Origin of the sequence: Rhodoferax sp., assembly GCF_044236835.1 — a bacterium.
GTDB lineage: Bacteria > Pseudomonadota > Gammaproteobacteria > Burkholderiales > Burkholderiaceae_C > Allorhodoferax.
On record NZ_JBIIGC010000007.1, the window covers coordinates 1 to 57671 of the forward strand.

The following is a 57671-nucleotide window of genomic DNA, read 5'->3' on the forward strand; positions in this document are numbered from 1 at the left end:
AACGGAATGTCGTCGTCCATATCGTCAAAGCCACTGGCCGGGCGCGCCGCCGCTGGCCGTGCTACGGGCGAAGGGGCTGCTGCGCGCGCACCCGCTGGTGCGCTAGGACGGCGCATGGGCGCTGGTGCCTCCTCACCGTCTTGCGGTGCGCCCATGCCCTCGCGGTTGCCCAGCAGTTGCAGTTCGGTCGCCACAATATCGACCGTGTTCTTCTCAACGCCCGAGGGGTCGGTGTATTTGCCGTACTTGAGTCGGCCTTCTACATAAATGGGGCGGCCCTTCTTCACATATTCACCCGCAATCTCCGCCAAGCGGTCGTAAAAGGTGACCCGGTGCCACTGGGTGTCTTCCACCATTTCGCCCGTGTTCTTGTCTTTGCGCCGGCTGCTGGTGGCTACGCTGACGTTGGCCACCGCTTGGCCCGAGGCCAGATAACGAATCTCCGGGTCACGCCCGCAGTTCCCCACCAAAATGACTTTGTTCACCGATGCCATAGCGTGCTCCTCAAGTTACGCAATTATCCCGGCTTTGCTGGGCTAGCCCGCGGCGGTCGCCCGGGTGCGACCATAGGCCATGCAACGACCAGCCACGCCAACATGCCCAGCGCGCACACACCGAACAACCAAGGCGATCCGCCCGGCTCAAACAGCGCGCCACCGACCAGGCCACCGGCAAAAAAACCAAACGACTGCAAGGTGTTGTACACGCCCAGCGATGCGCCGCGGATGTTTTTGGGCGACAGGCGCGATGCCATGCTGGGCATGCTGGCCTCCAGCACATTGAAGCCATAAAAAAACACGAACATCAGCAGCGACAGCAACAGCACCGAGGGACGGGCCGCCACCACCCCAGCTAGGGCCACTTCCACCAGCGCAATCAAGCCCACGGCCAACAGAAAAATGGCGCGCAAGCGGCCACGCCGCTCCATCGGAAACAAGGTCATGCCCATCAACACAAACGAGAGCCCCACCACCGGCAGGTACACCCACCAATGCTGGGCCTTGGGCAGCCCCGCCTGCACCAGCATGGACGGAATGGCAGTCCACATGGCCACTTGCACCGCGTGCAGCAAAAACACACCGAAGTTCAGCCGCAAGAGTTCGGGCGAGTCCAGTACGTCGCGCAAGCGCCCGCGCTGCAAACCCGCATCACGCACCGGCTCGGGCGGCACCCACAGGTGCAAGAGCACCACGCCCATCGCCGCCAATGCCCCGGTCACCAAGAACACCCCGGACAAACCCACTGCATTGGCCAACAAAGGCGCCACGCCCACCGACACTGCAAACACCAAGCCGATGCTGCCGCCAACCCAGGACATGGCCTGGGTGCGCACCACGTCGCGTGTCTGGTCGGCCAGCAAGGCCGTGGCCGCTGCCGACACCGCGCCCGAACCTTGCAGGGCGCGCGCCAGCACCATCCATCCCACGCTGGGTGCGAACGCGGCCAATACACTGCCCGCAGTGAACAGGCCCAAGCCCAGGGTGATCAGGCGTTTTCGGCCAAAGCGGTCAGAGGCCAAACCGAAGGGAATTTGAAACAGGCCTTGGGTTAGCCCAAAAATCCCCAGCGCCAGGCCCACCCAAGCGGGGTTGTCACCTCCGGGCAGATGGGCCACCTCCAGCGAGAACACCGGCAGCACCAAAAACAGTCCCAGCAAACGCAGGCTGCTGATGGTGGCCAGCGACGCACTCGAGCGCCGCTCCAGCGGGGTCAGGCGGTGGGGGTCGGCGGAGTCCGGCATCAGCGTGTTAGGGTGGGAGGCGGGGTGGGAAGAAGTGAGATACCAGCAGACGGCGCAGCGCGGTGACATTGTCTATCATGGCGGGTTGCCCTCCACGCATGCAAACACCTTGAACCACTCCGACGACCTCAAGCCCGAGGGCACCTACCTTGCCCGGGCTTTGCAGCAGCAGCACATCAGCATCCGCGGCGCGCGCACCCACAATCTCAAAAACATCGACCTCGACATTCCACGCAACCAGTTGGTGGTCATCACCGGGCTCAGCGGCTCGGGCAAGTCCAGCCTGGCCTTTGACACGCTGTACGCCGAGGGCCAACGCCGCTATGTGGAGAGCCTCTCCACCTACGCGCGCCAGTTCTTGCAGATGATGGACAAGCCCGATGTCGACATGATCGAGGGCCTGTCGCCCGCCATCTCCATCGAGCAAAAGGCCACCAGCCACAACCCGCGCTCCACCGTGGGCACCGTCACCGAAATCCACGACTACCTGCGCCTGCTGTTCGCCCGCGCCGGCACGCCGTTTTGCCCTGAGCACCAGCTGCCGCTGCAAAGCCAAACGGTGAGCCAGATGGTGGACGCTGTGCTGGCCCTGCCCGAAGACACGCGCCTGATGATTCTGGCGCCACTCGCGCGCGAGAAGAAGGGCGAGTTCCTCGAGGTGTTTGCAGACATGCAGGCCCAGGGCTATGTGCGCTTTCGCATCAACGGCCAGATCGTGGAGTTTGACGCCCTGCCCAAGCTTAAAAAGACCGAGAAGCACGATATCGATGTGGTGGTGGACCGCATCAAGGTCCGCCCCGAGCTCGCCCAGCGTCTGGCCGAAAGTTTTGAGGCCGCACTGCGCCTAGCCAACGGCCGCGCCATTGCGCTGGAGTTGGACGCAGCAGGCGATGCCAAGGCGGACGCCCCAGCAGCCAACACCACCAACGCATCGGGTACAGCCCATGGCGCCGCAGCACCCCGCCCGGCCAAAGAGCACCTGTTCAACGCCAAGTTCGCCTGCCCGGTGTGCAACTACTCGATTGCCGAACTCGAGCCCCGGCTGTTCTCTTTCAACTCGCCGGTGGGCGCCTGTCCCAGCTGCGACGGGCTGGGCCAGCAAGACTTCTTTGACCCGGCGCGGGTGGTAGCGTTTCCAGCCCTGAGCCTGGCCAGCGGCGCCATCAAGGGTTGGGACCGGCGCAACGGCTACTACTTTTCGATGCTGGAGAGCCTGGCCAAACACTACAAGTTTGACGTCGAGCGGCCGTTTGAGTCGCTGCCGCAAGCCGTCCAAAGCGCTATCTTGTTTAGCTCGGGCACGGAAGACATCAAGTTCAGTTACGTCATTGATTCGGGCGCATCGCAGGGCCGCAAGATCAGCAAGAAACACCCCTTCGAAGGCGTCATCCCCAATATGCAGCGGCGCTACCGCGAGACCGACTCGGCCCTGGTGCGCGAAGACTTGGCGCGCCTGCGCAGCACCCAGCCCTGCCCGGACTGCAAGGGCTCGCGCCTGCGAGTAGAGGCGCGCAACGTCAAGGTCGGCGAAGGCGCGCAGGCCCGCGCCATCTACGAGATCAGCCACGCCACGCTGCGCGACGCACTGGACTATTTCAACAGCTTGCAAATGCAGGGCGCGCGCGGCGAGATTGCCGCCAAGGTGGTGCGCGAAATCGGGCTACGCCTGAAGTTCTTGAACGATGTGGGGCTGAACTACCTCAGCCTGGACCGCAGCGCCGAAACACTCAGCGGCGGCGAGTCGCAGCGCATCCGCCTGGCCAGCCAAATCGGCTCCGGGCTGACTGGCGTGATGTACGTGCTCGACGAGCCCAGCATCGGCCTGCACCAGCGCGACAACGACCGCCTGATTGGCACCCTCAAGCACCTGCGCGACATCGGTAACAGCGTGCTGGTGGTCGAGCACGACGAAGACATGATGCGCGCTGCTGACCACCTCATCGACATGGGCCCGGGCGCCGGTGTACACGGTGGGCGCGTCATTGCGCAAGGCACGTTCGACGACGTGAAGGCGCACCCCGATTCGCTCACTGGCAAGTACCTGGCGCACACGCTCATCATCCCCCTGCCCCAGCGTCGCACGCCCTGGATTCCTACCGTCGCACTCAGTGCCGCCGAGAAAAAGGCGGCGAGCAAACCCGCTGGCAAGGGCGCGCCCAGCAAGGCCGCGCTGGCCTGGTCTGCGCGCCAGGCAGCGCACCTGGCCAACCAGGGCGATATGCAAACCATTCGGGTGGTCCATGCCACCGGCCACAACCTCCAAGGCGTGAGCGTGGAGTTTCCGGTGGGGCTGTTCACCTGCGTGACTGGTGTGTCGGGCTCGGGCAAGTCCACCTTGGTCAATGACACGCTGTACGCGGCGGTGGCACGACAGCTTTACCGCGCCCACGACGAGCCGGCCGCGCACGAGGCCATCGAAGGCATCGAGCACTTCGACAAGGTCATCAACGTGGACCAGTCGCCCATTGGGCGCACCCCGCGCTCCAACCCCGCGACCTACACCGGCCTGTTCACCCCCATTCGCGAACTGATGGCCGAGGTACCCACCGCACGCGAGCGCGGCTACGGCGCCGGGCGCTTTAGCTTCAACGTGGCCGGTGGTCGCTGCGAGGCCTGCCAGGGCGACGGCATGGTCAAAGTGGAGATGCACTTTTTGCCCGATGTGTACGTGCCCTGCGATGTCTGCGCAGGCCAGCGCTACAACCGCGAGACCTTGGAAGTGCTCTACAAGGGCAAGAACATCGCGCAGATTTTGGACCTCACGGTGGAGGCGGCCTACGAGTTTTTGCAAGCGGTGCCCACGGTGGCACGCAAGCTGCAAACGCTGCTCGATGTGGGCCTGAGCTACATCAAGCTCGGCCAAGCCGCAACCACGCTCTCAGGCGGCGAGGCGCAGCGGGTCAAACTAGCGCTTGAGCTGAGCAAACGCGACACCGGCCGCACCCTGTACATCCTGGACGAGCCCACCACCGGACTGCACTTTGCCGACATCGATTTGCTGCTCAAGGTGCTGCACCAATTGCGCGATGCCGGCAACACGATTGTGGTGATCGAGCACAACCTCGACGTCATCAAAACCGCCGACTGGGTGATCGACATGGGCCCCGAAGGCGGCGCCGGTGGCGGCACCGTGGTGGGCGTGGGCACGCCGGAGGACATTGCGGCCAACCCACAGAGTTTTACCGGACGGTACTTGGCGAAGCTGCTGGTGTGTGAATAAGTCTGTTGATATCCGGTGACCAAGTAGGTAAGATGCGCGGGTCCGGGGGCGAAATTCGGCTCCACGCCGTGTGTGATTCAGACCACAGTGCCTGACACCTATACCCCCGGCAATTCTTTCAGCCGCTGACTTTGGTCAGCGGCTTTTTCTTTGTGTAGTACACACCGTAAGGTGCCGCTCCGGTCTCATCGACTGCGTGAATCACTCCGACCTTGGGCCACAGCAACTCGATGTATCTCGATTCGCCCCGTTCATAGCGACGCTGCAACGCCCACAAAAAATAATCGGCGGCTTGCAGTGGCGCATCGTATGCCGGAGACGACTGGCGCACACGAATTTCACCCGCACTATTGCGCTGCCATTGGGCGTCAAATCGCTTACGCGCGGTGTCGAGTGCCCTGGATAAGGCCGCGCTACGGTCCGACTTGCCGCGCTCGGCAAAGCAAACATGCACTTCAGGCGTGAGGTGCAGGCGGTCTTTGAACAAACGCGAAACGAGCGTGTCATACAACTCGTTTGGGTTGTAGCGGTAGGAGACGTCGTTGCGATTGCGCTGCAGCACATAGTCGAGGACGCGTTGTTTGTCTCTTACCACCGCGTAAAACTGGACATCGTGGTCCATGAGCAAACGAAACACCTCACGACGCACCTCGGGCACGTCATCTTTGGCATGGAACGCCAACGCGGTCTTTCGGCGATGCGGCTGCATTGAGGGCACCGCTCGAAAGTAAGGGTCCGACACGAGTTGCGCACGCAATGCATCAAGCGACTTTGCCAACGCCTGTGGATCAGCCACTTCCAGCACCCCGAGCATAAAAAAACGGGAGCACCCTTCCCGCCCAGGCAGCACGTGACCCTTGGCATCAAACAAGGTCGGGTCGCCAGCCTCGTCAACAAAGTAGAAACGCGGGCGGGCTTCGGCCGCCATGCTCACCGCGCAACCCCCTTCATCGCCTCCGTCACCCGCACTGTCTCCACGCTCACAGTGGTGACGCGCATGAGGAGATCAATCACCTTTTCCTTGTAGTCCGAAAAGCGGTAGGTATCGAACTTTTCGCGGATGGTTGGGTCCTTGGGCTTGCGCTCCTTGTACTGGTCTAGCACCCACTCCAAGGCGCTGCGGTTGCCCAGCTTGTAAGCCCAGGCCTGTGGCGGAATGCCGCGCAGCGTGGTTTCGGTGTCCAGCGCGATGCTGCCCGCCGCCGTGTCTGCACGCAGCATCGCCTTGGGCGACAGACCGGCGTTGCGCGCGGCGGTGTCGGGCTGGTCGTGGCGCTGCAATGCAAAAGGCGCGACCGACTCGAAACCGATGTGCATCTGCATCAACGACTCACCCCAGGCCACCCACTGCCAGAAGCCGGCATAGAACGGAATGCGGGGGAATTCACGCTTGAGGTTTTGTGCGTATTTCTCGCGGTACACCGGGTCGTGCAGCACGGCGTAGCAGTAGTGAAAGATCGCTTCCTTGGTGATCTTGCGGGCGCCCTTGACTTTGACGGCTTCTTCGGCGTAGTGGGTGGTGAATTGCTTCAAAGCCCAGTCGGTGATGTTTTCTACTTTCTGGCCGGACTCATAACGAAAGAGTGGAAAACAAACGGAGTCACCATTCACATGGTAGTCAGGGAGCTTATCGGTACCGAGCGCACTGAATGGCTTGGTGCCGCCGAGGTCAAGCAGCATGGCCGTATTGGACTGATTGAGTCCAAAGAACTCGCGTTGCAAGTACTGCATTTCGTTTAGCTGCTTACTGAAGTAGAGGACCTCCATCACGAACGGTCGGTAAATCGACTTCGTCAGGAATTCCTTGGCGTAGGCATAAACGACCGATTTGCTCAGATCGTTCTTTACAGCGCGAGACCACTTGATGTTGTAAGCAAGCCGATCTTCTAGGCCGCGTCGCTCCTTGAGCACGCCCTTCAGCCGCATCCGTTCAGCGTTGTACTCGTCGATCAAAAAGCGAACCTTGTCTTCAACTTTTTGCGGGTCAAAGTCGTAAACCCATTCATCACGGGCAGTCACCACGCCGAGAGAAAACTTTCTGAAAATGGCCTTGACATCACGCGAGGTCTTCGCCGCCTTCGTCTCCTTGCTCGCCAGCGGCAGCAGCGTATCGAAGTCGTTGCTGGTCAGGTTGATCCAGTTGTTTTTCGGGTCTGGTCGAACCAGTTCGAAAACCCGATCACGCAATGGTGTCGCAGCGATGAAGTCAATTTTCTGTTGGGCTTTGGCATAGTCGCTGACCGCTTGGTACTTAATCTTGCAGCCCTTCAATTTTGGGTTTTTAACGCAGAACCAGATTGCGACACCAACCCGAATCTGGTCGTCGAACACATTGCCTGCCTCGCGCCGCCGCCGCTCACCACTCGTCCGGGCGTTGCCTTTGAGGTCCACAACCCATATCTCATTGAACTCGGACGCAATGACCTTTCTAAAGCCATCAAACGTACGGCTGTCGATGAATGAGTTGTTGCTTACAAACGCGACGATCCCGTTTTCATGGACTCGGTCGCTAGCCCACCGGAAAAACCGCGCATACATGTCGTACAGCTTGGTCTTTTGCGCGGTGCTCTCGGCGATGTAGGTTTGCTTGATGCGCGCATCGATGCCGGGGTATTTGCGGTTCTTGTTGTTGTCGTTTTCGTTGGCCTGGTTGGCGTTGTATGGCGGGTTGCCGATGACCACGCTGATGCGCTTGCTGTTTTGCCGCTTGATGCGGGCCACGTTTTCTTCGCTGACGCTGCCAAACAGTTCTGCTGTGGTGCCCTTGGCCGCGGTGTGCAGGCCCACGTTGTCCAGCGTGTCCACAAAGCACAGGTTAGGGAACTCGGCGTACTGGCCGGTGATGGCCGCATAGGTGGCCTCGATGTTCAGGTTGGCCACGTAGTAGGGCAGGATGGCCACTTCATTGGCGTGTAGTTCGTGAGCGTACTTGTGGGCGAGCTTTTTGGGTTGGCCGCGAAAGTGCTCCAGCAATTCGCAGATGTAGGTGCCCGTGCCGGTGGCTGGGTCGAGGATGTCTACGTCTTTGTCTATCAGGTTTTTGCCGAAGTGCTGCTCGCACAACCAGTCGGCACCATCGATCATGAAGCGCACGATTTCGTTGGGCGTGTAGACCACGCCCAGGCGGTCGGCGGCTTTGGTGTTGTAGACCTTGTAAAAGTTTTCGTAGATGACCTTCAAGAAGGTCTGCTTCTCGCTGTGGCTGCTGATTTGTGCTGCGGCTGCGCGAATGGCGGCGTAGTAAGTTTCCAGGCCCTTGAGTGTTTGCCTTTTCAGCGCGCCGGTGAAAAACTCGGCCTCCAGCGCATACAGCTCTTTGGCAACGTTGTTGTGCTGGTGAAAGTCGGAGTCGTCAAACACCTTGGCGAAGATCTCTTCGGTAAGGATGTGCTGGATCAGCATCTCGCGCACATCGGCGTCGGTGAGCGAGGGGTTGATAGCGTCTTGCGCATGGACCAAAAACTTGGCAGTGGCGGCGCGGTAACTTGCGTTGCTTTGAACCTGCGTGTCCATCATGGCGCGCAGCGCCTCCAGCACCGCTGGCAGATCGGTTTTGAACTGCTCCACCGCTGTGCGAAAGCCCGCGATCTCGGCGCGCTCGTAAGAGAAATACAGCTTGAGCAGCTTGGACAGCGCCACGGTGTCTGTCATGTCGCAGCGCATGACCTCTTGCCGGTTTTGCCAAAGCACGGCCTGCGCGTCGTCGCTGAAGATGATGTTGTCTTGGGGGTAGCCCTTTTTGAACTTCTTGCTGACCTCGGCGTCGAGGTCATCGTTCGCATCTTTCGCTTCCCAGTACCCCAAAGGCATGCGCAGTTCGTGCAGCAGCGCGCCGTCGATATTGATGTTGGTTTTGGTGGCAGTTTTGAGTGGGAACTCCGCCAAAAACACCAGTCCGTCTTGCCGCCCCCAGGCTTTGAGCAAGTCCTTGAACGCTTCGCGAATGATGGTCTCGCGGCTGCTGCCGCTGACCCGCTTGATAACGTCGAGTTCTTTGAGGTAGTGGTTAATCAGTTGCTGGCTCATAGGCAATTGCGTCGTTTGCAGACGAAAAATGGCGAGGCCATTGTCACACCTGCACCAATGCAGCTACTGAGCCTTCAAGCCATGAACCCCAAATCCAGCGGGTACGCCGGTGTGCCGAAGTTCACCAGGTTGGGCAGCACGCCGGGCAGCTCGGCACTGCTGACGCCAAACCAGCGGGCCAGGGTGGCCGCGTACTGGTCGACCGAGGTGCTGGGCAGCAAGCGGCCTTGGCCTACGTGCCACTGGTTGGCTGGCAGGTAGTTGCCCGCGCTGTCTTTGGTGTCGGCCACGCTGATGGGCGGGGCGGTTCCGTAGAAGCGCTGGCCGCGCACCGCGCCGCCGACCACAAAGTGGTGGCTGCCCCAGCCGTGGTCCGAGCCGTCGCCGTTGGAGGCCAGGGTTCGGCCGAAGTCGGACGCGGTGAATGCAGTCACTTGCTGGGCCAAACCCAGCTCGACGGTGGCGTCGTAGAACGCTTTCATGGCGTCGCTCACCTTGCCCAACAGGCCGCCGTGGTCGCGGATCAGGTTGTCGTGCAAATCGAAACCACCCAAAGACACCAAAAACACTTGGCGGCGCACGCCCAGAGCGTTTCTGCCCTGGATGAGGCGGGCCACCATTCTGAGTTGGTCTGCGAGCGTGTTGCCGGAGGGAAACACAGTGGCTAAGGGGGTGGCTGCGCCCTGCGCCAAGGCGGCGGTCACCACGCCCTCGGCGTTGATGGCGCGGGCGGTGACCTTGGTGTATTCGTTCTCCAGCGTGTGCGGGCGCACTTGCGCAATCAGGCTGCGCATGGCGGCACTCACCGCCGTAGAGCCATACACCGATGCGCCTTGGACTGCCGCATTGACCTTGATTGCACCGCCGGTGCTCACCTGGTACTGCAAGGCCGAGTCGCCCGAGAGGTAGACCGCGTTGCCCGTCACCGACATGCAGGTGAAGCTGGCGGATGCCGTATTGAGGTCCAGGGCCCGATCGCCAACTTTTCCGCCCCAGCCCACCGTGGAGCCTTCTGGAGATGACGACTGCCACACCGACTGCTGGTCGTTATGGGAAAACAACTGGGGCGGGCGCGGAAAGTTGGTGCGGTCGGTGCTGAGGTACTGCGCACGCGTCAAGGGTTTGACCAGGGGGCCCACATTGAGTTGGACTGCCGCCTGGCCCGCATTGAACAGGCCGGCCAAGGCCGCCATGGACGGGTGCAGCGCAAACTGGCGGGGCACGCCCAGCGCGTCCACCGGCGCGCTGGCCGGCGTGAGCGCAGTGGCGGCCAGTGCGTCGTAGGCCAAAGCGATGCCGCCTGCGCTGCGGCCTGCACCGCCACCGCGGATGGTGCTGTACTGGTCGTACGCGGCGGCATCGAACGGCACCACGGTATTGGCATGGTCGTTGCCGCCGTACAGGAAAACACAGACCAGGGCCTTGTAGTCCCCCGGGCTGGCCTCGAAGGCGGCCGCCTCGCCCAAGGCCGCCAGGTTGATCGCCAGCGGCCATGCCGCGCTGCCCAACGCTAGCTGACCTGTGCGGCGCAAAAAGCTGCGCCGGTCGGGGCTGTGGGGGTACGGATGGGACATGGGCTGGCTCTACTTTTGCACCAGGTATTCGGGCGCGGACATGACCATCAGTACCGCCGCATAGACGCGGTTGCGGCTGCGTGCCTCAGTGCCGCTGGGCATGGCCTGCACGGCGTTGGCGATCAGGTCCCGGTTGGAGGCGGACAGCTGATTGGCGCACAGCAGCAAGTTCAGGCGGTCCACCAGCGCCTGCGCCGAGGACGCCAAGGGCAGCTCTTGCACGTAGCTTGCCTTCATGTCGCCACTGGCAATGCCGCCCGAGATAAAGCCCTGCATGCAGTTGATGTAGCCAGCCACGCTGGTCTCGTTGACCAACTGAAACTCCGGTGCCACCGCACCAGCCACCAGCGCACTGGCGGGCGGCACGTACCCCGGGCGAAAGAAGTTGAACACCGACGGCGAGCGCAAGGGACTTTGCCCCAATTGGGAGCCGGGGTTGCTCATGTCGTTCATTTTCCAATCGCCGCTGGCCGAGGCCAAACCAAAAGTGCGGCCCCACTGCACCAGACGCAGCATCGGCTCGCGCAGCTTGCCAAATGCGGAAGCACCTAGCCCCCAGGGCGCACGCGCTTCGTCGTCTTGCAAAATGGCGCGGTACACCGCTGCCAGGTCACCACGCACACCCGCGCCGTTGTTGGAAAACACGTTGGCAACCCGGCGTACGTAGGCCGGGCTGGGGTTGCTGGTGACCAGCCGCTGTATGAGCTGCTTGCACACAAACGGCGCGGTGTTGGCGTGGTTAAACAGGGTGTCCAGCGCCGCTTTGAGCCCATTGGCGGGGTCGGTGGGCAGCGTCACACCGAACACCACCGGCACCACTTGCGAATGGTTGTTGCCCACCTGCACAAGCGGTCGACGCACGTAGTGGGTGCTGGGTATTCTGCGGGTTCCGCCGCCAGTCTGTGGAATAACGGTGTAAACGGTTTGGCTGTGGTCCAGGTCGTAGCCGGTGAACACTTGGGCCAAGCTGCTCACATCCGCCGAGGTGTAGCTGTCCACGGGCCGGCCGTCCACCATGCGCGGCGTGCCGTCGGGGAGCAGCTCCACCAAGCCAATGGTGAAGAGCTGCATGACCTCGCGCGCGTAGTTTTCGTCGGGCTGGCTGCCGCGCCCATCGGCCTTTTTGTTGCCTTTGGTGTTGAGGTAGTAGCCCATGGCCACGTTGAGCGTGACCGCCTCCAGCAGCTCGCGGTAGTTGCCAAACGCATGGGCGCACAGGGTGTCCCAGTAGTGAGCGGCCGCATGGCTGCGCCAACTGAAATCCAATCCATTGAGCGAGACCACAAAGATCTCGGAGAGCGCCAGCGCCATGCGCTTGCGCGGCGCATCCGGCGCGGTCATGAGCTGGTTCCAGACCATGTGGTCACCGGGCGTCTTGCTGTCGTAGTAGTTGGCCGGGTTGTAAACCTCGCCATAGCCCTTGCTCTCCAGCCAGTCCCAGCCGGTGGGCCCCACGGGCTGGGTGCATTGCGCTTGCAGCCACGGACCAAAGCCTTGCGCACGCACCGCCGCAATCTCGGCATCGCTGGCAGACAACTGCGCCTGCAACAAGAACCGCGCCGCCTCGGCGTCGCTGCCCGCGCTCGGATAGGCAAACGCGGCGCTAGACGGAGCCACAGCCGTGCCTTGGGCCGATGACCCAGCGCCGCCACCGCCGCCGCAGGCTGCCAGTGGGCTGGTGGCCAAGGCCGCAAGCACTGCGCGCTGTGTGCTCGGTGGGCGCGCCTGTGAGGTCGTAGAACAATTCATTTGGCCAAGAGGTTACCCCAGGCCGTCCGCAGTTTCGAGTGACCAAACGCACGGATTACGCCTCCAATGAGTCGACCGGCACAGAGCCAAGGGCGCGTGCGGCGTGCAGCGCATCGCGGGTGGTTTGGGCCACCGCACGGGCAGCTTGCGCAAAGTCGACGCCGCTGGATGCGTACAACACGGCGCGCGAGGAATTCACCACGATCGGGGCGGTGGTGTGGCCGGCGGCGCTTCGGTAACCGGCGCGCACCGTGGCCACGGCATCGCCGCCTTGTGCTCCCACGCCCGGGATCAGCAACGGCACGGTGGGCGCCACTTGGCGCACCCGCTCAATCTCGGCGGGGTAGGTCGCACCCACCACCAAGCCAAGCTGGCCATTGGTGTTCCACGGGCCTTGCACCAACTCGGCGATGTGCTCGAACAAGCTCGGGCGACCGGGCTGGTCGGCCAAGTGCTGGTTTTGCAGGTCGTCACCGCCAGGATTGGAGGTCCGGCACAGCACGAAAGCGCCCTTGCCGTGGTAGCGCAAATAAGGCTGCAGCGAATCGAAACCCATGAAGGGCGAGAGCGTGACGCAGTCGGCACCGTAGCGCTCGAACGCTTCTTTAGCGTATTGCTCGGCGGTGCTGCCGATGTCGCCGCGCTTGGCGTCGAGGATCACCGGGATACCGGGCGCTACCGAGCGGATGTGGGCTACCAGGCGCTCCAACTGCGCTTCGGCGCGGTGGGCCGCAAAGTAGGCGATCTGCGGCTTGAACGCAATCACCAGATCGGCGGTGGCGTCCACGATGTGGGCACAAAAATCAAAGATGCGCGCAGCGTCGCCACGCAGACCCTGGGGAAACTTGGCCGGCTCGGGGTCCAACCCCACGCACAGCAAAGACTGGTTGCGCAGCTCGGCGTTGTGGAGTTGTTCTAAAAATGTGAGGTTGGAGGTCATGGTGCGGTAAGTCTTGGATTGGATTGCGGGTGGGCTCGGTGCGCTGTCGGCTAGTTGGGGCGCACGCCATCAACCACCTCGGCGGCCAGGCACAGATCCACCCATGCCTTGGCCTTGTCGGCCGGGTTGCGAAGCAGCGCCTTGGGGTGGTAGGTGGGCAGCACCGCAATACCGCGGTAGTGGTGCACCTGCCCACGCAACTTGCCCAGCGGCAAGGTGGCGAGCTCGGGCGTCTCGCCCAGCAGCAGTTGGTTGGCAAACCGGCCCATGGCCAGAATCACCTTGGGTTGCACCAAGGCAATTTCGCGTTGCAGGTAAGTGGCGCACTGGGCCAAATCGTTGGCTTGCACCAGGGTCCCGTGCGGCGGGCGGCACTTGACCACATTGGTCACATACGCCAGCGCAGCAGGCGCGACGATACCTGCGCCGGGGGTGGCCCCAAGATGCGCGTGAGGACGCGCCTCAGGGTCTGCGGCAGGGCGTGCTTCAGACTGCGCATGGGAGTCTTCGGCTGACTTGGTACTGCGCGTCAGGCCCAGCGCAGCCAACATGTTGTCCAGCAGCACGCCCGCGTCGTGCACAAAGGGCCTACCGACCGCGTCTTCAGCTTCGTCGGGCGGGTCACCCACCACCATCCAGTCGGCATGGCCCGTGATGGGCAACAAGGTGCTGCGGCTGCGCCCGGCGCACAAACCACAGGCTTGGCACTGGGCCGCCGCCTGCTGCAAGTCCGTCCAGCCCGCACTGTCGAGGGGTCGTGTGGGCGCGTGGAGCGCCGCAACCGCACGCGGGGCCGCTTGCGCCGGTGCGGCGCCGGCGTCGCGCATGGCATCGCTTGCGCCCGGCGTAGAAGCAACCGTGTCGGCGATAGGCAGCCAGACGTGCACACCCATTTCTTCCAGCATGGCGCGTTGGCGGGCGTCGAGGTCCAGGGGCATGGCGGTTGGCTACAGGCGAAGGCACATGACCAGGGCGTCTTCGCGCTGGCCGTGGGCTGCAGGGTAATAGGCTTTGCGCTGGCCCACACGTCGAAAACCTGCGGCCTCGTACACCTGCAGGGCGCGTGCGTTGCCGGTGCGCACTTCCAGCCACAGCCACTGCGCGCTGTGGCCGCGCGCCCAGATCGACAGCGCCTCCAGCAACAGCTTCGCCCAGCCCTGTCCTTGAAACTCGGGCGCAACCGTGAGGTTGAGCAGGTGCACCTCGTCCACCCCCCGCATGGCCACGAAGTAGCCCACCAACACGGAGTCGCCGGCGACCAACATCTGGGCCTCGTAGCCTGCATGCAAAGCGTCCAAAAAGTTCACCCGCGACCAGGGGTGGGCGTAGGCACGCTGCTCCACCCGCATTACCGCATCCAGGCGGCTTGCCAGCAGCGGCGCAAACGCCACCTGCGTGGTCGCAGCCAGGGGTTGCATCTGCGCGCTCATACCGGCTCCCCACTTGTCGCTGCGCCCATCGCCGCGTTGGCTGATGCCTGCGCTGCCTTGGCTGCGGCACGCTCTGCGCTGGTCTGGGCCACCTTGTCCCGGATGTAGGTGGGCATGGCCTGGTGCGCGGCCACCGCCGCGCCTTCGGCGAGCAACTGGGGTGCCAAGCGCAGCATGGCCGTGGCAGTGGGCGCGGCCTCCAGGCGCTGCACACCCAGCATTGCCGGCGAGGTCACGGCAGGCGACACCAAACGCGCGCCATAGCTGGCAAACACATTGCCGGCAAGCACGGCCTGCAAGCCATCGCTGGGCCTGGGCGGGTTGATCGCCTCCGGCCGCAACAGCGTGGCATCCTGCAGCGTCTGCCAGCGCTGGTCGCGGTACGCAAAGGTGGCGGTGTAGATTTCGTCCATGCGCGCGTCAAGGAGCGCGGTGATTTGCAGCGCAAGCGCGGGCGCCAAATGGCTAAAGCGCGCGTCTTCGGCCACCGCCAGCAGCGAGTTGATCGGCAGCACCGGCACGTCCGCGCCAAAGGCCAAGCCCTGCGCCACCGCACAGGCGGTGCGCAAACCGGTGAACGACCCCGGACCGCTGCCAAAACAAATGGCGTCCAGGCTGCGCAGGTCCAGCTCGGCTTGGCGCAGCAAGTCCAGGATGACGGGGATCAACGCCATGGACGCGTTCGCGCCGCCAGCGGCTTGGTGCTGCCAGACGCGCACCGTGCCCCTGTCAGGGCGGCAGACCGCTACCGACATGGTCTCGGTGCCGGTGTCAAACGCCAGCAGCTTCATGGCGTGAGGGCCTTCATGCTCGTGACGCACGCGTTCATGCTTTGGCCACCGCCTTGCGAACGCCAAACACAATGCCCAGCGTCACCATCGACAGGCCCAGAAGCACATTCCAGGGCAAGGGCTCGGCCAAAAACACCGCCGCCGACACTGCCGACAGGCCCGGCACCAGCGCGGTGATCATGGTGGAGCGCACCGGGCCGTAGTGCCGAATCATCAGGTTGAAGGTGATGCCGGAAATCACCACCGAGCCCACGCCTTGGAGCAGCATTTGCAGCAGCACATCGCCCACCGGCGCGGTGAACACATGGCCCACCACCCACCCTTGCCAGAGCGCCACGGTGTAGACCGGAAAGAAGGTGAAAAACGCAAACACCGTAATGGCGGTGGTGGCGTGCACCGCCTGCAGCGCGTGCTTGCGCACCAGCACGCTGTAAATCGCCCAGGTGATAGAGCCGGCCACAAACAGCAAATCACCGCGCCACACACCGTCGCCCAGGTCCGAGCGCAGCAGGCTTGCGCCACCGACCAACAGGTCACCCACGACGATTAGCACCAGTCCCACCGCGCGCGACGCGCCGATGCGGTCGCCTAACAATATCCAAGCCACCAGTGCGGTCCAAAAAGGCAGGCTGCCGGGCAACAGCACCGAGGCGTGCGCTGCCGGCGCAAACACAAAACCCGAATACGCCAGCATCGCGTAGAGCAGGCCGCCAAAAAAACCGATCTGAACCGTGATGCCAAGGGGCAGTGGCGAAAACCCGCCCATGGAGCCAGCGGTTGCAGCCTGCCCGGCTTCCCGCTGGCGTTGGCGCGCAGTGCGCGTGATCCACCAGCCCAGCGGAACCAGCACCAGAGCCGCGCCCACCAGCCTGGCGTAGACGATGTCAAACGGGGTCAAGGTCGGCGCGCGCGCCGGGTCTGCGAAGGCGCGGGCCACCACGATGAAGCCGGTCCAGATGCACACCGTCACCACCGCAGCCAGTGCGCCGACCACCTTGGGGGACAAAGCCAGGAACGGGGCACGGGCTTGGAAAAGCATGGCCGGATTATCGGGCCAGCGCAGGCGCACCGGATAATGCGCGCCATGCTGTTTGCCCGCGTCTTCCAATGGTTTGCTGTGCCCACCCGCTGGCAATCCTGCAAGCGCTGCGTTGGCCTTTCCCTGTGGGCGAGCGCCGCTGCGTGGGCCAGCACCCCGGCCTACGCACTGCCCGCCGCGGTGGACGCCGCATTGGCCCGTGCCGGTGTACCGCGCGAGGCCGTCTCGGTGGTGCTGGTGGAAGCCGATCCCAACAGCCGCGCAAGCCCGCGCCTGACACACCGCGCCAATGAGCCCATGCACCCGGCCTCCGTCATGAAGCTGGTCACGACCTACGCCGCGCTGGACCTGCTGGGTCCGACCTTTACCTGGCGCACCCAGGTGTTCATCGAGGGCGCGGTACGCGATGGCACGCTCTTTGGAAATGTGTACCTCAAAGGCCAGGGCGACCCGCAACTGGTGCACGAGCGGCTGTGGCTGCTGCTGCGGCGACTGCAAGGCATTGGCATCCAATCCATCGCCGGCGACATCGTGCTCGACCGCAGTGCTTTTGACGTGACCACCACCGACCCGGCGGCCTTCGACGGCGAGCCACTGCGGCCCTACAACGTGGGGCCCGACGCGCTCCTCATCAATTACAAGGCGGTGGTGATGACCTTCACCCCGGACCGCACCAGCGACCGCGCGATGGTGCAGTTCGACCCTCCGCTGTTCGGGGTTCAAATGCAGGTTAGCGTGCCCTTGGGGATGGGCCCTTGCAGCGCGTACCCGCAGTCACTACAAGCCGATTTTTCTGACCCACTGCGCATCCGTTTTGCGGGCAACTACCCGGCAAGCTGCGGTGAAAAAGCCTGGCCCATTGCCTATGCCGACCCCACGAGCTACGCCAGCCGCGCGGTGCACGGCCTGTGGCTGGCCATGGGCGGCACTCTGGCCGGTGCGACCCGCTACGGCGCGGTGCCCCCCGCAGTGGCAGCCACCGCGCCCACGCTGGAAGTGCGTTCACCCACCCTGGCCGAGGTGGTGCGCGACACCAACAAGTTCAGCAACAACGTGATGGCCCAGCAGATCTTTCTGACCTTGGCGGCACCGGACAGCGCCACTGCCAACGCCACCGCAACGACCACCATCACAGCCAAGCGCTTTGAGGCGGCGCGCGCTGCGGTGCTGCAGTGGTGGAAGCAGCGCATCTCGACCGACGCGCCTTGGGTGCTGGACAACGGCTCGGGGCTATCGCGCCAAGAACGCATCAGCGCCCAGGCCTTGGCGCGCTTGCTGCAAGTGGCATATGGCTCGGCGTACATGCCAGAGTTCGTGGCGTCGCTCCCGATTGCCGGCCTGGACGGTACGCTGCGACGTAGCCCGATGCCCACGCAAGGCAGCGCCCACCTGAAAACCGGGTCTCTGAGTAACGTGCTGGCGCGTGCGGGCTATGTAGACGCTGCCAGCGGCAAGCGCTATGTGCTGGTGGCCATGATCAACCATGCCAACGCACAGGCCGCACGTGGCGCCATGGACGCGCTGCTCGACTGGGCCATCCAAGACCGATAACCCCTCCTGCCATGCAAACCACCGACATCATCGGCGCCATCGCCGCCACCCTGACCACCCTGTCCTTCATGCCCCAGGTGCTGCACACATTGCGAACCAAGGACGTGAGCGGCATCTCCCTGGGCATGTACAGCGTTTTCACCCTGGGTGTGTCGCTGTGGCTGGTGTACGGAATCATGCTGGGCGAACTTCCGATCATCGTGGCCAACGCCATCACAGTGGCCCTGGCCAGCACGATTTTGTGGATGAAGCTGCGCTACCGCTGAGGTGCGCAGGCCCTGGCGGCCTTAGGCGCTGGCGCGCTGCAAGCGGTCGCGCACACCGTCCCACAGGGCTTCGTTGGGCGGGGCTTCCACCCAAATCTGTTCCACGCCCAGGTCATCCAACGCGCGCAATACTGCAAACAAAGCGTGCGCAGCAGCAGCCGCGTCGCTGGGCATGCGCCGCAGCAGAACCTGCGGCGCAGCGCAGCGCAAGGTGCTGCGGGCGTACACCGCCAGCACCGGCTGTGCCGACGTCAGCGCAGCAAGCCCATCCAACGCGGCTTGCAAGTTGGCAGCGTCCATCAGTTGAACCCGGGCGCGGGGTGCGTAATGCGAGGCCAAGGTGCCGGGGGCGCGAGGCGCTGGCGGCTGCGCAGCATCCACGCTCGCGGCAGGCGCCGCAGCGCGTACCACTTGTCCGCAAGCGGCCTCCAGCTCGGCGCGGCCGATGCTGCCCGGGCGCAGCACCACCGGCGCACCACGGGTGCAATCGACAATGGTGGACTCGATGCCCACCGTGCACGGGCCGCCATCCAAAATCAGCAAGCCTTCGGCCAAAGTCTGGCCGAACTCGCTTTGCACATGCGCAGCCAGCGTAGGACTGACGCGCCCGAACCGATTGGCACTGGGTGCAGCCAGGCCCCACACCGGCTCTGACGTGCCGTTGTGGCGCAGCGCCGCGAGCACAGCCTGGGCCACCGGGTGGGCCGGGCAGCGCAAGGCAATGGAGTCTTGCCCCGCTGCCGCGGCATTGGCCACGCCCTCGCGGCGCGGCAGTATCAAGGTGAGTGGCCCGGGCCAAAACGCCGACATCAGTTGCTGCGCAAACGCCGGGATCGAGGCCGCGTAGTGCGCCACCCCGGCCATGCCACCGTCTTGCGCCGACACATGGACGATCAAGGGATGGCTGGCCGGTCGTCCCTTGGCTGCAAAAATCCGGGCCACCGCAGCGGTCTGGTCGGCGTCAGCCGCCAGGCCGTACACCGTCTCGGTGGGCAGGCCGACCAAGCGGCCTTCGCGGATGGCGTGCACCGCCTGGGCCAAGGAGGGCTGGCACAGCGCCGTGCTGTGGGCGCTCTCGTAAGCGGGAACGATCATGGCGCGCTCTACAGGGCCGGCAGACCCAGCAAGCGCGCTGCAGCATTGGCTCGCTCGCGGGCCTGCTCGGGGCTGGCACCGGTTAAGGTGAGGTGGCCCATCTTGCGGCCGGGCTTGGCTTCGGTTTTGCCATAGAGGTGCAAGTGGCTGCCAGGCAGCGCCAGCACCTGCGCCCACGGAGGCTCTTGGACAGTGGCCTGGGCACCTGCAGGTGCGCCCGCGGGCGCCCCCTCATTTGCAATACCTTGGACGCCCCCATGCGCACCGTGCCAGAGATCACCCAGCAGGTTGAGCATCACCGCCGGGCTGTGCAGCCTGGGCTGCACCAGCGGCTGACCGGCCAAGGTGCGCACCTGCAGCTCGAACTGCGAGAGATCACAGGCGTCGATGCTGTAGTGGCCGCTGTTGTGCGGGCGCGGCGCGATCTCGTTGACCACCAGGTCGCCCACGCCTTGCGCTTGCTGCGCATCGAGCACAAAAAACTCCACGCACAGCACGCCCACGTAATCCAGACCCTGCGCGATGGACTGCGCAGCAGCCACTGCGCGGGCTGCCAGTGCGCTCGGCAAATTACCCTCGTACACCTCGGTCACGGCCAGAATGCCGTCGCGGTGCAGGTTACGTTGGATGGGCAGGTGCACGCACGTGCCGTCGCGCCCGCGCGCCACGATGACCGAGCATTCCGCCTGTAGGGGCAGCAGTTTTTCCAGCACACAGGGCACACCGCCCAGCCCGTGCCAGGCGCGCTCTAACTCTGCACGGTCACGCACCCGCACTTGACCCTTGCCGTCGTAGCCCAGCCGGCTGGTTTTGAGGATGCCGGGCAACAGGCCGTCAGCCACAGCAGCAAGCTGGGCCTCGGTATCCACCACTGCGTAAGGCGCGCATGGCACGCCGCACTGGGCAAAGTAGGCCTTTTCCGCAGCGCGGTCTTGGGCGATGGCCACTGCCGCCGCACCCGGCGCAACGGGCCGGTGGCGGGCCAACTCGGTCAGGGCTGCAGCGGGCACGTTTTCGAACTCGGTGGTCACCGCCATCGCCAACCCAGCAAGGCGCGCCAGTCCGGCGGGATCGGTGTACTCGGTGCAGATGTGGTGGTGGCTCACGCGGCCTGCGGGGCTCTGTGGGTCGGGGTCTAGCACGGCGGTGAAAAAGCCCATGCGCTGCGCGGCATGCACAAACATGCGCCCCAGCTGCCCACCGCCCAGAACGCCCAGCGTCTGTGGCACGGCGTGGGCCGTGAGCGACTCATTGGGTTGTGCCATCAGCTTGCGCTGCCGCTGGTGGGCAGCGTCATGGTGCTGGCGGTTTGGGTCTGGTCGCGCCGGTAGGCGTCGAGTTCTAGGCGCAGGTCGGAGTTCTGGTTGGCCATCATGGCAATAGCAAACAGCGCGGCGTTGGCGGCACCGGCCGCGCCGATCGCAAAGGTGGCCACCGGAATGCCTTTGGGCATTTGCACGATGCTGTGCAAGGAGTCCACGCCCTGCAAGTGCTTACTGGGAACCGGCACACCCAGCACCGGCACCGTGGTCTTAGCCGCCAGCATGCCCGGCAGATGGGCTGCGCCACCGGCGCCGGCGATGATGCATTGCAGCCCGCGCTCGGCGGCCAGTTCGGCGTACACAAACATGGCGTCAGGCATGCGGTGGGCCGAAACCACCTTGGCCTCAAAGCCGATGCCAAACTGTTGGAGAATCTCGACTGCATGTTGCATGGTGTCCCAGTCGGAACTGGACCCCATGACGACGCCCACTTGGATGGTTTTCATTCCCGAATTTTACGATTTGGCCCCGCGCCGCTTTCCTATGATCAACGTCACCCTAGAAAACTTCGAAGCCGAAGTCATCGCTGCGTCGCACCAGGTTCCGGTGCTGGTCGACTTTTGGGCGCCCTGGTGTGGCCCCTGCAAAGTCATCGGGCCCTTGCTGGAAAAGCTGGAGGTGGACTACGGCGGGCGCTTCAAGCTGGTCAAGATCGACTCTGATCAAGAGCAAGAACTCAGCGGCGCCTTTGGCATCCGCAGCATTCCCACCTGCGTTTTGATGGTCAACGGTAAACCGGCAGACGGCTTCATGGGCGCGGTGCCCGAGGGGCAAATCAAAGCCTTTTTGGACAAGCATGTGCCCTCCGCGCAAGACGCAGAGGCCGAGTCCGACGCGCAGGACGCGCAGGCGCTGGCCGCCTCGGGCGACACCGATGCCGCACTGCAAAAGCTGCACGAGGCACTGAGCACCAACCCCGGCAACGACGACGCCCGCTTTGACTATGTGCGCCTGCTGATCCAAAACAACCTCATCGAAGACGCCCAACACGCGCTCGCGCCCGCGCTGGCGGCCATTCCACGCCAGATCCGGTTTGAGGCGCTGGGCCAGTACCTTGATGCCATCGTATTCGCGCAGTCCGATGTGCGCGGTGGCTGGGAGCTCGCGCAGTTTGATGCGCTGATTGCGGCCAACAAGCGCGATTTCGATGCCCGCCTGGCCAAGGCCCGGGTGCTGATCGCGCGCGGGGAGTGGACGGCTGCACTCGACGAGTTGCTGGAGATCGTGATGCGCGACAAGGCCTGGGGCGATGCGGTGCCACGCAAAACCTTTGTGGCAATTCTGGAACTGCTCACCCCACCCAAACCCAAGGCCGCGCCGCAAGAGGCGGGCAAAACTGCAGGGGGAATCGAACTGACCGGCAAGGTGGTGGCCGAGCAAAACCCGCAAGCGCAAATGGTGGCGGCCTACCGGCGCAAGCTCAGCATGGCGCTGAACTGAGCGCCAATCAGCATACGTGGACGCCTGCGCGCGAACAGCTCCTCTGACTAGGCAGTGAGCCGGGCCAAGGCCTCGCGGTACTTGGCGGCGGTTTGGGCGATCACGGCGTCGGGCACGCGCGGCGCCGGCGGTGTTTTGCTCCAGGGTTTGCCGTCAATCTGCACCTGCTCCAGCCAATCGCGCACGAACTGCTTGTCGTAACTCGGCGGATTGCTGCCTTCCTGGTAGCTCTCGGCGGGCCAAAAGCGCGAGGAGTCGGGTGTGAGCACCTCGTCCATCAAGGTCAGCGTGCCGTCTTGGTCCAGCCCGAACTCGAACTTGGTGTCGGCAATGATGATGCCCTTTTGAATCGCGATCTCGCAGGCAGCTTGGTACAACGCCAGGCTGTAGTCGCGGATGCGGCCGGCCAGGTCGGCACCGATCATCTCCACCGTGCGCTCGAAGGTGATGTTCTCGTCGTGCTCGCCCACCGCGGCCTTGGCCGCCGGGGTGTAAATCGGTGCTGGCAAACGCGAGGCCAAGCGCAAACCTGGCGGCAACGGCACACCGCACACCGCGCCGTTCTGCTGGTACTCCTTCCAGCCGCTGCCCGCCAGGTAGCCGCGCACCACCGCCTCGACCGGCAGCGGCTTGAGGCGCTTGACCAACATGGAGCGCCCTGTCACCTGCGCCACTTCGGCGGGCGTCACCACGCTTTCTGGCGTGTCGCCGGTGAGGTGGTTGGGGCAGATGTTGGCGCCTTGGGGACCGAGCTTGTCGAACCAAAACAGCGCCATTCGTGTGAGCAGCGCGCCCTTGCCCGGAATCGGCTCACCCAGAATCACATCGAACGCGCTCAACCGATCACTGGCCACCATCAGGATGCGGTCCTCCCCTACGGCGTAGTTGTCGCGCACCTTGCCCCTTGCAAGCAGGGGCAGCGACAGGGTGGAGGTGTGCAAGGAAGATGTCATGGCGTCCAACAAGAAATAACCGCCGCAACACGGTGTGTGGGGGCTCAGGACGATTATCGTTTGAACGCAACAGGCCGCGAGGACGGTCTCGGCCAAGTCCAGATCCGCTGGCTACTGGTAGAACTGCCGGTACGCGTCGAAGCGTACAACGAGGGCTTCCAGGTCTGCGGGGGTTGTGATGCGGGTGGTGATCATGGTTGCACTGGCATTCAGTTCAGCAACGTGACCACTGTATTGCGGCCCTGCGACTTGGCCTGGTACATCGCCCGGTCGGCCCGTTCGACCAGGGCTTCTACGGACTCGGATGGCACATGCTCGGTCAGCCCGATGGACACTGTGAACGTCAGTGGTTGGCCAGCGGGTGTGGTCACGACCGCAGCACCCACCGCTTGACGCAAACGCTCTACACCCTGGGTAGCTTCAAGTGCTGTGCGGCAGGCAAACAAAACAAGGAACTCCTCTCCGCCCCAGCGTCCCACGGTGTCGGTATCGCGCATGGCAGCGCGGGCCTGCTCGCCAAAGGCGCGCAGCACGTTGTCTCCCGTTGCGTGCCCGTGGGTGTCGTTGATGTGCTTGAAGTGGTCCAAGTCGATCAGTGCCAAGGCAAAGCCGTCACCCAAGCGTTGGCAGGCGGTGCGCCGCTGTGTGAGTAGCGCATGCATGTGGCGTCGGTTGAACAACCCGGTGAGGTCGTCGCGCGATGCCGCCTCGGACAAAGCCTGGGTCTTGGCAAGGTTGGCTTCATCGGCCCGGCGCTTTTCCATCATGAGCTCGCCGGTTCGTTTGCTCAATTGGACCGAAAAACGGTACACCACCGAACCCATCAGGAGCGGGTAACTCAAGAGGAAAGGCACGCACAGCAGCTCCGTCAAAAAATCAGACTCCGGCTGGAACTTCGGCTCCAGAACCAAGAGAGCAACGCCCGCGCCCGCGAGGTGCGCAACCAGCCCCTTGAGGAAGAGCCGGACTCCACCAATCGAAAAGTTATTCATCGCCAGCGCAGCCAGGAGCAGCACGCTGGGCAGGAGGTTGAAGGCCATGGCCACAGGCCAGATGCCGCCGGCGAATGAGTCCACTAGCACGTTGCGGCGCTCGGCCGCAAACGGCGAGGATGCGTTGACGCTGATCAGTAACGCGATGCGCGGCCATGCAGCACCGTAGCCCAGCATGACGCACCAGACCCAGATCGGCGCGTCGGCCTGGTACATCCCGGCCCCTGCACACAGTGCCCCCAGCGCCAGCCCGACCACACGCAGCAGATAGGCCCGGCGGGCAAGCCGCAAGCCGCGCCGCACAAGGTCTTCGCCAAGCGGAGCTGCATCACGGGGGTGCTCTGGCATTTCATCAACTCACTGGTTGGGTGGAGGGAGAAATCTGGGCCATCGTAACGGTTGGGGCCAAGCTTGCAAAGAACGTATTGCGCGCTGGCCGCCTTGCGATGTTGGCGTAAAAGCCTACTCTGGTACTTTGCCACCGGACTCGTAGTCCGACTGCGCGTGCCACCACCTTGGGCAACGCGACACGTAGGAGTGGTAGCGGGGTGCGAACTCCCTCAGATGCGGCTTGTCCAGAACGCCGGTGGCAATGGCCACGGTTGGCGCGTCGTCAATTGCGCCGATGGTGCTGCCACATGAACTGCAGAACGCGCGACTAGAGTAAGAAGAAGAGCGCCAAGTCGAAGGTTTGCCGCCAGGTCCGACCCACTGCACGTTCTGCGCGGGGAACTCGACCCACGTCAGCGTGAGGGCGCCCGAGTGCTTGCGGCAGCTTTCGCACGAGCATGTATGGGGTTTGGCGGGCTCGCCGGTGACCCGAAATCGGATCGAACCGCAGAGGCAGCCGCCTTCGTAGTGCTTGAGGTTCGTTGCCATGACGAAGAAAAGATGCTGGTATTGGGGACGCCAAACTAAGTTGAAGTTGCTGGCGTTTGGCGGACATGCCGCGTAACCAGCGTCTGGGCGAACTAGCTTATCAGCACCGAGCCCACGGCGTGTCGAATGCTCGAACCTGCTGAGTTCATTGAAGACTACTCCGATGGCTACTGCCTGTGCTTGGCGCGCGTGATGCTCCTGGCGCTGGAGCGCAGCGCCGCTTCATAGGCTCGGCACGCCCATATTCTTGCAATCTCCGGATCGTCGAATACCTCGACTGGCGCCGAGGCGTAGGACATCTTCATGGTCACGCCCCGCTTCGTGTACTCGAACGGAACCGATCCAGCCTCTGAAAAAAGTGGGGCCGACAGGGCGTCCGTCTTGAGGTAGAGCGTGTCGTCCGCGACCAAGCCGATCATCAGCGCGTTGTGATACACGCCGTAGCCACCGAACATGCGCTTTGGGTGAATAGCGCCGAACAGCCGAAATACCTCGCTGAGATGTTCGACGAACTCGTTGGCTCTTTTCACGGACTTCTCCTGGCTATGTTGAGGCGTGCCACCAACCCGAGAAACTGACTTGGTGGCGCTCCAGTGCATCCAGCCACTTGATCAGAAACGCACACCAGTTCGCATCCCGGCAAATCCGCATCCCCGCCGGGAGGCCACCCAAGCCCTACTGCACCACCTGCGCCAGCTCCCCCCGCTGGTACCGCGCCGCCACCACGCTCAGGCTGTCGCCTTTGATCTTGCTGGCCTGGCCTTCGCAGCCGAATTCGACGTAGCGTTGGCGGCAGATTTTCTTGGCGGCTTCGCGGGCGGGTTTGAGCCATTCGCGGGCGTCGAATTTGTCGGGGTTTTCGGACAAAAACTTGCGCACGGCTGCGGTCATGGCCAAGCGGATGTCGGTGTCGATGTTGATTTTGCGCACGCCAAACTGGATGGCCTTTTGGATCTCTTCCACCGGCACGCCATAGGTTTCTTTGATGGCGCCGCCGTACTGGTTGATCAGCGCCAGCAAGTCTTGCGGCACGCTGCTGGAGCCGTGCATGACCAAGTGCGTATTGGGCAGGCGGCGGTTGATCTCTTGGATGCGGCCGATGGCCAGAATGTCGCCGGTGGGCTTACGGGTGAATTTGTAGGCGCCGTGGCTGGTGCCAATGGCAATGGCCAGCGCGTCGAGCTGGGTGCGTTGCACAAAGTCGGCGGCTTGCTCGGGGTCGGTCAGGAGCTGGTCCATGGTCATGGTGGCGTCGGTGCCGTGGCCGTCTTCTTTGTCGCCTTGCATGGTTTCCAGCGAGCCCAAGCAGCCCAGTTCGCCTTCCACCGTCACGCCGCTGGCGTGGGCCATTTCGACCACCTTTTGGGTCACCTCCACGTTGTACTCGTAGCTGGCGATGGTTTTGCCGTCGGCCTCCAGGCTGCCGTCCATCATGACTGAGCTGAAGCCCAGGTTGATGGCGCCCTCGCACACCGCGGGGCTTTGCCCGTGGTCTTGGTGCATGACCAGCGGAATGTGTGGATAGGCCTCGATGGCCGCCGCAATCAGGTGCTTGATGAAGGCCTCGCCCGCGTACTTTCGTGCGCCCGCGCTGGCTTGCAGGATGACGGGGGCACCGACCTCGTTGGCAGCCTCCATGACGGCTTGCACCTGCTCCAGGTTGTTGACGTTGAATGCGGGAATGCCGTAACCGTGGACCGCTGCGTGGTCCAGCAGCTCACGCATGGAAACTAATGCCATTGTTGTGCCCCAAAAAGGTTGGTAGGTGCCGGGCCCGCCGGTTGGTAACCGCTTGGTAACTCGGATTTCCGCAATTTTAGCGACGGCCCCTCCGCCACCACCGGCGCCCTACCGGGGAGGCGCGCGAAACCAGCAGCTTATGCGCTGACCCGGCAAATCTTGAGCATGTTGGTACCGCCGGGTGCGCCCATGGGCTCGCCGCAGGTGATGGCGTAGACGTCGTCCTTTTGCACGATGCCGCGCACCTTGAGGTGGTTTTCGGCGTCCATCAGCGCGGTGTCGCGGTCGGCGCTGGTGTCCATCAGCAAGGGGCGCACGTTACGGAACAGCGTCATGCGGCGCTGGGTGGCGATGCGCGGCGTCAGGGCATAAATGGGCACTTGAATCAGGTGGCGGCTCATCCACAAGGCGGTCGATCCGCTGTCGGTCATGGCCACGATGGCCTTGGCGCCCAGGTGGTAGGCGGTAAACAGCGCGCCCATGGCAATCGACTGGTCGATGCGCTGGAAGGTCTTGCCGGTGAAGTCTGCGTCGAGTTTGGTGGGCTCGGCACCTTCGGCGGCCAGGCAAATTTTGGCCATCTCAATCACGGTTTCCAGCGGGTACTTGCCAGCGGCGGTTTCGGCCGACAGCATGACGGCGTCGGTGCCGTCAAGCACCGCGTTGGCCACATCGCTCACCTCAGCGCGGGTGGGCACCGGGTTGGTGATCATGGACTCCATCATCTGGGTGGCGGTAATGACCACCTTGTCGTGCTCGCGGGCCAGCTTGATCATGCGCTTTTGCAGTGCTGGAACCGCCGCGTTACCCACCTCGACCGCCAGGTCGCCACGGGCGACCATGATGCCGTCGCTGGCGAGCAGAATTTCTTCTAGCTTAGGGATGGCCTCGGCGCGCTCGATCTTGGCAATCAGGCCGGGCTTGTGGTTGAACTCGGCCGCAGCCACGTTGCAGAGCTGGCGGGCCATTTCCATGTCGGTGGCGTTCTTGGGAAAACTCACCGCCACGTAGTCGGCCTGGAAGGCCATGGCAGTGCGGATGTCGTCCATGTCTTTGGCGGTGAGCGCCGGGGCAGTCAGGCCGCCGCCTTGCTTGTTGATGCCTTTGTTGTTGGAGAGTTCGCCGCCGAGCTTGACGGTGGTGTGCACCGCTTCGCCCTTGACCGCATCGACGGTGATCACGATCAGGCCATCGTTGAGCAGCAGCACATCGCCGGCCTTCACCTCGTGCGGCAGCGCCTTGTAGTCCAGCCCCACGGCGTCGATGTCGCCGAGCTCGGTGCGGGCCGCGTCCAGCACAAACTTCTGGCCAGGCTCCAAAAACACCTTGCCTTGCGCAAACTTGCCTACGCGGATCTTGGGGCCTTGCAGGTCGGCCATGATGGCCACCTCGCGGCCGGCGCGCTGCGCTGCTTCGCGCACCAAGCGGGCGCGGTCAATGTGGTCTTGGGCTTTGCCGTGGCTGAAGTTCAAACGCACCACGTTGACGCCGGCGCGGATCATTTGCTCCAGCAAAGCGGGGTCGCTGGAAGCGGGTCCCAGAGTGGCAACAATTTTGGTGGCGCGGCGTGGCATAGGGAATGTCTCCAGTGTGGAACGTGAATTTTCACACGGAACCCGTGCCCAAGGCGTTACATGCGGGCGTCAAGATGGTGCTGTGGCGAAGCTAGGGCCTAAGCTTCGTCGCTTAGGCACACACGCGCCGGGCAAGGCATCCCGGGCGTGCTGAGCTGTGTTGCTGCATTGGAATCTTTACATGGCCCACCCTGTCAGCTGCCCGCTTGTCAGCGTACCGACGACTCCCGTCCTGGACGTTCAAGGCGCATTGGCGTTGATTGGCGACATGGAAGACCTGTACCTGCAGATCGCGCAGGAGTACCACGGTGAGCTCTCTGCGTTGCCCCAGCGCATTAACGATCTCCTGCAACCCGATAGCAACCCAAACGACGCCCGGCGCTTTTTGCACACCTTCAAAGGCCTGTCGATGACGGTGGGCGCCAACGCCCTGGCCGATGCCTGCCGCGAAGCAGAAGCCCGCATCAAGCACAGCCAGGACCAAGGCGCCGTGCTGGATGTTGGCGCCTTGGCCGCTTTGCGCAGCGGGCTGGCAGCGTGCGGCGAGCGCACCTTGGCGGCTTTATCGGATGTGCTGCGGGGGCGCGCAGGCGCTTAGGCGCGCGAGTCGAACTGCAGAATCGCGCGGGCGATCTGTTCCAAGGGCACGATATCGTCCACCGCCTGCAGTTTGATGGCTTCTTTGGGCATGCCAAAGACCACACAGGTCTCTTCGTTTTGGGCGATGGTGCGGGCGCCGCCGTCGTGCAGCACCTTCATGCCGCGCGCGCCGTCGTCGCCCATGCCGGTCATGATGATGCCCAGTACATCGCGCCCGCCGCACTCTGCCGCCGACTTGAAGAGCACATCGACTGAAGGCTTGTGGCGGTTGACCGGCGGGCCGTCTACCACGTGCACGTAGTACTGACCTGCTGCCTTGCGCAGCTGCATGTGCAGGCCGCCCGGAGCGATGAGGGCGAGGCCGCGCTCGAGCCTGTCGCCGTCCTTGGCCTCGCGCACGTTCATGGCGCAAATGCTGTTGAGCCGTTGGGCATACATCGCGGTGAACTTCTCGGGCATGTGCTGGGTGATGGCAATGCCAGGGGCGTCGGCGGGCAGGCTGGTGAGCACCAGCTCCAACGCCTGGGTGCCACCGGTGGAGCTGCCAATCACCACCGGCTTGTTCATTGCAAAGGTGTGCACCGCGCCCAACACGGGCGCGCGGCCAGCCAACGCACGTGCCGCTGCCGGGTCGGGCGCCACGGTGCGCACCCGTGGCTTGGCGCGGGCCGCCATCTTCAGGGTCTGCACCATCTCGCGGCGCGAGTCATCCAGAAACTGTTTGAGTCCCAGCTTGGGCTTGGCCATCACTGCCACCGCACCGGCCGACAGGGCTTCGAGCGCGACCTTGCTGCCCTCGGTGGACAAGGTAGAGCAGATCACGGTGGGGATGGGCGAGCCCGACATGATTTGGCGCAGAAACGTCAGACCATCCATGCCGGGCATTTCGATGTCGAGCAGCAGCACATCGGGCTGGCTCTTGCGGATGGCATCCATGGCCAGCAGCGGATTGGGCGCGCTGCCCACCAGCGCGACCTCGGGGTTGTCTGCCAGCATGTGGGCCAGCGCCTGGCGCACCACAGCAGAATCATCCACGACGAATACCTTAACCACCATAAGAGACACCTTGCTCAGGAAAAACGATCTCGACCACCGGATCGTCGCGACCCACGCTCCAGGTCAGCTTGCGGTAGCCCGTGCCACCTACATCATGCGCAATCACGGCGATGCCGTGGTGATGCAAATAATCCATGACCCAATCGGCATTGGTGCGACCCACATGCCGGGTCTCGAAGATCTGCGGAAACATATTGCCGCCGCCAAACACGTAGGCCTCGCATAGGCCAGGATTGACGCCCCTCGCGCGCAGCAGCGCAAACATGCGATCCATGGCCACTGCGCCATAGGCTGGGTTGTCGCGTTTTGCAGCTGTGGGCTGCCCCACATAGACGATGTGGCTGAGCGCCGCTACCGTGCGGCGCGGGTCGGTCAGCACCGCGCAGATGCACGAACCCAGCAAGGTCTTGAACGCCTGGCCGGCCAGTCCCAGCGCCACCGCGCCGGGCATCAACTCGATCGGACTGTTGGTCTTGCCTGCAACGCTGGGTTTGAGCGCTGCAGACGCACGCACATTGGACGATGTGGCCATGCTAAACCGGCTTTCGGAAAGCACCCGGAATCAAGGTTTGCATGGGCGTGTTGCAAGGCACCCGGCCTTCTGCCGTGCCCAGAAAAAACAAACCACCGGGCTTGAGGGTGGCCAGCACCCGGTCCATGACCTCGGTCTTGGTGGGCGGGTCAAAGTAGATCAGCACGTTGCGCAGAAAGACCACATCAAACGGCCCCACGCCAGAAAACGGCTTGCACAAATTGAGCTGCCCAAACTGCACCCGGCTGCGGATTTTGTCTTGCAGCAGTACCTGCCCTTGCGCCTCCCCTTCACCACGCAAGCAGTAGCGCCGCAGCCGCTCGGGTGACACCGCACGCAGGCGGTCCTCCGGGTAAATCGCTTCCTTGGCGCTGAGCAGCACGCGGTGGCTGATGTCGGTGGCCAAAATGGTCCAGTTCGGCCCGACCCGGCCCGCCACCTGCAAATCACTGAGCAACATGGCAGTGCTGTAGGCCTCGTCCCCAAAGGAAGCTGCGGCACTCCAGACCGACAGTGCGCCTTTGTTGGCAAAAGCAGGCAACTCTTTTTGCAGCAGATCGTAGTGCTTGGGTTCGCGGAAGAAGTAGGTCTCGTTGGTAGTCAGCAAGTCCACCGCCATCTGGAACTCCACCGCCTCGCGTTCATCTTCAAGAATGGCGATGTAGTCGGCAAAACTGGCCAGTCCCAAGCGCATGATCCGCGGTGCCAACCGGGACTGGATGAGAGACTTTTTGGAGTCGTTGTACGACAGACCTGCAGCCTCGTACATGAGGTCGCCGATGCGCCGAAACTCGCTGTCGCTAAACGGTATCGAAGCCAAACTCGGCGCCTCCTTGCCAGTAGGCCAACAGCCTCCATGGCCTTTTCTGCGCGGCGCACCTGTGCATGGCGTGCCTAGGCGGCTTGCGCCTGCTGTGCGATCTGCGCCATTTCTTCGATGTCGAGCGCACGCTCAGGCTCCAAGATGACGATGAACTCGCCACCGACCTTGCCCATGCCACGGATGAAGTCGCGCCGGATCGAGGCCCCAAACTGTGGCGCAGGCTCGATGTGCGCGTCGGGAATGTCAATGACCTCGCTGACCGCATCCACCATCAAGCCGAGCTCGACTTTGTCGCCGCCAACGCTGGCGTCAAAAATGATGATGCAGGTCTTCTTGCCCACCTGTGCAAGGTCGCGGCCGAAGCGTGACTGCAGGTCGATCACCGGCACCACCGCACCGCGCAGGTTGATCACACCGCGCACGAAATCCGGCATCAAGGGCACCACGGTCATGGCGCTGTACTGAATGATCTCGCGCACCGCGCGTATATCCATTGCAAACACCTCGCCACCTAAGGAGAAGGTGAGGTATTGCAAGCCCGGTCCGAGGTCATGGGTAGTGGATATGGGCGCGTTGTTGGCTTGCAGAGCCAGGTCATGTAGGGATTGCATGTCGGATGTCACGGGTTCGGTGTGGATGCGGCGCTGGCGAGACTGGCCCCGCCCGGCTGGGCAGCGCTGGCGTCGGAACCGGCGCTGGTGGTGAGTTCCACCAGCGAGTTGACGTCGAGGATCAGGGCCACCTCGCCGCTACCCAAAATGCTGGAGCCCGAGATGCCGCGCAGTGTCTTGAACAACCGCCCCAGCGGCTTGATCACCGTCTGGTTCTGTCCCAGTAGCACCTCGACCTCGATTCCGTACTGGCCACGCGTGGAGTGCACCACCACAATGCTGACCCGCTCGGGCAAGCTCGACTCCACCGAGTACAGGGTGCGCAGGCGCACCACCGGCAACACCGCGCCGCGCAGTTCCACGCAATGCCGCCCACGGCTGTCGACCTTGATGTGCTGGCCGCCCGACTCGATCACCTCCACCACCGACTCCAGCGGCAGTACAAACTTGGACTTGCCCACGCCGACCAAAAAGCCGTCGATGATGGCCAGGGTCAGCGGCAGGCGGATGTCCACCTGCAAGCCCTTGCCCGGCGTGCTGATCAGCCGCAAGCTGCCACGCAAAGCCTCGATGTTGCGCCGGACCACATCCATGCCGACGCCCCGACCCGAGAGGTTGGTGACCTGCTCGGCGGTGGAAAAGCCCGGCTCGAAAATCAGCATATTGATTTCATCGTCGGAGGGCACCACACCCTGCTCGACCAGGCCGCGGTTCCAGGCGCGCTGCAGCACGCGCTCGCGGTTGATTCCGCGCCCGTCGTCTTCGATCCGAATCAGAATGGCGCCGGTCTCGTGACGCGCGCTCAAGACCAGTTTGCCCGCCGCAGACTTGCCTGCCGCCAAGCGCTCCTGGGGCGGCTCCAGGCCGTGGTCCAGCGAGTTGCGCACCAAGTGCATAAGAGGGTCGGCGATTTTTTCGACCATGGACTTGTCGAGCTCGGCATCGCCACCCATGATTTCGAAGTTCACCTCTTTGCCCAGGCTTGCGGCCGTATCACGCACCACCCGACGGAACCGGCTGAAAGTCTCGCCCACCGGCACCATGCGCAACCCCAGGGTGCCGTTGCGGATCTCCTCGATCAGGCTGTTCATGTGCAGATTGGCCTCAACCAGGGCCAGCTGGCGGCTCTCGCGGGCCAGCAAGGTGGCACCGGCACCGGCGATCACCAACTCGCCCAACAGATTGATAACCGCATCCAGCCGGTCGGCCTGCACCCGGATGTAGCGGTCCTCGCTGGGCGCGGACTCGCGCAGCTTTTGCTGTTTGCCCAGCGCTGCGGCCACCACCTCAGGTGACACACCGGCCTGGGTTTCCAGCAAATCACCCAGCTTGGCCTTGGGCACCGAGGGCATGCCAGGGGTGTGTTGCTGGGAATCGAGCACTTGCTGCAGGCGGTCCTGGGAGACGGCGCCTACCGACACCAGCAGGTCGCCCAGGCGCGGGGTTTCGGGCATTTCTTCGATGGCCCGGGCCATCTTCTGGCTGGGGGACTCGGGCGCCACCACGTCAAGTTCGCAGTCGTCCATCACAAAGGTGAACGCACCCTCGATGTCATCGCGGCTCGCTGCAGTTTCGAGCTCCATGGTGAAACCCAGGTAGCAACTCTCGGGCTCCAGGCTGCTCAGGGGCGGCACATCCTCGGCCAGACTGTGCACCGCCACCACGGTGCCCAAGGTGCCCAGATAGCGAACAATCGACAGCGGGTCCATGCCGTTGCGAAAGGTGTCGGGGCGAAACCGGGCGGAAATCGACCACACGCTGGCCACACTCTCCGTGCCCGCCGTGGCAGAAGCTTGCGCCGTGGTGGTCTTAACCGCAGCACCTTGGTCGGTCAATGCACACAGCCGCGTAACCAGGTCGGAGCGCAGGTCCATCTGCTCGGGGGTGTCGGCGGACGCGTCGGCTGCGGTGTCCACCAAAAACTTGATTTGGTCGTTGCACTGCAGCAGCAAGGTGCTGATGTCGGGCGTCAGCGCAATCGTGCCGTCGCGCATGCGGTCCAGCAGAGTTTCCACGTGGTGGGTGAACTCCACCACTCGGTTGAGCCCGAATATGCCCGCCGAGCCCTTGACCGTGTGGGCACAGCGGAACAACGAGTCCAGCAGCTCGCGGTTGTCGGGTTGCTCTTCCAGCTCGAGCAGCAAGGTTTCAATTGACTCGATTTGCTCGGCCGCTTCGCTGATGAACGCGGGCATCGCCTGGGCGATGAAGTCTTCGTCGGCGTCCATGCTCATTTGCTGGCCCCCGCATGGCCACGCACGGGCCGCCCTTTAAGCCAATGGCCAAAGCCCAAGGCGCGGCAGGCATCGCTAAAGCGCTCACTGGGATCGCACAAGCGCCACGTCTGGCCCATGCTGGAGAGCGCTGCAAGCAGCTGTAAGCCGGCGCCATCGACCTCGGCAACCTTGGCGGCAGAAATGTCGACCACGTTGTCAGGGCCATCGGCCTGTTCTTCCAGCCATGCAAGCAAGGCAGTACGGGCGTCGAGCACGCCATAGATCGTGAGTTCGGATGGCAATTCGTAGGATTCTTTCATCGCATCTCCACAGGAGCCCACAGCCCAAATAGCGGCCCACCTAAGCGGCCGACCAACAGCCCGTCATACGCACAACTTGGAAACCGCATTGACCAATTGCGAGGGCGAGAAAGGCTTGACCATCCAGGCCTTGGCGCCAGCCGCACGGCCTTTTTCTTTCATCTCTTCTTGGCTCTCAGTGGTCAGCATCAGAATGGGCATGAACTTGTAGCCAGGCAAGGCCTTGGCCGCCTTGACGAACTCAATGCCGTTCATTACCGGCATGTTGACGTCGCACACTGCCATATTCACCTGACGTCCGTCGAGCATGGCCAGTGCGGCCTTCCCGTCCCCAGCTTCAATCACCTCGTAGCCAGCGCCCACCAGGGCCATCCTCACCACTTGGCGAAGACTGGCGGAGTCGTCAATCACCAATATCGTTTTTGCCATCTCAACCTCTTAAAAAAATTCGGCTTCTTTGGGTCCGCCCGACTCGCGGGTGCGGGCTTCCATGTGGTTATCGCGCTGCTCGGCCATGGCGTACTGCGACTCCAACTGGGCCATCCAACGGTCAATTTGTGGTACCTCGGTAGCGGGGCTGGTGAGTGCACTGCGCAGCCGCGCCATATCGGCCTCCAGCAAGGCCATCATCTGGTTGATGCGGTCTTGGTACTGGAACCCGGTGTACATGTGCTCCACCTGCTGGGCCACCATTTGGGTCTCGTGCTCAAAAGGCTGCGAAATGCTTCGCAGTGCATGCACCGCATTGCGCACCATGGCAAGCACCTGGTTCACTGCCTCGCGGCTGCTGGCGGGCAAGCTCGCATCGGCGATCAGGGGCGACAAACGCGCCTCACAGGCATCGGCCAGGCCGACGATGCCACCGTCGCTGGGCGACAACGCGTCCGAAATCTGGCGGGACTGGCGCTCGGCCATATCGATATGGGGACCGATGTCGGCAAAGGCTTTGAGCATCTGGCCCACCGCCACCTCGGCTTGCGCGCGCGAGGCCGCAAGTTGGCGTTCCCACACAGGCAAGATGCCAGCGCAAAGTTCGACCAAAGCTTGGGCTGCGGGGTGGGGTGGGTTTTGGGCGTGGGTGCTGGACATACCTGCAGTCATTTATTTGGCAGACATCGTATCTCCAATTGCCTAAGCTGCAGAAACTATTGGCGGCTCGTTCGTGCTATTTGGCACGGCGCATCAGCACTTCAAAGGCTGGCAGGGTTTTGCCCTCAAGCACCTCCAAAAACGCACCGCCGCCGGTGGAGATATAGCCAATCTGCTGCTCGATACCGTACTTGGCAATGGCCGCCAAGGTGTCGCCACCGCCTGCAATGGAGAAGGCTTTGGAGTTGGCAATCGCATGGGCCAGGGTGCGGGTACCGTTCTCAAACGCGGCGAACTCGAACACACCCACCGGCCCGTTCCACACGATGGTGCCAGCGCCCTGCAGTTGGGTGGCGAGCTGCTGCGCCGTGCGCGGTCCTATGTCCAAAATCAGGTCGTCATCGGCCACCGCGTCGGCGGCTTTGACGGTGGCCGGTGCGTCAGCGGCAAAGGCCTTGGCCACCACCACGTCGCTAGGGATGGGTACGGCTGCGCCGCGTGCGCGCATGGCCTCGATGACGGCTTTGGCCTCATCCACCAAGTCAGGCTCGGCCAGGCTTTTGCCGATGTTCAGGCCGGCTGCACGCATGAAGGTGTTGGCAATGCCGCCGCCCACAATGAGTTGGTCCACCTTATCGGCCAGGCTCTTCAAAATGGTCAGTTTGGTGGACACTTTGGAACCCGCTACGATCGCAACCAAGGGCCGCTGGGGACTGAGCAAAGCGCGCGAAATGGCGTCTATCTCTGAGGCCAGCAAGGGCCCGGCACAGGCCACCGGCGCGTACTCGGCGATACCGTAGGTGCTGGCTTCGGCGCGGTGCGCGGTGCCAAATGCATCATGCACAAAGATGTCACACAGGGCCGCCATTTTCCTGGCCAGCACCGCATCATTCTTTTTTTCACCCGGGTTGCAGCGGCAGTTTTCCAGCAAAACCAGCGCGCCCGGTGCCACCGTTACGCCATCGACCCAGTCGCGCACCAGGGGGACTTCGCGCTGCATCAACTCGCCCAGACGCTTGGCCACCGGCGCAAGCGAATCCGCTGCCGACACTGTTCCCTCGGTGGGGCGGCCCAGGTGGGAGGTCACCATCACCGCGGCGCCCGCCTCCAAGGCCATGGCGATGCAGGCGATGCTGGCGCGAATGCGCGTGTCTTCGGTGATGTTGCCGGCGTCGTCCTGCGGCACGTTGAGGTCCGAGCGGATGAAAATGCGTTTGCCGGCCACTTGGCCCTGCGCACACAAGTCAGAAAATCGAATCACGTCCATGGCCAGCCTTGTCAAGAAAGGTGTTGATTTTAAAAGTGCCCGTGTGTGCCCCAACTACCAACCCAGCCCGATGTGCAAGGGCAGGTACACCGCCATGCCCGAGACAATGGTGCCCAACACAGCGTGCCCAGCGCCGCGCCGCGCAAAAAAGTAGGCGGCACCTGCCAGCACAGCGTACAGGCGGGCGTCGGCCCAGGTGCCAATCAATGCGCCTTGGGTCATCACCACCTCTGGCACGATCACCGCCGCCAGTGCGGCAATGGGCGCGTACTGCAAACCACGCTGGGCCCAGCGCGGCAAGTGCATGGGCCGGTTGGCTATGAAGAAGAAAGATCGCGACACCACCGTCACGACCGCCAGCGCCAGGATGGTGAGCACGGTCCAGACTTGGTCCGCATTGACAAAAAAAGTTTCCATGTGCGATGCACCTGCTAGCGGTGTGGGTGAGGTGGTTGCAGCGCACTGATCCGGTTTTCCAACCACAGGCACAGCGCCACCGCGATGGCGATGGCCACCAAGATATTGAGCTTGAGCGGGAGGGCAAATGCGACCACCGCCGCCGCCCCCGCAACACCGGCAGACACCCAGCGCAAGCGGGTGGAGGCCAGCGAACACGTCAGTCCCACCAAAGCCAATATGCCCGCAAAGCCCAGCCCCCAGTGGGTAGGAATGAAATTGGCCAGCACCACGCCTGCGACGCTGGAGAACGTCCAACTGGCCCAGTTGATGCAACCGTTGCCCGCAAGGTAGGCCATTTGCTCTAAGCGCCCCGCCGGCTCGGTAGCGGGGGCAGAGTACCGTTTGACAAACAGCACGTAGGTGAGGTCGGCCGTCAGGTAACCCACCACCAGCCGTTGCCAGCGGGGCAGGTGCATCACATGGGCTCGCATGTGCGCGCTGAACACCACAAAGCGCAGGTTGACGCAAAAGCCCGTGACCAGCACCACCCACATCGGCGCACCGCCCAGCATCAGCGGCATGGCTGCAAGCTGAGAACTACCGGCAAACACGGTCACAGCCATGAGCAAAGCCTCGAAGGTGCCCATGCCCGACTTCACCATGGCCACCCCCGTCATCAACCCCCAGGCGGCGATGCCCGGGGCGGCGCCGGCCATGTCCATCACGCCTTGGCGAAAGGCGGGGTGCTGGTAGTTCTCTCGCAACAAAAACATCAGACCGCCCCTGGCACGGCGTCAAACTGCATGCCGGGCGCGATCGCAAAGCCGCGCAAGAACTCTGCTGCAGGTAGGCGCTTGCCGCCTGGGCGTTGCAGCTCCAACAAAACCAGCACACCGTCACCGGTGGTCACCGCGATGCCATGCGCGTCGGCGGCAAGCACCGTCCCCGGCAACGCGTCCTGCGCACCCATGCGATACGCCGCAGCGCTGTCGGCACGGGCGCGCCAAACCTTGATGGCTTCACCCCGCAACATGGCAAGCGCGGCCGGAAACGGCACCCACGCGCGCACGCGCCGGCCCAGCACCGCCGCAGGTTGGCACCAGTCCAACGGCGCTTCGCTCTTGGCAATCTTGGGCGCGTAGCAGGCGCCTTGCGCGGGCTGCGGTACCGACACCAACGTGCCCGCACACACCGTCTCTAAGACCTCCAGCAGGAGTTCGGCGCCCAAGCGCGCGAGGGCGTCGTGCACCGTGCCAGTGGTGTCATCTTCGGAAATGGGGATACGCCGCATCGCCAAGATGTTGCCCGTGTCTAGCCCGGCGTCCATGAGCATGATGGTCACGCCGGTCTCGCTGTCTCCGGCCTCAATAGCACGATGGATGGGCGCCGCACCGCGCCAGCGTGGCAGCAGCGAGCCGTGGATATTGATGCAACCGAATTTGGGATGCGCCATCGCATCGAGCACCCACTGCGGTAGCAGCAAACCATAGGCCGCCACCAACATCACATCGGCCTGCGCTTGCGCAATCTGCTCTCGCGCCAAGGCCGCATCCTGCGGGTACTTGCCGTCGTCGCGCAGGCTGCGTGGTTGGGCCACCGGCAAGCCATGGTCCAGCGCAAACGCCTTCACCGGTGAGGCTTGCAACTGGAGGCCACGGCCCGCGGGACGGTCGGGCTGGGTCAACACCAAAGCGATGGTGTGGCCCGCGCGGTGCAATTGCTCCAGGGCCACCCGGGCAAACTCCGGCGTGCCGGCAAAAATCACACGCATCGCAGCACCCTCAATTGGGCGCAGCCCGGCACTCAGCGCGAACCATCGCGTTGCGCCTTGACCATCTTGGTTTTGATGCGGTTGCGCTTGAGCATGGAGAGGTACTCCACAAAAACTTTACCGCGCAGGTGGTCCATCTCGTGCTGAATGCAAATCGCCAATAGCCCCTCGGCCTGCACCGTGCGGCTTTGACCAGATTCATCCAGGGCGCGCACATGAACCGCATCGTGCCGCAGCACACCGTCATAGATACCAGGCACCGACAGGCAGCCTTCCTCGTTGACACGGGTTTCCGGGCTCGCCCAAACCAGCTCGGGGTTGATCAATACCAGGGGTTGTTCGCGCTCCTCGGATACGTCGATGACAATCAGCTGCTCGTGCACGTCAACCTGGGTGGCCGCCAGGCCAATGCCTTTGGCCTCGTACATGGTTTCCAGCATCTGGCGCACCAGCGTCTGAATGCGTTCGTCCACCACGGCGACCGGCTTGGCTACCGTGTGCAAACGTGGATCGGGGTATTGGAGAATGGAAAGTGGCGCCATGTTTATGAAAGAGATGGGCGACTATTTTCGCCATTTTTTTCGGCCAGCGGTTCGCTGCGAACTAGGCACGTTGCCGAATCAGGTGCTTGAGCGCAGAATCGCACGCGCTTTGCTACAGATCACTTAGGGTTGCACAACGACATGACCACACTTGGACAGGCCAAACTCACGCTTGCACTGCTGGCCCTGGGGGCAACAACCACTGCGTTGTGGTGCACGCAGGCGGCAGCACAAAGCCTCCCACCGGCACCTGCCAGCACAAGCCCGTCCGCAGATCTGGCGACCCAGGGCGTGCCATTACAAGCTTTGGCCGCCGACGCACCGAGCAGCTACACCATCAAGACCGGCGACACGCTGTGGGCCATCGCTTCCCTGTTTCTTAAGAGCCCCTGGCAGTGGCCCGCGCTGTGGGGCATGAACCAAGTGGCCATCAAGAATCCCCACTTGATTTACCCAGGGCAGCGCGTGGTACTCGAACGCAGGGGGGACCTTGCCTTGCTCAAGCTAGGTGGTGTTGGTGCCCGTGCTGGTGCAGGTGCGAGCGAACCGGGTCTACCCACTGTTCGCCTCTCCCCCCAAACCCGCTACGAGCCCTTGGCGAGCCAGGCCCTGCCCGCACTTCGCCCCAGTGCCATTGAACCATTCTTGGCCGAACCTTTGATCGTCGATGCAGCCGCCTTTGCATCGGCACCACGCATCGTCTCTGCACAAGAAGGCCGGGTGCTGCTGTCTCGCGGTGACCGCGCGTATGCGCGTGGTGAAGACGGCACCCCCTTGCTCGATGGCACAGGCGCCCAACGTCAGTTCCGGGTGTTTCGCAGCGCAACCGCGCTAAAGGACCCCGACACCGGCGAGGTGCTCGGCTACGAAGCACGCTACGCCGGACGCGCCAGTTTAGTGCGGGGTGAAGGGCAGACCCAGGCGCCCGACGCCGAAGGCAAAATGGTCACCACAGTGGTGCCGGCCACCATTGACATCACGAGCGCTAAAGAAGAAATGCGGGTGGGTGACCGTCTGCTGCCAGAACCACCGCGCGAGGTGCGCAGCTACACGCCGCAAGCACCGGCCGGTACAGCCGATGGCCGCATCGTCTCAGTCTATGGCAGCGCGGTGGTCAACGCTGCGCAGAACCAGGTGGTTGCCATCAACCGCGGCAAGCGCGACGGTATGGAAGCCGGAACAGTGCTGGCCATCCTCAAGGACGGCCCGCGGGTGGTTGACAAGCAAGACGGGAAACTTCCCTTGATGAAGCTGCCTGACGAGCGCAATGGCTTGCTGATGGTGTTTCGCACATTCGACCGCGTCTCGTATGCGCTGGTGTTGGAAATCACCGATGCGGTGCGAGTGGGTGACCGCTTAGGCAGCCCCCGCTAAATTTTGCCTCCACTCGCCTTATCCATGGATCCGGCTGAACTCCATGCCTGGCTGCGCCTGCAATGCACTCCCGGCGTAGGTGGTGTCAGTGCGCGCAAGCTGCTGCGCACCTTTGGCCTGCCCAGCGCGGTCTTCGCCCAGCCGCTGCACGCACTAGAAGGCACGGTTTCTGCAAGCCAGGCGCAAGCCTTGCGATCCGAACCATTGGAATTGGCCGCTTTGGTGGGCACCACCCATGCTTGGTTGCAGGCCGAACCCGAAACGCGCCGTGTGCTGACACTTGGAGATGCCTGCTACCCACAGGCCTTGCTGGACATCGACGACCCTCCCCTGCTGCTGTACGCCATCGCCCACCCCACAACGTGGGAGCAGCAAATGCTCGGCGCGGTGGGTCACACCTGCCTAGCGGTGGTGGGTAGCCGCAACCCAAGCGCCCAAGGCGCGGCCAACGCCAAACAGTTTTCGCAAGCCCTGGCCGCCGCTGGGCTGACCATCGTTTCAGGACTAGCGCTGGGAGTGGACGGGGCAGCCCATGAAGGTGCGCTGATGGGTGCACCGCCCGGCCAGGTGGCGACCATTGCCGTAGTTGGCACGGGATTGGACCGCGTCTACCCGAAAGAGCACCGAGCGCTGGCCCACCGCATTGCCCAGGGTGGCGTACTGATCAGCGAGTACGCGCTGGGCACCCCGCCGCTGGCATCGAACTTTCCACAGCGCAACCGCATCATTTCCGGCCTGTCGCGCGGCACCTTGGTGGTGGAAGCGGCGTTGCAGTCGGGCTCGCTCATCACCGCACGCTTGGCCGCCGAGCAAGGACGCGATGTTTTCGCCATTCCCGGCTCGATCCATTCCACCCAAGCCCGGGGTTGCCACGCGTTGATCAAGCAGGGTGCGAAGTTGGTGGAAAGCACACAAGACATTCTTGAAGAGCTGCAATGGCAGTCACCATTGACGCCGCCGAAATCACAGCCTCGAGCACCAGCGCAACCCCAGACGCCCGCCGCTCCCGACAGCATGCTTGTGCGGGTACTTGGCGCGGAGCCTTGCGGCCTGGATGCGCTGCAAGCCCACACAGGCTTAGACACGCCAGCCTTACAAGCCGAACTCATGGCGCTGGAACTGGCTGGCCATGTAACGCGCTTACCCGGTGGCCTGTTCCAAAGGTTGTTCGCCGTGCCACCAGCCGCCTAAAACGAAGAAAAGAAAGGGAAGTCCGGCCCGCGCCGGTGGCGCAAAGTATCTGGGCTATATTGCCCCCATGTTTGATGTATTGACCTTTGTGTGCGACCACTACGCCGCCGCAGACACCTGCTGCGAACCCCACCTGCTGGAGCGCAAGCTCAAAGGCGTCGGCTTCGACCCAGACGAGATTGACGATGCGCTGGCCTGGCTGCAAGGCTTGGAAAGCGCAGCCCATCCAGCGCCCTTGCTCGCTTGGCTGGTGCAGCCCTCCCCCACCAGCGTACGGGTGTACGCCGTCCCTGAGCAGCAGCACCTGGGAGTGCAGGCTTTGGGCTTCATCCGGTTCTTGGAGACGGCGGGCGTGCTGTCTGCTCAGTTGCGCGAAGTGGTTCTGGAGCGGGCCATGGCGGTGCCTGGGGGGCCCATTCGGCTGGAAGACCTGAAGGTAATCATCTTGCTGGTGTACTGGCGCTTTGGCCACGAGCCTGATGCCTTGGTGCTCGACGAGCTGTGGGACCACGGTTGCGCGCGCATCGCGCACTGATACCGTTTTAGCTTAGCAAGCGCTCGGGGTTGGCTTCAAGCTTGGCCAGCGCGTTGCGCGCAGCGCGCACCGTTAGCGCCTCGTCTTCCTGCGGCTGCAGCAATCCCGCCTGCAAATAAGCCGCCAGCCGACCGGCCTGGATCAAGTAGCCCTTGCCCGTACTGGATGCAAACAGGTTGAGGTTTTTGCGCTCGCTGCGCCACACAAACTGGACTTGGGCCAGGTGGCCGTTGTGGTCCAAAGTGAACCAAACCCCAAGCTGCAGCTCACCCGCCCACGCCAGCATGGCTGCCGAGGGTTTGGAGCCCCCATTGACCACCACCTCCATCATCTCCGCATCGATGCCCAGCATCATCTCGAGGCTCTCGGCGTCCAGGGGCAAGTCGCCCACACCGTCTTCTCCCACGATGTCCTCCAGGTTGGCCAGGCGCTTGGCCATGGCGTCGATCTGCTCTTGCGCTATGGATTGGGTCTTGGATTGAAACGCATCGGCCAGGGTATCGCTGATCGACTTGATGTGTGCATCCTGCTCGGCCACCGGCATGGCCAGTAACTCCATGCCCGCACGCAGCCGCGCGAGCAACTGCGGCAGATCCTGAATGACCTTCGCGCGCTCCGCGCGGTTGGGCTTGGCGCTGGCGGCCCACACGAGATCGGTCACCGACGTTTTGAGTATCTGAGTGTCTGCGTGCCTGGCGCCTTTGCGCAAGGCAGAAACGGCCAGCACCTCAGCCCAGACCTTAAACAAAAACACACGGACTTCCTCGCGCACCGGCATGTCCTTGAGCATGTTGCGCACCTCGATCGTGTACTGGATGGCAAGGGTCTCCTTTTGCTCGACCTGTTGCGCCACACCCACCACCTTTTGAGCACCGCCGTGGTTGGTCAAAAACTTGGCCAAGAACTTCTGAAACTCGTCGTAAACGATCTTGTACACCTTGCTGCCGGTGTCAGGGTACTGCTCGATGACCTGCACCACCCGGCGCACCTCGGCTTCCATCGCAGCGTTTTGCACGCCGGTGGAATCGAAACCCATCACACACGAGCCCATGCGGTCAATCAGCAGGCGCGCCGGGTGGTCGGTGGTGCCCAGAAAATCCGGATCCTCTAGCGCCACCCGCAACACCGGCATCTGCAATCGAGAGAACCACACCCGAATACCCGGCGGAATGCGCTCTTCCGACAAGATGGCCTGAAACATCAGAGCCACGATTTCAATAGTGGCCTTTTCGCCCTTGGATTCGGTTTTCTTCTTCAGGTCCAGGGTCTTCTCGCGCAGATCCTGCGCCAAGCGGGCTACGCCGACCGGACTGTAGTCCTCGTATAGCGGCCCATCCACAAGGTGGGCCGCTCCCACCATCTGGGGCGAGAGCGCCTCGACCAAAGCGGGCGAAGGCTGGTGCAGCATGGTGGCGGCATAGTCCGCACCAGCGCCGCCAACAAAAATACGCCGCAGCTGCCCCATCACCCCCTGTGCGCGCTGTTGCGCTCGGGCAAAGGGTGAGACACCCATGCGAACCTCATCAGCCGCGCTATATGCCGTGCCAGGCGCATTGGTGTTGCCACCTTGGCGCCAAAAACGTGCCGGGCCAGACTGGGCTGGCGCGTGATGCGCTGCTGCTTGCAAGGGGCTGGGGACAGATGGCGCAACACGCACTGCAGGAAGCACAAAGCTGCCCGGGCGGGTGGGTTCAAAATAGGGGGCAGCGCCGAAGTCCGAATCAGCGTACATCGCGCCCGGCACGGTGCGTGCTGCAAAACCGTAGCCAGGGTCGCCGTAAGCCACATCGGGCTGCTCCGCCGTGGGCGGCGTTGGCCGCATCGGCGCCGGCCGGTGACCCGGCAGGGCGCGCACCGGCGCTTTCACACGGTCTTTGAGCTCGATGGTGGGCAACACGCCCTTGCTGACCAGCGCCTTGTTGGCGTTTTTGTAGGAATCGCGCAGTCGCTCAATCAGGATGCGCTGCACCACTGCGTTCACCAGCGGCCAGGTATCGCCTGGCATGCCCGACTGCGACCATTGCTCCACCAGCAGCAACACCAGCACCTCGGGGCGCAGCACATCGCGCCCATCGAGGTCTTCGACGCCTTCGAGCCACTTGATGCGCACCCGCAAATCGTCGAGGTCTGCAAGCACCTTTTCATTGACCGCCAGCACCAGACGGGAAGCAAGAATCTTGTTTTCCACCGCTTCGTTACCGACCAACTCCATGCTGGCCAGCTCCGGCGGCTTGTCGGTTGACTTGGGCTTAGCAGGCTCCAGGCAATCGCGCCATTGCTTGATGGTAGAGCTTACCCAAAGCTCACGAAACTGCTTGTAAGCCATCCAAGTGTCGCGTCGCACTTGGGATTCGCGCGAGCCCGAGGGTTCATCGACCAGCTCGGTCAGCCGGATCATGACCGCACCGCCGATCTCGGTCATGGCGTTGCCGGCATCCACCAAAAACCGCTCACGCACCGCCCTTCCGAGCTGCAGTCTAGGAGAGAGTCCGGGAACGCTGGCCATGGTCAACCCATGTTAGACCGTAGCACCCGCATTGGGATCTTTCGGGTCGTCGGCTTTTTTGACCGGGCCCTTGATCAAGTCTTCGCGCTCAATACCCAGCCACATGGCAACGGCAGCGGCAACAAAGACCGAGGAGTAAATGCCAAACAGAATGCCGATGGTCAGGGCCAGCGCAAAGTAGTGCAGCGTTGCCCCACCAAACAAAAGCATAGACAGCACCATCAACTGGGTGCTGCCGTGGGTGATGATGGTCCGGCTGATGGTGGAGGTGATTGCGTTGTCGATGATTTCTTGCGTGTTCATCTTGCGATAGCGCCGGAAGTTCTCGCGAATCCGGTCAAAGATCACCACCGACTCGTTGACCGAGTAACCCAGAACCGCCAGCACAGCCGCCAGCACGGGCAAAGAAAACTCCCACTGGAAGAAGGCGAAGAAGCCCAGGATGATGATCACATCGTGCAGATTGGCAATGATGGCCGCCACCGCGAATTTCCACTCAAATCGCACCGCCAGATAAATCATGATGCCGACCACTACAAAGGCCAAAGCCTTGAGGCCGTCCACCGCAAGCTCGTCGCCAACCTGGGGGCCGACGAACTCGGTGCGGCGCAGCGTCACGCTGGGGTCACTGGCCTTGAGCGCGCCCATCACCAGATCACTTTGCTGCGCGGTGTTGCTGCCCTTTTGCACCGGCATGCGGATGAGCACATCGCGCGCGGTGCCAAAGTTTTGTACCTGCACATCGTTGATACCCAACTTGGCCACCGTGCTACGGATGGCATTGAGGTCGGCGGGCTGGGCATAGCTCACTTCCATCAGCGTGCCACCGGTGAATTCCACCGACAAATGCAAACCTCGGCTGAACAGGAAAAAGACGGCGGCGAAGAAAGTGAGCGCGGAGATCAGGTTGAAAACCACGGCGTGCCGCATGAACGGGATATCACGGCGAATCTTGAAGAATTCCATGGCGGATGTTCCCTATGCGTTCGGTGTGGCTGAGCTGCCTGATTCAGGCCGCCAAACGGTACCAATGGAGACGCTCTTGAGTTTCTTCTGGCGACCGTACCACAGGTTGACGACGCCACGGGAGAAGAACACGCCAGAGAACATGCTGGTCAAAATGCCCAGGCAGTGCACCACAGCAAAGCCGCGCACCGGACCCGAGCCAAAGGCCAGCAGCGCAAGACCGGCGATCAGGGTGGTGACGTTGGAATCGATGATGGTGGCCCAAGCCCGGTCGTAACCCGCATGGATGGCGGCTTGCGGGGAGGCGCCGTTGCGCAACTCCTCGCGCACCCGTTCATTGATCAGCACGTTGGCATCAATGGCCATACCCAACACCAAGGCCATGGCAGCCATACCGGGCAGTGTCAACGTGGCTTGCAGCATGGACAGCACCGAAACCAGCAACAGCAAGTTGAAGGCCAGAGCGACGCTGGAAATCACGCCAAACAGCATGTAGTAAACGCACATGAACACCGCCACACCAACAAAGCCCCATGTGACGCTGTTGAAACCCTTGGCAATGTTCTCCGCACCCAAGGAAGGACCAATGGTGCGCTCTTCAATGATTTCCATCGGCGCCGCCAACGAGCCAGCGCGCAGCAGCAGCGCGGTGTCAGCGGCCTCGGTGGTGGTCATGCTTCCTGAAATTTGCACCCGACCGCCGCCGATCTCGGAGCGAATGACCGGTGCGGTGACCACCTCGCCTTTGCCCTTTTCAAACAGCACGATGGCCATGCGCTTGCCGATGCTCTCGCGGGTCACGTCGCGGAAGATACGGGCGCCCTTGGCGTCCAGCGTCAAATGCACGGCCGGCTCTTGGGTCTGGCTATCAAAACCGGGCTGGGCATCGGTCAGGTTCTCGCCGGTCAGCAGCACCTGCTTTTTCACAATCACCGCCTGACCGTTGCGCTCCAGAAAACGCTCCGAGCCAAAGGGCACGGCGGCGGTGCCGACCTCGGCGGCGCGGGCGTCGGCGCTGTCATCGACCATGCGGATTTCCAGGGTGGCCGTGCGCCCGAGAATGTCTTTGGCCTTGGCGGTGTCTTGCACACCAGGCAGTTGCACCACGATGCGGTCCAGCCCCTGCTGCTGAATCACCGGCTCGGCCACACCCAACTCGTTGATGCGGTTGTGCAAGGTGGTGATGTTTTGTTTGAGCGCCTGGTCTTGCACGGTGCGCGCTGCCGCCGGTTGGATGCTTGCCACCATTTTGAAGTCGGCGCCGTCACGCGACGCCACCGTACTCAGGTCCGCGAACTGATCTTGAACTAATCGCTCGGCCGCTTGCAACGTGGGCTCATCGCGGAAGCGGACCTCGATGGTCTGGCCGTTGCGGTTGATACCACTGTGTCGTATGTTTTTTTCCCGCAATGCGATGCGTATGTCGCCGGCCAGGGACTCGGCGCGCTTGGTCAACGCCGCTTGCATGTCCACCTGCAACATGAAATGCACACCACCGCGCAGGTCCAACCCTAAGTACATGGGCGAGGCATGCAGGGCGGTCAACCAAGCGGGCGAACGGGACAACAGATTCAAGGCCACCACATAGGATGGGTCGGCCAGGTCAGGATTGAGCGCGCGCTGGATTGCGTCTTTGGCCTTGAGCTGGGTGTCGGTGTCAGCAAAGCGGGCTTTGACGGAGTTGCCTTCAAGCACCACGGCGTCGGAGGCGAGGCCTGCCGACTTGAGCGCCGCTTCCACCCGGCCGCGGGTGGCCTCGTCGAGCCGCAGAGTGGCCTTGGCCACAGACACTTGCACCGCGGGCGATTCACCAAACAGGTTGGGCAGCGCGTACAGCCCAGATACAACCAGCGCGACCAACAGAATCGCGTACTTCCAAAGCGGGTAACGGTTCATGTGGTCGCCGCAGCCGGTTTACTTGATTGAACCCTTGGGCAGCACTTGCACGATGGCGCTGCGCTGGATCTGGACTTCGACACCGCTGGCCACTTCGAGGCCGACAAAGCCATCGCTGATCTTGGAAATCTTGCCCAGCACGCCACCCGCAGTGACTACCTCATCACCCTTGGCGATCGCGTCAATCATGGCCTTGTGCTCTTTTTGCTTCTTCATTTGCGGGCGGATCATCACGAACCACAGCACCACAAACATCAGCACCAAAGGCAGCATGCTCAGGAGCGAAGACTGGAAATCACCGCCCGAGGCGGCCGGCGCAGTTTGGGCAAAGGCAGAGGAAATAAACACAGAACTACTCCACAAAAAAGGGGGGATTTCGGACCTGTAGGCCCCTGCATAGCGCGCGAGGTCGCGTGCCCTGCAGGGACGTGGTCAGCCGCGCATTGTATGCGGCCACCGCTACCAAAACCCGGCTGGGCACGTAGCCCTAGGCGAGCGAGGGTTGCGCAGCAACGGTCTGGTGGTAGCGCGCAAGCAGCAGGTCCCACTGGGTTCGCGCCGCCGCCAGATGCCGTGCCTTGACATGACCATAACCCCTGATCTGCTCCGGCACGCTGGCAAACGCCACCGCGGCGTCCAACCGGGAGGCATGCAAGGTGGGCAGCAGCGACGCAATGTCCTGGCGGTACTGGGCGATCAATGCCCGCTCGCTACGCCGCTCCTCGCTGTAGCCAAACACATCGAAGGCTGTGCCACGCAGCACCTTCAGAGGTACCAGCAGCGCAAACGCGCTGCGCACCCACGGACCGTAGCTGGACTTTTGCAGCTCGCCTGCGCTACTCTTGCGTGCCAGCAAGGGTGGTGCCAGGTGGTGGCGAACTTTGAAATCGCCCTCGAAAAGAGCGTTGATCTTGTTCACGAAGGCGGCGTCGGTGTGCAGCCGAGCCACCTCGTACTCGTCCTTGTAGGCCATGAGCTTGAACAGGTAGCGTGCCACCGCCCGCGACAGGGGTTGCGCGGCTGCGCAGTCGCCCAAGGCCGCTTCAGCGTTGTGCACTTGTTCGACAAACTCCCGGTAGCTTTGCGCATACGCCGCATTTTGATAAGCCGTCAAAAACTCGACGCGCTGCGCCACCATCTGTTCCAGTGTGGAGTGACTGCGCGGCGCGAACTGCACCACCTGGGCGGGCGCAAGTGCACGCTGAACCGCCGGCCAGTCCACTGCTGCGCGCCGGCCCCACTCAAACGCTGCCTTGTTGCGCTCCACCGCCACCGCATTGAGTTCGATGGCCCGCAACAAGGATGCCAAACCCAGTGGAACCCAGCCCTTTTGCCACGCAAAACCCAGCATCATGGGGTTGGTGAAAATACTGTCACCCAGCAACTGGGTCGCCACAGCATCGGCGTCAAACGCGGCGACATACTCGGTGCCAACGGCACGCGCAATGTCAGTGGCGCAGCGTTCGCCCGGGTTGACCCAGTCTGGGTTTTTGACAAAGGCGGCGGTGGGAACGGTATTGGCGTTGAGGGCCACGTGGGTACGTCCGGCGCGCATGCGCAGCAAGGTCTCGGTGCCTGCCACCACCACCGGGTCGCAGCCCAGCACCAAGTCGGCCGAGGCCATGCCCACGCGGGTAGTACGGATGGCGTCCTGGTGCTGTGCGATCAGAACATGGCTCCAGGTGGCGCCGCCTTTTTGGGCCAGGCCGCCAGCGTCTTGGGTGACGATGCCTTTGCCCTCTAGGTGCGCGGCCACGCCCAGCAATTGACCGATGGTGATGACGCCGGTGCCGCCCACACCGGCCACGATGGTGCCCCACACGCCTCCCGGCGCTGCGCTCAGGTCAGCGATGACTGGGCTGGGCAGACTCGGCCACCCATGGGTGCTTACATCTTGACCTGCAGGTGAGCTAGCGGTAGGGGAGGAAGCCGCGCCGGCAAGGGCACGGGGGAGCGCTCCTGCAGTTGCGCCGGTCTGGTGCTTGCGCAAGGTGCCGCCTTCAATGGTGACAAAGCTGGGGCAGAAACCTTGGACGCAGGAAAAGTCTTTGTTGCAAGTGCTTTGGTTGATCTGCCGTTTGCGGCCGAACTCGGTCTCCAGCGGCTCCACGCTCACGCAATTGCTTTGCACGCTGCAGTCGCCACACCCCTCGCACACCAAGTCGTTGATGAGCACGCGCTTGGCCGGATCAACCAAGGTGCCGCGCTTGCGGCGGCGGCGCTTTTCGGTGGCGCAGGTCTGGTCATAAATGATGACGGTGGTGCCCTTGATCTCACGAAAGGTGCGCTGAATCCCATCGAGCGCATCTCGGTGCTCAATGGCGATGCCTTCGGGCAAGCCGCGCACACCTGCGTATTTCTCGGGCTCGTCGGTGACCACCGTGATCCGCGCCGCGCCTTCGGCACGCATGCTTTGCGCAATCTGCACCACGCTGTGGCCTTCCGGGCGTTCCCCGACTTGCTGACCGCCAGTCATGGCGACCGCGTCGTTGTACAAAATTTTGTAGGTGATGTTGACGCCTGCCGCAATCGACTGGCGCACCGCCAACAGGCCGCTGTGAAAGTAGGTGCCATCGCCCAGGTTGGCAAACATGTGCTGGTCGTGACTGAAGGGCTGCTGCCCCACCCAGGGCACGCCTTCGCCGCCCATCTGGGTAAAACCCACGGTGGCACGGTCCATCCAGATCGTCATGAAATGGCAGCCAATGCCTGCCATGGCGCGGGAACCCTCAGGCACCTTGGTGGAGGTGTTGTGCGGGCAGCCCGAGCAAAACCAGGGTTGGCGCTCCACCGCCTTGGGGCCTGACAGCGTGATGGCCTGCATGGAGCGCTCCTTGGCCTCCAAAATAGCAAGTTGCGCATCCACCCGGGCGGCGGTGTCGCTGTCGAGCCCCAGCTTTTTGATGCGCTGGGCGATGGCGCGGGCAATCAGGGCCGGCGACAAATCGGCGTTGGCGCGCAAGAGAGTGTTGGCCGTAGGGTTGGGCATGGACCACTCGCCGCCCGCACCGAAATGGTCGGCGGTTTCCACCTCGTTGAACTTACCCAGCACCGTGGGGCGCACGTCAGCGCGCCAGTTGTACAGCTCTTCCTTGAGCTGGTATTCAATGACTTGGCGCTTTTCTTCGACCACCAAAATCTCTTGCAGGCCGGTGGCGAATTCGCGGGTGAGTTGGGCCTCCAAGGGCCACACCACGCCCACCTTGTGCAAGCGGATTCCAATGCGCCGACACGTGGCATCGTCCAGCCCCAAGTCCAACAGCGCCTGGCGGGTGTCGTTGTAGGCCTTGCCGCTGGCCATGATGCCAAAGCGGTCGCCCCGTCCGCCGTGGTCGCCTTCGATGGCGTTGTAGTTCAAGCGGTTGGCGCGCACATAGGCCAGCGCCGCGTACCACTTGTAGTCAAACAGCCGGGCCTCTTGCTCCAGCGCGGCATCGGGCCAGCGGATGTGCAAGCCACCGGGGGGCAGGGCGAAGTCGGTAGGAATCTTGATCTGTACACGGTCGGGGTCAATCAAGGCGGTGGCGCTGGACTCGACAATTTCTTGGATCGTTTTCATGCCCGCCCACACGCCGGCGAAGCGGCTCAAGGCGAAGGCGTGGATACCTAAATCGAGAATCTCCTGCACATTGGCCGGAAAAAACACCGGCGTGCCGCAGGCCTTGAAGATGTGGTCGCTCTGATGCGCTGCGGTAGAGCTTTTGGAGATGTGGTCGTCGCCGGCCACCGCAATCACGCCGCCCCAGGGCGTGGTGCCGGCCATATTGGCGTGCTTGAAAACGTCGGAGCAGCGGTCCACGCCCGGCCCCTTGCCGTACCAGATGCCAAATACGCCGTCGTACTTGTTGCTGCCCGGCGGGGCAAAGCCCAGTTGTTGTGTGCCCCAAAGGGCGGTGGCGGCCAACTCCTCGTTCACACCGGGTTGGAACACCACATGGTGCGCCTTGAGGTACTTGTCTGCCTTGGCCAGTGCCTGATCGTAGCCGCCTAAAGGTGAACCGCGGTAGCCGCTGATGAACCCAGCGGTGTTCTTGCCCTGCCGCATGTCGCGCACACGCTGCAGCATGGGGAGTTTGACCAGGGCCTGCACGCCGCTCATGAAGGCGTAGCCATGGTCCAGGGAATACTTGTCGTCGAGGCTGACAGATTCCAGCGCGCGCGCTGGCAAGGGGGCGTTCATGGTCAGAAGTCTCCTGTGGTGGGTTGGCTGCCTTGTGGGCAGAACGCAGTGCCGCCGACTCCGGGTGGGAGTGGCGCACGCCACAGTGTAATCAGGCAGATAGCCGCATGGCTGCGGACTGCCATGGCCAGCCGTTGCGCCTTGACGCTACTTGATACGTGTGAGGACTTGCTTGATCGTCTCGCCCAGCTCTTCGGCCACAAACTTGGCAACGTAGGCGTCCGCGCCCACGCTCTTGACATGGCTCTCGTTCGTGGTGCCGGTCAAGGACGAATGAATGATCACCGGCAACCCCGCAAAACGTGGGTCTTGCTTGATATTGCGGGTCAGCGTGAAGCCGTCCATTTCGGGCATCTCCAGGTCGGTCAGCACCAGGGCCACTTTGTCCTTGATGCTCTTGCCTAACTGGGTCGCTTCGCTGTGCATAGCCTGCAGCCGCTCCCATGCTTCCTTGCCACTCTTGGTCATGACAAAGTTGATATTCATGGCCTTGAGGCCTTGCTCAATCATCATGCGTGCCACCGCTGAGTCGTCTGCTGCCAGCACCACCGAACCCGGCGGGATGGTCGCCTGCGGCATCACGGTGTCTTCCTTGACCGCGCGGTGCTGGTCAGGGAACACATCTCGCAGGATTTGCTCGACGTCAAGCACCTGGGCCAAGCGGGTGGTTTCGGCGTTCTCATCCAGGCGGGCGATGCTAGTCACCAAACCGCCACCGGTGCCTTCGGCGGAGAGGACCTGCTTCCATTCCAGTCGCACGATTTCGTTGACCTCTTCGACAGCAAAGGCCTGGGTGGTGCGAGCAAACTCGGTGACCAGCAGTATGCCCAGCCCCTTGGTTGGATTGCAGCCGGTGATCAAGGGCAAATTGACCACCGGAATCATCTGGCCGCGGATGTTGGCGACTCCCATGACGGATGGCGGCGCGTTGACCATGGCGGTGATTTCCGGCATCACCATGATTTCGCGCACTTTAAAGACGTTGATGCCAAAGATTTCACGCTTTTGCGATCCGTTGGCTTCGCCGAGCCGAAACAGCAGCAGTTCAAACATGCTGTTGGCCGTCAGATTGGTGCGTTCGTCGATCTCACGCATTGCGGATGTGTTGCGCATGGCGATGTTCCCGGTCAATTGATATGGTTCGGCATAGTAACGTGATCTGACCTACTTGGGCCACAGCACCCACATCTGCAAAGGCTGGCGCAAACGGCCAGCCAAATCGGCCGCCGCGCCGTCCCAGCCGGCGAAATAGTCAGCTCGCACCGCTCCAACAATGGCGCTGCCTGTGTCTTGCGCCAGCACTAGGCGCTGCACCGTAAGCTGGGGACCGGCAGTGGTCAGCCAGACTGGGGTTCCGTAAGGGATGCTGCCGGGGTCGACTGCGATGGAGCGCCCTGGTGTGAGCGCCACACCTTGGGCCCCCTTGGGACCAAACTCGGCGTCAAAGTCGGTCATGGCCTCTTCCTTAAAAAAGACCACCCGTGGATTACTCCACAAAAGCTCCTGCTCTCGTTGCGGGTTGGTGGCCAGCCAGGCCTTGATGCCGGGCCAAGACGCGTCCCTGATTAAGCCCTGGTCCAGCAACCAGCGACCCACGCTGCGGTAGGGCTGGTCGTTGGTGCCCGCGTAGGCCAGCCGCACCAAACGTACAGAGCCATCGGGCTCGGTGAGATGCAGCCGCCCCGAGCCCTGGATCTGCAGCACCAACGCATCCACCGGGTTGGCCAGGTAGGCGATTGCGCGGCCTTGCAGCGCCGCTTGTGCCTGGGGCAAGGTGTCGATCTCGTTGCGGGTATACCAAGCTTGGCCTGCAACCCAGTTCAGTGGCGTCTGGTACAGCGGCACTTGGAACTGGGGCGTGGCAATGCGGCTGGCTTGCAGTTGCGGCTCGTAATAGCCAGTAAGAAGGCCACTGCTAGCGCCTTGCAGACCCTCAACCCGGTAGGGTTGAAGCTGCAGGCGCATCCAGTCGCGTTGCGCCTGGTCGGTGGCGATGCTCAGGCGGCGCACATCACCACACAACGCAATCCACGGCTCGCGAGGACGTTCGCAGCTCTTGAGCCAAGCGTTCCAGGCCTCAAACAAGTTGTCTTGGGTGAAACCGGGCAGATCGTCCCAGTCCACCGCGACCCAACGGCTCTTGGCCTGCATGCGGCTGTCCGCCGGGGCCGCAGTCACGGGGTCGCTCGGCGTGGGGGTATCTGCGGTCACGCTGGCGCAGCCCACCAGCGTTCCTACAATCGCGACCAGTTTCCACCAACGCAAACACCCCCGAATGACACTGCTGCTGCTTGAGGCCCTGGGTGCCGGGTTGATCTTCATCTTCATTATTTGGTGGACCATGTTCTCGGGCCGCAATAAAGGCGAACCGCCGATCCATCAGGAAGACAACCCGACCCACGTAGACGAGGACAAGCGCTCATAGCAGCCGATGGGACAGCGCAGGAAGCTGGCTACGCCGCTGCGCAACATCTGCGGCATCGAGCTCCGCCAAAACCACGCCCGGGCCCTGATCCTGGCTGGCGAGCACCTCTCCCCACGGACTGACCAACATCGACTGGCCCCAGGTCTGTCTGCCACTGGGGTGTACACCGCCTTGTGCAGCGGCCAGAACAAATGCAAGGTTTTCGATTGCCCGGGCGCGCAGCAACACCTCCCAATGCGCTTGGCCGGTGGTGTACGTGAACGCAGAAGGAACCAAGAGCAGGTCCGCACCAAGAGCGGCATATGCCCTGTAAAACTCAGGAAAACGCAGGTCGTAGCAGACGCTCAAGCCCAGCTGCCAGGTATGGCCATCGCGCGAAGGCAGCGCAAACTGGGTGGGCGCAGCACCAGGGTCCAGAACGCGCGATTCGTCGTAACACTCGCGCCCATTGTCGAACCGAAACAAGTGCATCTTGTCGTAGCGCGCCACACACGCACCCTGCGGGTTGTATACCAAGGTGCTGTTGAACACCCGCTGCGCTGTGGCGCCGCTCAATGGCAGGGTGCCAGCCACCAGCCAAACACGATGTTTGCGTGCCGCATCGGCCAAAAACTGCTGTATGGGCCCCGCGCCAAAGGGCTCCTGAATGGCCAACTTGTCGGCATCGCTGTGGCCGATCATGCAAAAGTACTCGGGCAGCACCACCAGCTCAGCGCCCTGGGTTGCCGCCTGTGCGATCAGCCCGTGGGACTGCGCCAAGTTGTCGGCAACCACGCCAGTAGAGACCATTTGCAGTGCGGCGGCTTTCATGGGAAGCTTCCTTGAGGGGGTGCCGGGGGTGCGGCGGATTTGCGTTCGACTTTTGTCACACGGGGTTCAAGCCAGGTGCCGTCAATCTGGAACTCTAGGGTGTTGGCCTCGATGAGCGGACGACGCAGCACCAGTTGTGCCAAGAAGGTCGTCAGGCCCACCAAGGGGTTGATCGTGGAAGCCAGCAGCGAGGCACTTCCGGCGTTGATTTCCGGTACGACAACCACCTTGATCTGCTGCGTTTCCTTGACGGTGTCGGCCTGACCCTCCATCAGCACCGCCGCATTCACACCCTTCATCTGCAAGTTGTTGGTGCGAGCAGTGCCCTGCGCAACCACTACGTCGCCACGCACAAAGTCAAACGAAAAACCTTCCGAGAACACATCACGGAAGTCCAAGGTCAGGCGCCGTGGCAACGACTGCAAGCTCAATACACCCAACAATTTGGCAATGCCCGGATCTGCCTTAAGAAATTGGCCGTTCTCAATGCTCACGTTGAATCCCCCAGCGAGACTGGGAAGGTCCAGCGTGAGCGGTGAACCCTGCCAACCAATCTGTCCATCGATCTTGCCTTTGCCCTTGGCAACCACGTCGGGCATACCGAACCTAGCCAGTAGGCTGCCACTGTCGACAATATCGAGGGTGAAGTTCAGCGCAGTTCGTCGGCGCTCGCGTCCGCTTTGAGATGGCAACAACGCAGACTGTGGGTTCACATTGGCCCAGTTTCCATTCGCTGTGAATGTGGCCTCTGGTGTGCTGATATTGAAGCGGTTGAGACGCCACTCCCGGCTGGGGTCACGGGCGTTGCCGGTACCTATGTTGGTGGCTTGCACATCGATGCGGCCCAGCTTCTTGCCCCGCAATTCAAAGTCCTCAACCACAATGTCCAGCGCCGGAATGCTGGCGGGTTGCTGGTCCAGCAGGTTCTCCACATCCTGTGCCGCCGCCGGGTTGATGACCATACGTGCCAAACGCGCATACAAACGCCCCTGGGAGGGGCCAGAAGGTTGTCGGTACTCCACATAGCCATTGAGCTCTTTGGCATCGATATTGGCGCGCCACAACAAGCCTTCTCGCCCACCCCCCACCACCACATTGTTGAGGGTGCGCCCATAGAGCACCAGCGTGTTGGCGCGCACTGCCATCGTAGTGGGCAAATAGGCTTGTAACTCGGCACTGGTGCCACCCTTACCAGCCCCCCCGGAGAGCTGGGACAACACGCCCATCCAGGCGTCCACATCAAGCCGTGGCATGCTGAGATTGGCGGCCACACCCTCCTCAGGCAAGGGCGCCGACTCGTCGGCCGCAAGCCCAATGGCGATGGCACCGCGCAGCACCCTGCTTTGCGCACCTGCAAGTTCGCGCACATAACCCACGTTGGCGAGGCCTCCCAAGCCCAGCTGCCAGCGTTCCTGCACCCGGCCAGAGCTTGGCTGCGTACCCGCCACGACAGAAGATTCCAGAATCAAGGGCAAGGCTGTGCTGGCCTCTTTGGCCAGTGGCTCGGGCAGTGCCAATCCCATGCCCTGCAACGAACTGGTTAATCGCACCTCGGGCACACCTGACCGCAAGCCAAGGGTAAGGTTGTACGCTGCAGAGCCGGTCGCAAACTGGCCCAGGCGCTCCAAAGGTTCACCCGCTGTCGTCTGACGCAAACCCTCCGCCGTGGCGACGCCAGAGATACGCAGGGTGGGCATCACAGCAGACCGTTGGGGCAGCGCGCCCAAGCCCCCTTCGATGCGCACGTCGCCACCCAGTGCACGGGCTTGGGCTGATGCCACCGAAAAGCCGTGCTCATTGAAAGCAATCACTCCGCGGGCGCGTTGCAACCGCGGGTACTCCGGCGCGATCTGCACATCGTTGCCCGCCAGAGCGACAGTGCCTTGAACAGTCGCCTGATCAAGGTCGTCCAGGGGCAGGTTCAGCTTGAATCGGTAGTCGGCGGTGCCACTGCCCACCGTGGTTGCCAAAGCGCTACCGATCCACTGGCCAATGGGCGAGTTGTTGACAAACCCCAGCGCCTCTTGCAGCGGCCCTCGGGCTTCCGCATTGACGGCGACCACCGTGTCGCTGTACAGATTGGTGAGGGTCACTTCGCCCCGGGTCACTTGCAATCCCGGGCTGCCCGCAAGGTTAGCGCGCAGTCCCTTGATGGTCAGCGTATCGTGCTCTAGCTCCAAGACCGCCGAAGCCTGCGACAACGCCGGCCACGGTCGGCTCTCTTTGGGCAGGACGCGCGC

Annotated in this window: 51 protein-coding genes (1 of these 51 running past the window's edge); 9 read left to right on the top strand and 42 right to left on the bottom strand. The window is 62.9% G+C overall.

The window, feature by feature from the left end:
• Together ssb and ACILRC_RS06425 are read right to left on the bottom strand one after the other, a co-directional pair.
• Positions 1-494, bottom strand: a 494-nt coding sequence (ssb, locus tag ACILRC_RS06420) for a single-stranded DNA-binding protein (protein ID WP_395668528.1), incomplete at its 3' end; no start/stop codon positions are given.
• Between the two features lie 23 nt (positions 495-517).
• A complete protein-coding gene (locus tag ACILRC_RS06425) occupies positions 518-1741 on the bottom strand; it encodes an MFS transporter (protein WP_395668529.1) in 1224 nt (407 codons plus the stop codon).
• Between the two features lie 109 nt (positions 1742-1850).
• Here ACILRC_RS06425 and uvrA point away from each other — a divergent pair, with 109 nt between their 5' ends.
• Complete coding sequence (uvrA, locus tag ACILRC_RS06430) at positions 1851-4961, top strand: excinuclease ABC subunit UvrA (RefSeq protein ID WP_395668530.1); 3111 nt, start codon at positions 1851-1853, stop codon at positions 4959-4961.
• 118 nt (positions 4962-5079) lie between these two features.
• Here uvrA and ACILRC_RS06435 read toward each other — a convergent pair whose 3' ends face one another.
• The 9 genes from ACILRC_RS06435 to ACILRC_RS06475 all read right to left on the bottom strand — a co-directional run bounded on the left by ACILRC_RS06435 (position 5080) and on the right by ACILRC_RS06475 (position 16510).
• Positions 5080-5889, bottom strand: a complete 810-nt coding sequence (locus tag ACILRC_RS06435; RefSeq protein ID WP_395668663.1) for a DUF3800 domain-containing protein — start codon at positions 5887-5889, stop codon at positions 5080-5082.
• Positions 5890-5891: 2 nt separating this feature from the next.
• A complete protein-coding gene (locus ACILRC_RS06440; protein WP_395668531.1) occupies positions 5892-8987 on the bottom strand; it encodes a type ISP restriction/modification enzyme in 3096 nt (1031 codons plus the stop codon).
• Between the two features lie 74 nt (positions 8988-9061).
• Positions 9062-10561 carry a DUF1501 domain-containing protein gene (locus ACILRC_RS06445; RefSeq protein WP_395668532.1) on the bottom strand — a complete coding sequence of 500 codons (1500 nt, stop codon included), beginning with the start codon at positions 10559-10561 and terminating at the stop codon, positions 9062-9064.
• A 9-nt stretch (positions 10562-10570) separates the two neighbouring features.
• Positions 10571-12310 (bottom strand): DUF1800 family protein, encoded by a 1740-nt coding sequence (locus ACILRC_RS06450; RefSeq protein ID WP_395668533.1) that lies wholly within the window; start codon positions 12308-12310, stop codon positions 10571-10573.
• A gap of 55 nt (positions 12311-12365) precedes the next feature.
• Entirely contained in the window at positions 12366-13250 is an 885-nt protein-coding gene (gene pyrF, locus ACILRC_RS06455) for an orotidine-5'-phosphate decarboxylase (RefSeq protein ID WP_395668534.1), read from the bottom strand.
• Positions 13251-13300: 50 nt separating this feature from the next.
• Complete coding sequence (locus tag ACILRC_RS06460) at positions 13301-14188, bottom strand: uracil-DNA glycosylase (protein ID WP_395668535.1); 888 nt, start codon at positions 14186-14188, stop codon at positions 13301-13303.
• Between the two features lie 9 nt (positions 14189-14197).
• Complete coding sequence (gene rimI / locus ACILRC_RS06465; RefSeq protein ID WP_395668536.1) at positions 14198-14680, bottom strand: ribosomal protein S18-alanine N-acetyltransferase; 483 nt, start codon at positions 14678-14680, stop codon at positions 14198-14200.
• Positions 14677-15471, bottom strand: coding sequence for a tRNA (adenosine(37)-N6)-threonylcarbamoyltransferase complex dimerization subunit type 1 TsaB (gene tsaB, locus ACILRC_RS06470; protein ID WP_395668537.1), 795 nt, complete (start codon positions 15469-15471; stop codon positions 14677-14679). Before tsaB ends, rimI begins: the two co-directional genes overlap by 4 nt.
• Positions 15472-15505: 34 nt before the next feature.
• The gene (locus ACILRC_RS06475) at positions 15506-16510 is read right to left on the bottom strand and encodes a DMT family transporter (protein ID WP_395668538.1); all 1005 of its coding nucleotides are present in this window, start codon (positions 16508-16510) and stop codon (positions 15506-15508) included.
• Between the two features lie 45 nt (positions 16511-16555).
• Between ACILRC_RS06475 and dacB the strand changes: the two genes are divergently transcribed.
• Both dacB and ACILRC_RS06485 read left to right on the top strand, forming a co-directional pair.
• Entirely contained in the window at positions 16556-18061 is a 1506-nt protein-coding gene (gene dacB, locus ACILRC_RS06480; RefSeq protein WP_395668539.1) for a D-alanyl-D-alanine carboxypeptidase/D-alanyl-D-alanine-endopeptidase, read from the top strand.
• Between the two features lie 11 nt (positions 18062-18072).
• Complete coding sequence (locus ACILRC_RS06485; RefSeq protein WP_395668540.1) at positions 18073-18327, top strand: SemiSWEET transporter; 255 nt, start codon at positions 18073-18075, stop codon at positions 18325-18327.
• Positions 18328-18348: 21 nt separating this feature from the next.
• Here ACILRC_RS06485 and ACILRC_RS06490 read toward each other — a convergent pair whose 3' ends face one another.
• The 3 genes from ACILRC_RS06490 to purE are packed head-to-tail and all read right to left on the bottom strand — an operon-like array spanning position 18349 to position 21190.
• Positions 18349-19422: an L-threonylcarbamoyladenylate synthase gene (locus ACILRC_RS06490; RefSeq protein ID WP_395668541.1), complete on the bottom strand. Its 1074-nt coding sequence runs from the start codon at positions 19420-19422 to the stop codon at positions 18349-18351.
• 8 nt (positions 19423-19430) lie between these two features.
• Positions 19431-20687 carry a 5-(carboxyamino)imidazole ribonucleotide synthase gene (locus ACILRC_RS06495; RefSeq protein WP_395668542.1) on the bottom strand — a complete coding sequence of 419 codons (1257 nt, stop codon included), beginning with the start codon at positions 20685-20687 and terminating at the stop codon, positions 19431-19433.
• Complete coding sequence (purE, locus tag ACILRC_RS06500; RefSeq protein ID WP_395668543.1) at positions 20687-21190, bottom strand: 5-(carboxyamino)imidazole ribonucleotide mutase; 504 nt, start codon at positions 21188-21190, stop codon at positions 20687-20689. Before purE ends, ACILRC_RS06495 begins: the two co-directional genes overlap by 1 nt.
• A 37-nt stretch (positions 21191-21227) precedes the next feature.
• On the opposite strand from purE, the gene trxA reads away from it, so the two are divergent.
• Positions 21228-22184, top strand: a complete 957-nt coding sequence (gene trxA / locus ACILRC_RS06505; RefSeq protein WP_395668544.1) for a thioredoxin — start codon at positions 21228-21230, stop codon at positions 22182-22184.
• A 47-nt stretch (positions 22185-22231) separates the two neighbouring features.
• On the opposite strand, the gene ACILRC_RS06510 is transcribed toward trxA, so the two are convergent.
• The 6 genes from ACILRC_RS06510 to pyk all read right to left on the bottom strand — a co-directional run bounded on the left by ACILRC_RS06510 (position 22232) and on the right by pyk (position 28322).
• Positions 22232-23137, bottom strand: a complete 906-nt coding sequence (locus ACILRC_RS06510; RefSeq protein ID WP_395668545.1) for a phosphoribosylaminoimidazolesuccinocarboxamide synthase — start codon at positions 23135-23137, stop codon at positions 22232-22234.
• Between the two features lie 209 nt (positions 23138-23346).
• Complete coding sequence (locus ACILRC_RS06515; RefSeq protein WP_395668546.1) at positions 23347-24477, bottom strand: diguanylate cyclase; 1131 nt, start codon at positions 24475-24477, stop codon at positions 23347-23349.
• Between the two features lie 114 nt (positions 24478-24591).
• Positions 24592-25008, bottom strand: coding sequence for a GFA family protein (locus ACILRC_RS06520; protein WP_395668547.1), 417 nt, complete (start codon positions 25006-25008; stop codon positions 24592-24594).
• Positions 25009-25175: 167 nt separating this feature from the next.
• Entirely contained in the window at positions 25176-25538 is a 363-nt protein-coding gene (locus tag ACILRC_RS06525) for a TfoX/Sxy family protein (RefSeq protein WP_395668548.1), read from the bottom strand.
• A gap of 145 nt (positions 25539-25683) precedes the next feature.
• Positions 25684-26748, bottom strand: a complete 1065-nt coding sequence (gene fba, locus ACILRC_RS06530) for a class II fructose-bisphosphate aldolase (protein ID WP_395668549.1) — start codon at positions 26746-26748, stop codon at positions 25684-25686.
• Between the two features lie 137 nt (positions 26749-26885).
• Positions 26886-28322 (bottom strand): pyruvate kinase, encoded by a 1437-nt coding sequence (pyk, locus tag ACILRC_RS06535; RefSeq protein ID WP_395668550.1) that lies wholly within the window; start codon positions 28320-28322, stop codon positions 26886-26888.
• Positions 28323-28503: 181 nt separating this feature from the next.
• On the opposite strand from pyk, the gene ACILRC_RS06540 reads away from it, so the two are divergent.
• Positions 28504-28920 (top strand): Hpt domain-containing protein, encoded by a 417-nt coding sequence (locus ACILRC_RS06540; protein WP_395668551.1) that lies wholly within the window; start codon positions 28504-28506, stop codon positions 28918-28920.
• Here the strand turns inward: ACILRC_RS06540 and ACILRC_RS06545 are convergent.
• The 13 genes from ACILRC_RS06545 to def all read right to left on the bottom strand — a co-directional run bounded on the left by ACILRC_RS06545 (position 28917) and on the right by def (position 39548).
• The gene (locus ACILRC_RS06545; RefSeq protein ID WP_395668552.1) at positions 28917-29978 is read right to left on the bottom strand and encodes a chemotaxis response regulator protein-glutamate methylesterase; all 1062 of its coding nucleotides are present in this window, start codon (positions 29976-29978) and stop codon (positions 28917-28919) included. The two genes, ACILRC_RS06540 and ACILRC_RS06545, sit on opposite strands and share 4 nt — an antisense overlap.
• The gene (locus ACILRC_RS06550) at positions 29968-30510 is read right to left on the bottom strand and encodes a chemotaxis protein CheD (protein ID WP_395668553.1); all 543 of its coding nucleotides are present in this window, start codon (positions 30508-30510) and stop codon (positions 29968-29970) included. The genes ACILRC_RS06545 and ACILRC_RS06550 overlap by 11 nt, the downstream gene beginning before the upstream one ends.
• A 1-nt stretch (position 30511) precedes the next feature.
• Positions 30512-31330, bottom strand: a complete 819-nt coding sequence (locus ACILRC_RS06555; RefSeq protein ID WP_395668554.1) for a CheR family methyltransferase — start codon at positions 31328-31330, stop codon at positions 30512-30514.
• 74 nt (positions 31331-31404) lie between these two features.
• Positions 31405-31944 (bottom strand): chemotaxis protein CheW, encoded by a 540-nt coding sequence (locus tag ACILRC_RS06560; RefSeq protein WP_395668555.1) that lies wholly within the window; start codon positions 31942-31944, stop codon positions 31405-31407.
• 8 nt (positions 31945-31952) lie between these two features.
• On the bottom strand, positions 31953-34172 hold the full coding sequence (locus ACILRC_RS06565) for a chemotaxis protein CheW (protein WP_395668556.1): 2220 nt from the start codon (positions 34170-34172) through the stop codon (positions 31953-31955).
• Between the two features lie 2 nt (positions 34173-34174).
• The gene (locus ACILRC_RS06570) at positions 34175-34480 is read right to left on the bottom strand and encodes a lipid asymmetry maintenance protein MlaB (RefSeq protein ID WP_395668557.1); all 306 of its coding nucleotides are present in this window, start codon (positions 34478-34480) and stop codon (positions 34175-34177) included.
• A 63-nt stretch (positions 34481-34543) separates the two neighbouring features.
• Positions 34544-34909, bottom strand: a complete 366-nt coding sequence (locus tag ACILRC_RS06575) for a response regulator (protein ID WP_395668558.1) — start codon at positions 34907-34909, stop codon at positions 34544-34546.
• A 9-nt stretch (positions 34910-34918) separates the two neighbouring features.
• Positions 34919-35569 carry a hypothetical protein gene (locus ACILRC_RS06580; RefSeq protein ID WP_395668559.1) on the bottom strand — a complete coding sequence of 217 codons (651 nt, stop codon included), beginning with the start codon at positions 35567-35569 and terminating at the stop codon, positions 34919-34921.
• A gap of 76 nt (positions 35570-35645) precedes the next feature.
• Entirely contained in the window at positions 35646-36836 is a 1191-nt protein-coding gene (locus ACILRC_RS06585) for a phosphoglycerate kinase (protein WP_395668560.1), read from the bottom strand.
• A gap of 54 nt (positions 36837-36890) precedes the next feature.
• Positions 36891-37253, bottom strand: a complete 363-nt coding sequence (locus ACILRC_RS06590) for an AzlD domain-containing protein (protein WP_395668561.1) — start codon at positions 37251-37253, stop codon at positions 36891-36893.
• 14 nt (positions 37254-37267) lie between these two features.
• A complete protein-coding gene (locus ACILRC_RS06595; protein WP_395668562.1) occupies positions 37268-38008 on the bottom strand; it encodes an AzlC family ABC transporter permease in 741 nt (246 codons plus the stop codon).
• Complete coding sequence (gene fmt / locus ACILRC_RS06600) at positions 38008-39006, bottom strand: methionyl-tRNA formyltransferase (protein WP_395668563.1); 999 nt, start codon at positions 39004-39006, stop codon at positions 38008-38010. Before fmt ends, ACILRC_RS06595 begins: the two co-directional genes overlap by 1 nt.
• 32 nt (positions 39007-39038) lie before the next feature.
• Positions 39039-39548 (bottom strand): peptide deformylase, encoded by a 510-nt coding sequence (gene def, locus ACILRC_RS06605; RefSeq protein ID WP_395668564.1) that lies wholly within the window; start codon positions 39546-39548, stop codon positions 39039-39041.
• 141 nt (positions 39549-39689) lie between these two features.
• Between def and ACILRC_RS06610 the strand changes: the two genes are divergently transcribed.
• From ACILRC_RS06610 to ACILRC_RS06620, 3 genes are all read left to right on the top strand, one after another.
• Entirely contained in the window at positions 39690-40922 is a 1233-nt protein-coding gene (locus tag ACILRC_RS06610; protein WP_395668565.1) for a LysM peptidoglycan-binding domain-containing protein, read from the top strand.
• 24 nt (positions 40923-40946) lie between these two features.
• Positions 40947-42113, top strand: coding sequence for a DNA-processing protein DprA (gene dprA / locus ACILRC_RS06615; RefSeq protein WP_395668566.1), 1167 nt, complete (start codon positions 40947-40949; stop codon positions 42111-42113).
• Between the two features lie 67 nt (positions 42114-42180).
• Positions 42181-42648, top strand: coding sequence for a DUF494 family protein (locus ACILRC_RS06620; protein WP_395668567.1), 468 nt, complete (start codon positions 42181-42183; stop codon positions 42646-42648).
• Between the two features lie 7 nt (positions 42649-42655).
• Here the strand turns inward: ACILRC_RS06620 and ACILRC_RS06625 are convergent, their stop codons facing one another.
• The 7 genes from ACILRC_RS06625 to ACILRC_RS06655 form a co-directional block, all read right to left on the bottom strand.
• Positions 42656-45154, bottom strand: coding sequence for a DUF1631 family protein (locus ACILRC_RS06625; RefSeq protein WP_395668568.1), 2499 nt, complete (start codon positions 45152-45154; stop codon positions 42656-42658).
• A gap of 12 nt (positions 45155-45166) precedes the next feature.
• A complete protein-coding gene (gene secF / locus ACILRC_RS06630) occupies positions 45167-46120 on the bottom strand; it encodes a protein translocase subunit SecF (RefSeq protein ID WP_395668569.1) in 954 nt (317 codons plus the stop codon).
• 12 nt (positions 46121-46132) lie between these two features.
• Positions 46133-48016, bottom strand: coding sequence for a protein translocase subunit SecD (gene secD / locus ACILRC_RS06635; protein WP_395668570.1), 1884 nt, complete (start codon positions 48014-48016; stop codon positions 46133-46135).
• Between the two features lie 18 nt (positions 48017-48034).
• Positions 48035-48364 (bottom strand): preprotein translocase subunit YajC, encoded by a 330-nt coding sequence (gene yajC, locus ACILRC_RS06640; RefSeq protein ID WP_395668571.1) that lies wholly within the window; start codon positions 48362-48364, stop codon positions 48035-48037.
• A 139-nt stretch (positions 48365-48503) separates the two neighbouring features.
• Positions 48504-52196 (bottom strand): indolepyruvate ferredoxin oxidoreductase family protein, encoded by a 3693-nt coding sequence (locus ACILRC_RS06645; RefSeq protein WP_395668572.1) that lies wholly within the window; start codon positions 52194-52196, stop codon positions 48504-48506.
• 147 nt (positions 52197-52343) lie between these two features.
• Complete coding sequence (locus tag ACILRC_RS06650) at positions 52344-53309, bottom strand: chemotaxis protein (protein WP_395668573.1); 966 nt, start codon at positions 53307-53309, stop codon at positions 52344-52346.
• 51 nt (positions 53310-53360) lie between these two features.
• A complete protein-coding gene (locus ACILRC_RS06655) occupies positions 53361-54539 on the bottom strand; it encodes a murein transglycosylase A (RefSeq protein WP_395668574.1) in 1179 nt (392 codons plus the stop codon).
• On the opposite strand from ACILRC_RS06655, the gene ACILRC_RS06660 reads away from it, so the two are divergent.
• Complete coding sequence (locus ACILRC_RS06660) at positions 54472-54621, top strand: hypothetical protein (RefSeq protein WP_395668575.1); 150 nt, start codon at positions 54472-54474, stop codon at positions 54619-54621. The genes ACILRC_RS06655 and ACILRC_RS06660 overlap by 68 nt on opposite strands.
• Here ACILRC_RS06660 and ACILRC_RS06665 read toward each other — a convergent pair.
• Both ACILRC_RS06665 and ACILRC_RS06670 read right to left on the bottom strand, forming a co-directional pair.
• The gene (locus ACILRC_RS06665) at positions 54616-55431 is read right to left on the bottom strand and encodes a carbon-nitrogen hydrolase family protein (protein WP_395668576.1); all 816 of its coding nucleotides are present in this window, start codon (positions 55429-55431) and stop codon (positions 54616-54618) included. The genes ACILRC_RS06660 and ACILRC_RS06665 overlap by 6 nt on opposite strands.
• Positions 55428-57671: the 3' portion of a YhdP family protein gene (locus ACILRC_RS06670; RefSeq protein WP_395668577.1), read on the bottom strand. It continues 1872 nt past the right edge of the window; the window shows 2244 of its 4116 coding nt (coding positions 1873-4116); its start codon lies off the right edge, out of view; it ends in the stop codon at positions 55428-55430. The genes ACILRC_RS06665 and ACILRC_RS06670 overlap by 4 nt, the downstream gene beginning before the upstream one ends.

Excerpts from the sequence above, each read along its gene's own strand:
- ACILRC_RS06445 (WP_395668532.1), bottom strand. The coding sequence starts at position 10,561 with ATGTCCCATCCGTACCCCCACAGCCCCGACCGGCGCAGCTTTTTGCGC.
- ACILRC_RS06540 (WP_395668551.1), top strand. The coding sequence starts at position 28,504 with ATGGCCCACCCTGTCAGCTGCCCGCTTGTCAGCGTACCGACGACTCCC.
- ACILRC_RS06645 (WP_395668572.1), bottom strand. The coding sequence starts at position 52,196 with ATGAACGCCCCCTTGCCAGCGCGCGCGCTGGAATCTGTCAGCCTCGAC.
- ACILRC_RS06570 (WP_395668557.1), bottom strand. The coding sequence starts at position 34,480 with ATGAAAGAATCCTACGAATTGCCATCCGAACTCACGATCTATGGCGTG.
- ACILRC_RS06450 (WP_395668533.1), bottom strand. The coding sequence starts at position 12,310 with ATGAATTGTTCTACGACCTCACAGGCGCGCCCACCGAGCACACAGCGC.
- ACILRC_RS06520 (WP_395668547.1), bottom strand. The coding sequence starts at position 25,008 with ATGGCAACGAACCTCAAGCACTACGAAGGCGGCTGCCTCTGCGGTTCG.
- secD (WP_395668570.1), bottom strand. The coding sequence starts at position 48,016 with ATGAACCGTTACCCGCTTTGGAAGTACGCGATTCTGTTGGTCGCGCTG.
- ACILRC_RS06655 (WP_395668574.1), bottom strand. The coding sequence starts at position 54,539 with ATGGTCCACCAAATAATGAAGATGAAGATCAACCCGGCACCCAGGGCC.
- pyrF (WP_395668534.1), bottom strand. The coding sequence starts at position 13,250 with ATGACCTCCAACCTCACATTTTTAGAACAACTCCACAACGCCGAGCTG.
- ACILRC_RS06625 (WP_395668568.1), bottom strand. The coding sequence starts at position 45,154 with ATGGCCAGCGTTCCCGGACTCTCTCCTAGACTGCAGCTCGGAAGGGCG.
- ACILRC_RS06620 (WP_395668567.1), top strand. The coding sequence starts at position 42,181 with ATGTTTGATGTATTGACCTTTGTGTGCGACCACTACGCCGCCGCAGAC.
- ACILRC_RS06475 (WP_395668538.1), bottom strand. The coding sequence starts at position 16,510 with ATGCTTTTCCAAGCCCGTGCCCCGTTCCTGGCTTTGTCCCCCAAGGTG.
- ACILRC_RS06560 (WP_395668555.1), bottom strand. The coding sequence starts at position 31,944 with ATGCAATCCCTACATGACCTGGCTCTGCAAGCCAACAACGCGCCCATA.
- ACILRC_RS06595 (WP_395668562.1), bottom strand. The coding sequence starts at position 38,008 with ATGTTTTTGTTGCGAGAGAACTACCAGCACCCCGCCTTTCGCCAAGGC.
- ACILRC_RS06580 (WP_395668559.1), bottom strand. The coding sequence starts at position 35,569 with ATGTCCAGCACCCACGCCCAAAACCCACCCCACCCCGCAGCCCAAGCT.
- pyk (WP_395668550.1), bottom strand. The coding sequence starts at position 28,322 with ATGCCACGCCGCGCCACCAAAATTGTTGCCACTCTGGGACCCGCTTCC.
- ACILRC_RS06435 (WP_395668663.1), bottom strand. The coding sequence starts at position 5,889 with ATGGCGGCCGAAGCCCGCCCGCGTTTCTACTTTGTTGACGAGGCTGGC.
- fmt (WP_395668563.1), bottom strand. The coding sequence starts at position 39,006 with ATGCGTGTGATTTTTGCCGGCACGCCGGAGTTTGCCCGGGTGGCCCTG.
- ACILRC_RS06575 (WP_395668558.1), bottom strand. The coding sequence starts at position 34,909 with ATGGCAAAAACGATATTGGTGATTGACGACTCCGCCAGTCTTCGCCAA.
- ACILRC_RS06510 (WP_395668545.1), bottom strand. The coding sequence starts at position 23,137 with ATGACATCTTCCTTGCACACCTCCACCCTGTCGCTGCCCCTGCTTGCA.
- fba (WP_395668549.1), bottom strand. The coding sequence starts at position 26,748 with ATGGCATTAGTTTCCATGCGTGAGCTGCTGGACCACGCAGCGGTCCAC.
- ACILRC_RS06490 (WP_395668541.1), bottom strand. The coding sequence starts at position 19,422 with ATGATCGTTCCCGCTTACGAGAGCGCCCACAGCACGGCGCTGTGCCAG.
- tsaB (WP_395668537.1), bottom strand. The coding sequence starts at position 15,471 with ATGAAGCTGCTGGCGTTTGACACCGGCACCGAGACCATGTCGGTAGCG.
- ACILRC_RS06590 (WP_395668561.1), bottom strand. The coding sequence starts at position 37,253 with ATGGAAACTTTTTTTGTCAATGCGGACCAAGTCTGGACCGTGCTCACC.
- purE (WP_395668543.1), bottom strand. The coding sequence starts at position 21,190 with ATGAAAACCATCCAAGTGGGCGTCGTCATGGGGTCCAGTTCCGACTGG.
- ACILRC_RS06565 (WP_395668556.1), bottom strand. The coding sequence starts at position 34,172 with ATGGACGCCGACGAAGACTTCATCGCCCAGGCGATGCCCGCGTTCATC.
- ACILRC_RS06550 (WP_395668553.1), bottom strand. The coding sequence starts at position 30,510 with ATGGCCACATCGTCCAATGTGCGTGCGTCTGCAGCGCTCAAACCCAGC.
- ACILRC_RS06660 (WP_395668575.1), top strand. The coding sequence starts at position 54,472 with ATGACACTGCTGCTGCTTGAGGCCCTGGGTGCCGGGTTGATCTTCATC.
- secF (WP_395668569.1), bottom strand. The coding sequence starts at position 46,120 with ATGGAATTCTTCAAGATTCGCCGTGATATCCCGTTCATGCGGCACGCC.
- ACILRC_RS06665 (WP_395668576.1), bottom strand. The coding sequence starts at position 55,431 with ATGAAAGCCGCCGCACTGCAAATGGTCTCTACTGGCGTGGTTGCCGAC.
- ACILRC_RS06485 (WP_395668540.1), top strand. The coding sequence starts at position 18,073 with ATGCAAACCACCGACATCATCGGCGCCATCGCCGCCACCCTGACCACC.
- dprA (WP_395668566.1), top strand. The coding sequence starts at position 40,947 with ATGGATCCGGCTGAACTCCATGCCTGGCTGCGCCTGCAATGCACTCCC.
- rimI (WP_395668536.1), bottom strand. The coding sequence starts at position 14,680 with ATGAGCGCGCAGATGCAACCCCTGGCTGCGACCACGCAGGTGGCGTTT.
- ACILRC_RS06440 (WP_395668531.1), bottom strand. The coding sequence starts at position 8,987 with ATGAGCCAGCAACTGATTAACCACTACCTCAAAGAACTCGACGTTATC.
- ACILRC_RS06650 (WP_395668573.1), bottom strand. The coding sequence starts at position 53,309 with ATGCGCAACACATCCGCAATGCGTGAGATCGACGAACGCACCAATCTG.
- dacB (WP_395668539.1), top strand. The coding sequence starts at position 16,556 with ATGCTGTTTGCCCGCGTCTTCCAATGGTTTGCTGTGCCCACCCGCTGG.
- def (WP_395668564.1), bottom strand. The coding sequence starts at position 39,548 with ATGGCGCCACTTTCCATTCTCCAATACCCCGATCCACGTTTGCACACG.
- ACILRC_RS06545 (WP_395668552.1), bottom strand. The coding sequence starts at position 29,978 with ATGGTGGTTAAGGTATTCGTCGTGGATGATTCTGCTGTGGTGCGCCAG.
- ACILRC_RS06610 (WP_395668565.1), top strand. The coding sequence starts at position 39,690 with ATGACCACACTTGGACAGGCCAAACTCACGCTTGCACTGCTGGCCCTG.
- ACILRC_RS06515 (WP_395668546.1), bottom strand. The coding sequence starts at position 24,477 with ATGCCAGAGCACCCCCGTGATGCAGCTCCGCTTGGCGAAGACCTTGTG.
- ACILRC_RS06425 (WP_395668529.1), bottom strand. The coding sequence starts at position 1,741 with ATGCCGGACTCCGCCGACCCCCACCGCCTGACCCCGCTGGAGCGGCGC.
- ACILRC_RS06495 (WP_395668542.1), bottom strand. The coding sequence starts at position 20,687 with ATGGCACAACCCAATGAGTCGCTCACGGCCCACGCCGTGCCACAGACG.
- ACILRC_RS06585 (WP_395668560.1), bottom strand. The coding sequence starts at position 36,836 with ATGGACGTGATTCGATTTTCTGACTTGTGTGCGCAGGGCCAAGTGGCC.
- ACILRC_RS06460 (WP_395668535.1), bottom strand. The coding sequence starts at position 14,188 with ATGCCCCTGGACCTCGACGCCCGCCAACGCGCCATGCTGGAAGAAATG.
- trxA (WP_395668544.1), top strand. The coding sequence starts at position 21,228 with ATGATCAACGTCACCCTAGAAAACTTCGAAGCCGAAGTCATCGCTGCG.